This window comes from Micromonospora sp. NPDC002575 (genome assembly GCF_042889525.1).
Lineage (GTDB): Bacteria > Actinomycetota > Actinomycetes > Mycobacteriales > Micromonosporaceae > Micromonospora > Micromonospora carbonacea.
The window spans coordinates 57,531-114,227 of record NZ_JBIARA010000016.1 but is presented as its reverse complement, the minus strand read 5'-3'; the positions used below and the strand labels follow the sequence as shown (position 1 = coordinate 114,227).

General features: G+C 75.0%; 49 protein-coding genes and 1 pseudogene (2 of these 50 running past the window's edge). 19 read left to right on the top strand and 31 right to left on the bottom strand.

The window, feature by feature from the left end; genetic code table 11:
* The 3 genes from urtB to ACFYWL_RS22955 all read right to left on the bottom strand — a co-directional run.
* On the bottom strand, nucleotides 1-386 hold the start of the coding sequence (gene urtB / locus ACFYWL_RS22965) for an urea ABC transporter permease subunit UrtB (protein WP_386975919.1). It extends 502 nt beyond the left edge of the window; only the first 386 of its 888 coding nucleotides appear in the window; the start codon lies at nucleotides 384-386; its stop codon lies beyond the left edge, outside the window.
* A gap of 59 nt (nucleotides 387-445) precedes the next feature.
* Nucleotides 446-1,690, bottom strand: coding sequence for an urea ABC transporter substrate-binding protein (urtA, locus tag ACFYWL_RS22960; protein ID WP_386975915.1), 1,245 nt, complete (start codon nucleotides 1,688-1,690; stop codon nucleotides 446-448).
* A 464-nt stretch (nucleotides 1,691-2,154) separates the two neighbouring features.
* A complete protein-coding gene (locus tag ACFYWL_RS22955; RefSeq protein ID WP_386975912.1) occupies nucleotides 2,155-3,291 on the bottom strand; it encodes a substrate-binding domain-containing protein in 1,137 nt (378 codons plus the stop codon).
* A gap of 97 nt (nucleotides 3,292-3,388) precedes the next feature.
* Between ACFYWL_RS22955 and ACFYWL_RS22950 the strand changes: the two genes are divergently transcribed.
* Nucleotides 3,389-3,865 (top strand): MarR family winged helix-turn-helix transcriptional regulator, encoded by a 477-nt coding sequence (locus ACFYWL_RS22950; RefSeq protein ID WP_386975909.1) that lies wholly within the window; start codon nucleotides 3,389-3,391, stop codon nucleotides 3,863-3,865.
* Nucleotides 3,866-3,919: 54 nt separating this feature from the next.
* Here the strand turns inward: ACFYWL_RS22950 and ACFYWL_RS22945 are convergent, their stop codons facing one another.
* The 6 genes from ACFYWL_RS22945 to ACFYWL_RS22920 are packed head-to-tail and all read right to left on the bottom strand — an operon-like array spanning nucleotide 3,920 to nucleotide 8,491.
* Nucleotides 3,920-4,723, bottom strand: a complete 804-nt coding sequence (locus tag ACFYWL_RS22945) for an urease accessory protein UreD (RefSeq protein WP_386975906.1) — start codon at nucleotides 4,721-4,723, stop codon at nucleotides 3,920-3,922.
* Complete coding sequence (ureG, locus tag ACFYWL_RS22940) at nucleotides 4,723-5,448, bottom strand: urease accessory protein UreG (RefSeq protein WP_386975903.1); 726 nt, start codon at nucleotides 5,446-5,448, stop codon at nucleotides 4,723-4,725. Before ureG ends, ACFYWL_RS22945 begins: the two co-directional genes overlap by 1 nt.
* Entirely contained in the window at nucleotides 5,438-6,115 is a 678-nt protein-coding gene (locus ACFYWL_RS22935) for an urease accessory protein UreF (RefSeq protein WP_386975900.1), read from the bottom strand. Before ACFYWL_RS22935 ends, ureG begins: the two co-directional genes overlap by 11 nt.
* A 5-nt stretch (nucleotides 6,116-6,120) precedes the next feature.
* Nucleotides 6,121-7,824 (bottom strand): urease subunit alpha, encoded by a 1,704-nt coding sequence (locus ACFYWL_RS22930; RefSeq protein WP_386975897.1) that lies wholly within the window; start codon nucleotides 7,822-7,824, stop codon nucleotides 6,121-6,123.
* Nucleotides 7,821-8,192 (bottom strand): urease subunit beta, encoded by a 372-nt coding sequence (locus ACFYWL_RS22925; protein WP_386975894.1) that lies wholly within the window; start codon nucleotides 8,190-8,192, stop codon nucleotides 7,821-7,823. The genes ACFYWL_RS22930 and ACFYWL_RS22925 overlap by 4 nt, the downstream gene beginning before the upstream one ends.
* Entirely contained in the window at nucleotides 8,189-8,491 is a 303-nt protein-coding gene (locus ACFYWL_RS22920; RefSeq protein WP_386975891.1) for an urease subunit gamma, read from the bottom strand. Before ACFYWL_RS22920 ends, ACFYWL_RS22925 begins: the two co-directional genes overlap by 4 nt.
* 457 nt (nucleotides 8,492-8,948) lie before the next feature.
* Between ACFYWL_RS22920 and ACFYWL_RS22915 the strand changes: the two genes are divergently transcribed.
* The 5 genes from ACFYWL_RS22915 (at nucleotide 8,949) to ACFYWL_RS22895 (ending at nucleotide 12,445) form a co-directional block, all read left to right on the top strand.
* Nucleotides 8,949-10,028, top strand: a complete 1,080-nt coding sequence (locus ACFYWL_RS22915; protein ID WP_386975888.1) for a DUF5919 domain-containing protein — start codon at nucleotides 8,949-8,951, stop codon at nucleotides 10,026-10,028.
* Nucleotides 10,029-10,223: 195 nt separating this feature from the next.
* Nucleotides 10,224-10,625 carry a YbaB/EbfC family DNA-binding protein gene (locus tag ACFYWL_RS22910; protein ID WP_386975885.1) on the top strand — a complete coding sequence of 134 codons (402 nt, stop codon included), beginning with the start codon at nucleotides 10,224-10,226 and terminating at the stop codon, nucleotides 10,623-10,625.
* Complete coding sequence (locus tag ACFYWL_RS22905; protein ID WP_386975882.1) at nucleotides 10,612-10,932, top strand: type VII secretion target; 321 nt, start codon at nucleotides 10,612-10,614, stop codon at nucleotides 10,930-10,932. The genes ACFYWL_RS22910 and ACFYWL_RS22905 overlap by 14 nt, the downstream gene beginning before the upstream one ends.
* Entirely contained in the window at nucleotides 10,929-12,122 is a 1,194-nt protein-coding gene (locus tag ACFYWL_RS22900) for a WXG100 family type VII secretion target (protein ID WP_386975879.1), read from the top strand. Before ACFYWL_RS22905 ends, ACFYWL_RS22900 begins: the two co-directional genes overlap by 4 nt.
* Nucleotides 12,122-12,445, top strand: a complete 324-nt coding sequence (locus tag ACFYWL_RS22895) for a hypothetical protein (protein ID WP_386975876.1) — start codon at nucleotides 12,122-12,124, stop codon at nucleotides 12,443-12,445. Before ACFYWL_RS22900 ends, ACFYWL_RS22895 begins: the two co-directional genes overlap by 1 nt.
* Before the next feature lie 304 nt (nucleotides 12,446-12,749).
* On the opposite strand, the gene ACFYWL_RS22890 is transcribed toward ACFYWL_RS22895, so the two are convergent.
* Together ACFYWL_RS22890 and ACFYWL_RS22885 are read right to left on the bottom strand one after the other, a co-directional pair.
* Nucleotides 12,750-13,148 carry a type II toxin-antitoxin system VapC family toxin gene (locus ACFYWL_RS22890; protein ID WP_386975873.1) on the bottom strand — a complete coding sequence of 133 codons (399 nt, stop codon included), beginning with the start codon at nucleotides 13,146-13,148 and terminating at the stop codon, nucleotides 12,750-12,752.
* A complete protein-coding gene (locus ACFYWL_RS22885; RefSeq protein WP_386975870.1) occupies nucleotides 13,145-14,044 on the bottom strand; it encodes a hypothetical protein in 900 nt (299 codons plus the stop codon). Before ACFYWL_RS22885 ends, ACFYWL_RS22890 begins: the two co-directional genes overlap by 4 nt.
* 318 nt (nucleotides 14,045-14,362) lie before the next feature.
* Between ACFYWL_RS22885 and ACFYWL_RS22880 the strand changes: the two genes are divergently transcribed.
* The gene (locus tag ACFYWL_RS22880) at nucleotides 14,363-14,674 is read left to right on the top strand and encodes a hypothetical protein (protein ID WP_386975866.1); all 312 of its coding nucleotides are present in this window, start codon (nucleotides 14,363-14,365) and stop codon (nucleotides 14,672-14,674) included.
* A 548-nt stretch (nucleotides 14,675-15,222) separates the two neighbouring features.
* Here ACFYWL_RS22880 and ACFYWL_RS22875 read toward each other — a convergent pair.
* From ACFYWL_RS22875 to ACFYWL_RS22830, 10 genes are all read right to left on the bottom strand, one after another.
* Complete coding sequence (locus ACFYWL_RS22875; RefSeq protein ID WP_386975863.1) at nucleotides 15,223-16,122, bottom strand: hypothetical protein; 900 nt, start codon at nucleotides 16,120-16,122, stop codon at nucleotides 15,223-15,225.
* A 317-nt stretch (nucleotides 16,123-16,439) separates the two neighbouring features.
* Nucleotides 16,440-16,709, bottom strand: coding sequence for a hypothetical protein (locus ACFYWL_RS22870; RefSeq protein WP_386975860.1), 270 nt, complete (start codon nucleotides 16,707-16,709; stop codon nucleotides 16,440-16,442).
* Nucleotides 16,710-16,751: 42 nt separating this feature from the next.
* The gene (locus ACFYWL_RS22865) at nucleotides 16,752-18,149 is read right to left on the bottom strand and encodes a pectinesterase family protein (protein ID WP_386975857.1); all 1,398 of its coding nucleotides are present in this window, start codon (nucleotides 18,147-18,149) and stop codon (nucleotides 16,752-16,754) included.
* 202 nt (nucleotides 18,150-18,351) lie between these two features.
* Nucleotides 18,352-21,474 (bottom strand): tubulin-like doman-containing protein, encoded by a 3,123-nt coding sequence (locus tag ACFYWL_RS22860; protein WP_386975854.1) that lies wholly within the window; start codon nucleotides 21,472-21,474, stop codon nucleotides 18,352-18,354.
* A gap of 31 nt (nucleotides 21,475-21,505) precedes the next feature.
* On the bottom strand, nucleotides 21,506-23,014 hold the full coding sequence (locus ACFYWL_RS22855; RefSeq protein ID WP_386975851.1) for a vWA domain-containing protein: 1,509 nt from the start codon (nucleotides 23,012-23,014) through the stop codon (nucleotides 21,506-21,508).
* A gap of 13 nt (nucleotides 23,015-23,027) precedes the next feature.
* Entirely contained in the window at nucleotides 23,028-24,371 is a 1,344-nt protein-coding gene (locus ACFYWL_RS22850) for a hypothetical protein (RefSeq protein ID WP_386975848.1), read from the bottom strand.
* 17 nt (nucleotides 24,372-24,388) lie between these two features.
* Complete coding sequence (locus ACFYWL_RS22845) at nucleotides 24,389-27,298, bottom strand: hypothetical protein (RefSeq protein ID WP_386975845.1); 2,910 nt, start codon at nucleotides 27,296-27,298, stop codon at nucleotides 24,389-24,391.
* Entirely contained in the window at nucleotides 27,295-29,322 is a 2,028-nt protein-coding gene (locus tag ACFYWL_RS22840) for a hypothetical protein (protein WP_386975842.1), read from the bottom strand. The genes ACFYWL_RS22845 and ACFYWL_RS22840 overlap by 4 nt, the downstream gene beginning before the upstream one ends.
* 338 nt (nucleotides 29,323-29,660) lie before the next feature.
* Complete coding sequence (locus ACFYWL_RS22835; RefSeq protein ID WP_386975839.1) at nucleotides 29,661-30,311, bottom strand: LuxR C-terminal-related transcriptional regulator; 651 nt, start codon at nucleotides 30,309-30,311, stop codon at nucleotides 29,661-29,663.
* Nucleotides 30,299-31,474 (bottom strand): sensor histidine kinase, encoded by a 1,176-nt coding sequence (locus ACFYWL_RS22830; protein ID WP_386975836.1) that lies wholly within the window; start codon nucleotides 31,472-31,474, stop codon nucleotides 30,299-30,301. The genes ACFYWL_RS22835 and ACFYWL_RS22830 overlap by 13 nt, the downstream gene beginning before the upstream one ends.
* Before the next feature lie 330 nt (nucleotides 31,475-31,804).
* On the opposite strand from ACFYWL_RS22830, the gene ACFYWL_RS22825 reads away from it, so the two are divergent.
* Genes ACFYWL_RS22825 through ACFYWL_RS22795 form a run of 7 tightly spaced genes read left to right on the top strand, consistent with a single transcriptional unit; the run spans nucleotide 31,805 to nucleotide 41,259 of the window.
* Nucleotides 31,805-33,607, top strand: a complete 1,803-nt coding sequence (locus ACFYWL_RS22825; RefSeq protein WP_386975832.1) for a hypothetical protein — start codon at nucleotides 31,805-31,807, stop codon at nucleotides 33,605-33,607.
* On the top strand, nucleotides 33,604-36,126 hold the full coding sequence (locus tag ACFYWL_RS22820) for a protein kinase (RefSeq protein WP_386975829.1): 2,523 nt from the start codon (nucleotides 33,604-33,606) through the stop codon (nucleotides 36,124-36,126). Before ACFYWL_RS22825 ends, ACFYWL_RS22820 begins: the two co-directional genes overlap by 4 nt.
* A gap of 34 nt (nucleotides 36,127-36,160) precedes the next feature.
* Nucleotides 36,161-37,402: a hypothetical protein gene (locus ACFYWL_RS22815; protein WP_386975826.1), complete on the top strand. Its 1,242-nt coding sequence runs from the start codon at nucleotides 36,161-36,163 to the stop codon at nucleotides 37,400-37,402.
* Complete coding sequence (locus ACFYWL_RS22810; RefSeq protein WP_386975823.1) at nucleotides 37,399-39,249, top strand: AAA family ATPase; 1,851 nt, start codon at nucleotides 37,399-37,401, stop codon at nucleotides 39,247-39,249. The genes ACFYWL_RS22815 and ACFYWL_RS22810 overlap by 4 nt, the downstream gene beginning before the upstream one ends.
* Nucleotides 39,246-39,890 carry a 4Fe-4S single cluster domain-containing protein gene (locus ACFYWL_RS22805; protein ID WP_386975820.1) on the top strand — a complete coding sequence of 215 codons (645 nt, stop codon included), beginning with the start codon at nucleotides 39,246-39,248 and terminating at the stop codon, nucleotides 39,888-39,890. Before ACFYWL_RS22810 ends, ACFYWL_RS22805 begins: the two co-directional genes overlap by 4 nt.
* Nucleotides 39,878-40,507 carry an FHA domain-containing protein gene (locus ACFYWL_RS22800; protein WP_386975817.1) on the top strand — a complete coding sequence of 210 codons (630 nt, stop codon included), beginning with the start codon at nucleotides 39,878-39,880 and terminating at the stop codon, nucleotides 40,505-40,507. Before ACFYWL_RS22805 ends, ACFYWL_RS22800 begins: the two co-directional genes overlap by 13 nt.
* Nucleotides 40,504-41,259: a PP2C family protein-serine/threonine phosphatase gene (locus ACFYWL_RS22795; RefSeq protein ID WP_386975814.1), complete on the top strand. Its 756-nt coding sequence runs from the start codon at nucleotides 40,504-40,506 to the stop codon at nucleotides 41,257-41,259. The genes ACFYWL_RS22800 and ACFYWL_RS22795 overlap by 4 nt, the downstream gene beginning before the upstream one ends.
* Before the next feature lie 7 nt (nucleotides 41,260-41,266).
* Here the strand turns inward: ACFYWL_RS22795 and ACFYWL_RS22790 are convergent, their stop codons facing one another.
* A complete protein-coding gene (locus tag ACFYWL_RS22790; protein WP_386975811.1) occupies nucleotides 41,267-43,342 on the bottom strand; it encodes an NACHT domain-containing protein in 2,076 nt (691 codons plus the stop codon).
* Between ACFYWL_RS22790 and ACFYWL_RS22785 the strand changes: the two genes are divergently transcribed.
* From ACFYWL_RS22785 to ACFYWL_RS22770, 4 genes and pseudogenes are all read left to right on the top strand, one after another.
* On the top strand, nucleotides 43,313-44,626 hold the full coding sequence (locus ACFYWL_RS22785; RefSeq protein WP_386975808.1) for a CHAT domain-containing protein: 1,314 nt from the start codon (nucleotides 43,313-43,315) through the stop codon (nucleotides 44,624-44,626). The genes ACFYWL_RS22790 and ACFYWL_RS22785 overlap by 30 nt on opposite strands.
* A gap of 3 nt (nucleotides 44,627-44,629) precedes the next feature.
* Nucleotides 44,630-46,288: a CHAT domain-containing protein gene (locus ACFYWL_RS22780; protein ID WP_386975805.1), complete on the top strand. Its 1,659-nt coding sequence runs from the start codon at nucleotides 44,630-44,632 to the stop codon at nucleotides 46,286-46,288.
* Nucleotides 46,285-47,433: a hypothetical protein gene (locus ACFYWL_RS22775; protein WP_386975802.1), complete on the top strand. Its 1,149-nt coding sequence runs from the start codon at nucleotides 46,285-46,287 to the stop codon at nucleotides 47,431-47,433. The genes ACFYWL_RS22780 and ACFYWL_RS22775 overlap by 4 nt, the downstream gene beginning before the upstream one ends.
* A gap of 83 nt (nucleotides 47,434-47,516) precedes the next feature.
* Nucleotides 47,517-47,843: pseudogene (locus tag ACFYWL_RS22770) on the top strand (DUF2071 domain-containing protein); the annotation flags it as partial.
* On the opposite strand, the gene ACFYWL_RS22765 reads toward ACFYWL_RS22770, so the two are convergent.
* The 4 genes from ACFYWL_RS22765 to ACFYWL_RS22750 are packed head-to-tail and all read right to left on the bottom strand — an operon-like array spanning nucleotide 47,833 to nucleotide 50,975.
* Nucleotides 47,833-48,684, bottom strand: coding sequence for a VOC family protein (locus ACFYWL_RS22765; RefSeq protein WP_386976098.1), 852 nt, complete (start codon nucleotides 48,682-48,684; stop codon nucleotides 47,833-47,835). The pseudogene ACFYWL_RS22770 and the gene ACFYWL_RS22765 overlap by 11 nt on opposite strands.
* A gap of 38 nt (nucleotides 48,685-48,722) precedes the next feature.
* Nucleotides 48,723-49,040 (bottom strand): Dabb family protein, encoded by a 318-nt coding sequence (locus tag ACFYWL_RS22760; protein ID WP_178064475.1) that lies wholly within the window; start codon nucleotides 49,038-49,040, stop codon nucleotides 48,723-48,725.
* Between the two features lie 22 nt (nucleotides 49,041-49,062).
* Complete coding sequence (locus ACFYWL_RS22755) at nucleotides 49,063-49,599, bottom strand: aromatic-ring-hydroxylating dioxygenase subunit beta (protein WP_386975798.1); 537 nt, start codon at nucleotides 49,597-49,599, stop codon at nucleotides 49,063-49,065.
* Complete coding sequence (locus ACFYWL_RS22750; RefSeq protein ID WP_386975795.1) at nucleotides 49,596-50,975, bottom strand: aromatic ring-hydroxylating dioxygenase subunit alpha; 1,380 nt, start codon at nucleotides 50,973-50,975, stop codon at nucleotides 49,596-49,598. The genes ACFYWL_RS22755 and ACFYWL_RS22750 overlap by 4 nt, the downstream gene beginning before the upstream one ends.
* Before the next feature lie 347 nt (nucleotides 50,976-51,322).
* On the opposite strand from ACFYWL_RS22750, the gene ACFYWL_RS22745 reads away from it, so the two are divergent.
* Entirely contained in the window at nucleotides 51,323-52,429 is a 1,107-nt protein-coding gene (locus ACFYWL_RS22745) for an acetamidase/formamidase family protein (RefSeq protein ID WP_386975792.1), read from the top strand.
* A 473-nt stretch (nucleotides 52,430-52,902) separates the two neighbouring features.
* Here the strand turns inward: ACFYWL_RS22745 and ACFYWL_RS22740 are convergent, their stop codons facing one another.
* The 5 genes in view from ACFYWL_RS22740 to ACFYWL_RS22720 are tightly spaced (at most 27 nt apart) and all read right to left on the bottom strand, a layout consistent with a single transcriptional unit that may run on beyond the window.
* A complete protein-coding gene (locus ACFYWL_RS22740; protein WP_386975789.1) occupies nucleotides 52,903-53,808 on the bottom strand; it encodes a ribokinase in 906 nt (301 codons plus the stop codon).
* Nucleotides 53,809-53,815: 7 nt separating this feature from the next.
* Nucleotides 53,816-54,190 carry a cupin domain-containing protein gene (locus ACFYWL_RS22735; protein WP_074477804.1) on the bottom strand — a complete coding sequence of 125 codons (375 nt, stop codon included), beginning with the start codon at nucleotides 54,188-54,190 and terminating at the stop codon, nucleotides 53,816-53,818.
* Between the two features lie 27 nt (nucleotides 54,191-54,217).
* Complete coding sequence (locus ACFYWL_RS22730; protein ID WP_386975786.1) at nucleotides 54,218-55,012, bottom strand: aldolase/citrate lyase family protein; 795 nt, start codon at nucleotides 55,010-55,012, stop codon at nucleotides 54,218-54,220.
* Nucleotides 55,012-56,169: a hypothetical protein gene (locus tag ACFYWL_RS22725; protein ID WP_386975783.1), complete on the bottom strand. Its 1,158-nt coding sequence runs from the start codon at nucleotides 56,167-56,169 to the stop codon at nucleotides 55,012-55,014. The genes ACFYWL_RS22730 and ACFYWL_RS22725 overlap by 1 nt, the downstream gene beginning before the upstream one ends.
* Nucleotides 56,166-56,697 carry the 3' portion of a fumarylacetoacetate hydrolase family protein gene (locus ACFYWL_RS22720; protein WP_386975780.1) on the bottom strand. The gene runs 446 nt beyond the window's last position, so the window shows 532 of its 978 coding nt (coding positions 447-978); its start codon lies beyond the right edge, outside the window; it ends in the stop codon at nucleotides 56,166-56,168. Before ACFYWL_RS22720 ends, ACFYWL_RS22725 begins: the two co-directional genes overlap by 4 nt.

Below are 56,697 nucleotides of genomic sequence, written 5' to 3'. Positions count from 1 at the left end.
AGCAGCGCGGGCGCGCGGGTCTGCACGTTGGGGCTGCCGAAGATGTCCCGGGCCGCCTGCTGGAGCATGAGCGACACGCCCCAGGTGACGAGCAGGGTGTCCAGGGGCCGGGCGTAGAGGCGGCGGATGAGCAGCACCTCCAGCAGCACCCCGAGCGTGCCGGCCACCGCGAAGGCGACGGGCAGGGCGGCCAGCAGCGACCAGCCGGCCGAGGTGATCGTCTGCTGGAGCACGTAGGTGGTGTAGGCGCCGGCCATGATGAACTCGCCGTGGGCCATGTTGATGACGTTCATCTGGCCGAAGGTCAGCGCGAGCCCGAGCGCGACGAGCAGCAGGACCGCGCCGATGCTGACGCCGGTGAAGAGCTGTCCGAACAGGACTGTCACGGTTGCGCTCCGAGGAGGGGTGGGGCCCGGGCGGCGCGGGGCCGCCCGGGCCGGGGTGGTCAGCTCAGGCCGGTCGCCCAGGGGTAGCTCTTGAGGTACGGGTCGGGCTTGATCGGCTGGCCGGAGTTCCACACCTCGGTGATCAGCCCGTCCGCGCCGACCTTGCCGATCCGGGCGGTCTTGGCGATGTGCTGGGTCGGGCCGTCCACGGTGACCAGGCCCTCGGGCGCCTCGTAGGTGATGCCGCCGGCGGCGGCGCGGACCTTCTCCACCTCGAAGGAGCCGGCCTTGGTGACCATCTCCTTCCACAGGTGCACGGCCACGTACGCGGCCTCCATCGGGTCGCTGGTGGGCTTGTCCGCGCCGTACTTCGCCTTGTACGCGGCGACGAACTTCGCGTTCACCCCGCCGGGGGTGGTCTGGTAGTAGTTCCAGGCGGTCAGCTGGTCGGCGAGGTACTGGGTGCCGATGCCCTTGACCTCCTCCTCGGCGATCGACACGGACACCACGGGCATGCTGGCCGCGTTGAGCCCGGCGGAGGTGTACTCCTTGAAGAAGGCCACGTTGCTGTCGCCGTTGAGGGTGTTGAACACCGCGTCGGCCTTTGCCGACTTCACCTTGTTGACGATGGTGCCGAACTCGGTGGAGCCGAGCGGGGCGTAGTCCTCGCCGAGGACGGTCATCCCGTTGGCCTTCGCGTACGCCTTGATGATCTTGTTGGCCGTGCGGGGGAAGACGTAGTCGCTGCCCACGAGGTAGACTGACTTCTTGCCCTGCGCCTTGAGGTAGTCCAGGCCGGGGACGATCTGCTGGTTGGTCGTCGCCCCGGTGTAGAAGATGTAGGGCGACTGCTCCAGGCCCTCGTACTGCACCGGGTAGAACAGCAGCGCCTTGTTCTTCTCGAACACCGGCTTGACGGCCTTGCGGCTGGCGGAGGTCCAGCAGCCGAAGACGGCGGCGACGCGGTCCTCGGAGATGAGCTTCTCGGCCTTCTCGGCGAAGGTCGGCCAGTCCGAGGCGCCGTCCTCGCCGACGGGCACGATCTTCTTGCCGAGGACGCCGCCGGCCGCGTTGATCTCCTCCACGGCGAGCATGATCGAGTCGCGGACGGTGACCTCGCTGATGGCCATCGTGCCCGAGAGCGAGTTGAGCAGGCCCACCTTGACGGTGTCGCCCGAGACGTCGGCGCTGACGCCCGTGCCGGACGTGGTGTCGGAGGTCTTGCTGCCGCACGCGGCCAGCGTGGACGCGACGACGAAGGCCATGGCGCCGGCCAGGATGCGGCGGCCCCGGAACAGTGACATGCAATCTCCCCTGCGGTATGCGTGGAGCGACGGCCACCGGCCCTGGCGGGCCGGGCTGCATTGCCATTGGCGATTGGTGATTGGCGATTGGTGAAGCGGTGCGGTCACGGGTGTCACATCGGGCGGAAAGACCGGCCGGCGGGTGGGACGCCGATCGATCATCCGCAGTGGACGTCGGGCTGGGCAAAGCCTCGGCTCGATTCATTGCGGCCACGTTTCCCGGCCCTTAATTGCCTGTTTCCCGAACGGCCGGTAAGGCCAGCTCAGCGAGCCGAAAGCAGCAAAGGCCGCCACCGTCTCCGGAGGATTCACGGAAACGGCGACGGCCTACATCAGACATTCGGAAGAACGGTCGCCCATCCGCCGAACGACCATTTCGGCGAAACGATCGGCGAACGAGTTACTTCCTGCGTGAAGGATTTTAGCGGGGTTCCCCGGCCGGCTGTCAAGCGCCCCCACAGCCCCTACAGCTCCGCCAGCACCACGAAGTCGAGCCCGTCGGCCTCGGCCAGGTAGATCCGCTGGCGCACGTGCCGACCCCGCAGCCGCAGCTCCCCCCGCGGCCCCTGGTAGGACACCGCGTCGGCGGCGGCCCCGATCGCCCGCACGTCCAGGGTCCGGGCCCGGGCGATCAGCGCCGCCAGCAGCATCACGCCCTCGTAGCAGGACTCCCCCAGGCTGCCCAGCGGCGGCGCCTCCACCCCGAACCGGCGGGCGAACGCCCCGTGGAAGTCGAGGTTCTCCCGGGTGACCAGGCCGGCGAAGAACCCGGCCGTGCTGAACAACCGGCGGGTCGCGCCCGCCCCGCTGGCCAGCAGCATGTTCTCGTCCATCAGGGTGCTCAGCCGCAGGCAGCGCTGGTCGAGCCCGCCGCGGGCGAACGCCCGGTTGAACCGGACCGCGTCCGCGCCGACCAGCAGCATCAGCACCCCGTCCGCCTCGGACTGCTCGACGGCGCGCAGGACCGGGCCGAAGTCGTGGGTGCCCAACGGCAGGAACCGCTGCCCGCACACCCGCGCCCCGCTGCGCAGGGCGTACCGCTGGGCGGCGCGGGCCGTGCGGCGCGGCCACACGTAGTCGTTGCCCACCACGTACCACCGGCGCACGCCCTGCTCGCGGGCCAGCAGCCGCATCGCCGGCCAGAGCTGCGCGTCGGGCGTCTCGCTGGTGAGGAAGACGCCCTCGGTGCGCTCGCCGCCCTCGTAGAGCGCCGTGTAGACGTACGGCACCCGGTGCGCGACGCGCGGGGCCACCGCCTGCCGCACCGAGGAGATGTGCCAGCCGGTCACCCCCTGCACCGCGCCGGTCGACACCAGCGCCTCCACCTCGGCGGCCACCTCGGCCGGCGGTGCGCCGCCGTCGACGGGCACCAGCCGCAGCTCGCGGCCGAGCACCCCGCCGGCGCGGTTGATCTCCTCCACCGCGAGCTGCGCGCAGAGCTCGCAGGTCGGCCCGAACATCCCGGCGGGCCCCCGCATTGGGTAGACCAGCGCGACGCTGACCACCGACCGGTCCACGGTGAGCCAGGGCGCGGGAAGGTGGAGCGTCTGCCCCGGCTGGGGATGCGGCGCACCAGCCGGACGCCCTGCCGGCACGGACATGACGACATGATTGCCGCCGGCCGGTGCCCACACCAGAGGCGGTCAGGATGCGGGACCTTTTCGGTACGATGACAGCCCCACCTAACGGGGGAGGGTCATGCCCGAGGTGCCCGCGACGCCCGTCGACCTGCTGCGTGCGCTGACCCGTGCCGAGCGGCTGCTCGCGCGGCGCGTCGGCGCGGTCCTGGCCGCCGAGGGCCTCACCGTGGAGGCCTGGCGGGTGCTCTGCCTGCTCGCCGACGGGCAGGGGCACCCGATGAGCGAGGTCGCCACCGAGGAGTCCCTGCCGCCGGGGACGCTGACCAAGCTGGTCGACCAGCTCGTCGACCAGAACCTGGTCTACCGGCGGATCGACCCGCAGGACCGGCGGCGCATCCGCGCGTACCTGACCGCCCGGGGCCGCCGCGAGCAGGAACGCGTCGACGCCCTGGTCCGGGCCGACCTGGCCGGCCTGACCACCGACGACGACCTGGCGCTGGCCGGGGCGCTGGCCGCGCTGGTCGACCGGCTGGGCGACGGTCGCCGCCCGGTCGGCGCGGCGGCCGGCCCGCGCCCCCGCGTCGCGGCCCGCTGACGCCCGGAGCCGCCGCACCGGGCCGGGCCGGGGCGCACGCCCGCGCCGGGCCGCTCAGGCCCCGGTGAGCAGCTCCCGCAGGGTGTGCGCGTCGGCGGCGGTGGCGGTGAGCAGCGCCGCCGGGCCACCGGCCAGCGGCAGCCAGGCCACCGAGCCGCCGTCGCCGGCCGCCGGCCGCGCCCGGGGGACCGGCAGGCCGCCCGGCTGCACCCCGACGCCGGGTGTCACCCCGACGCCGGGCTCCGCCGCGAGGCCCGGCGGGACGTCCGGCCCCACCAGCAGCAGCGAGCCGGTCGCCGGGGCCCCGCCGAGCACGGCGGGCCCCGCCCAGCCGGGCGCGGACGGGCCGACCGCCGTCGACTGGCGCAGCAGCGGCCGGCCGTCGTGGTCGACCGACGTGTGCACGACGGCGTCGCCCGGCGACTCGCCGTACCGGCCGCAGATCAGCTCGTCGCGCCAGGTCAGCCGGGCCCCGGCGGCCAGCTCGACCCGCGCCTCGGCGACGTGGTCGCAGCCGGCCGCCGCGACAAGTTGCTCCGGCACCCAGTGCAGGGTGCCCCCGGCGTGCACCACCGCGTGCACCCGCATCCGGGACGCCGCCGTCCCGGGGCGGCCGGGCAGCGCCACCGAGGCGGCGACGCTGCCGACGCGCAGCGCCGCGCCGGGACCCACCTCCACCTCCAGCAGCAGGTCGTCGCCGCCGAGCGGGCCCGCCGCGCCGCCCACCACGTACACCGTGGCGAGCCCGCCCTCGGCGGCGGTGGACCGCAGCAGCAGCGGCGACTCGCCGCGCAGCTCCGCGAGGCGGGTCCCGCCGCGGCCGTCGGCCCGCGCCACCACCCGGGCCCGCGCGCGCATCAGGCGACGGCCACGGCGGCCCGGTGGTGGGCCAGCTCGTGCCGGATCCACCCGGCCACCCGGGTCGCCTCCGGATCTCCGACGATGGACAGGAAGACCGTCGGCAGGTCGCCGCGCCGGGCCCGCGCGTCGCGGTCCATCACGTCGAGGTCCGCGCCGACCATCGGCGCGAGGTCCGTCTTGTTGATCACCAGAAGGTCGGCGGCGGTGACCCCGGGCCCGCCCTTGCGCGGCACCTTGTCGCCGCCGGCCACGTCGACCACGAAGATCTGCCGGTCGATCAGGCCCCGGCTGAACGTGGCGGTCAGGTTGTCCCCGCCGCTCTCCACGAGCACCAGGTCCAGCGGGCCGACCGCCTCGCACAGCTCGTCGATCGCGTCGAGGTTCGCGCCGATGTCGTCGCGGATCGCCGTGTGCGGGCAGCAGCCCGTCTCCACCGCCCGGATCCGGGCCGGGTCGAGCACCCCGGCCCGGCGCAGGAAGTCCGCGTCCTCGGTGGTGTAGATGTCGTTGGTGACCACGCCGAGGCGCAGCTCGGCGGCGAACGCCCGGCACAGCGCGGCGACCAGGGCGGTCTTGCCCGAGCCGACCGGCCCGCCGATGCCGATGCGCAGCGGCCGGGCCGCCGGCGGCAGCGGGGCGTGCGGGTCGACCCCGGGCTCGGGGTGGGTGTGCGGGACGTCCTCGTCGTGCGACGAGGTCAGGGGAACGGATTCAGGACGCAAAGAGACGCACCTCCCAGGTGGTGTGGACTTCGGCATGGATGTCGGTGAGGGGGGCCGCGCCGGCCGGCAGCCACTGCGGCGGCCCATCGGCGGCGGCCACCGCCCGCGCCGCCGTCGCGTCGACGTCGGCCGTCAGGGCGGCGAGCAGCCCGTGCACGCGGTACGGGTCGAGGCCGAGCAGCCGCACCGCCGCGCTCGCCGGGCCGGTCACCGACCCGTACGCGGCGGCGGTGGCCAGCTCGGCCGGGTCGAGGCCGGCGGCCGACCCGACCAGCCCGAGCACCAGCGGCTGGTGCGGCCCGACCGGGTCGGCGGGCAGGGCGGCGAACGGCCCGCCCGGCCACAGCGCCCGCCCGGCGCGCAACAGGGCCCGGCCCTGCCGGCGGGAGACCGCGCGCAGCGCCGGGGCGGCCGTGCGGGCGTCCAGCTCGGCGTCGAGCCGGGCCAGCGCGGGGCCGGGGTCGCCGGCCGCCGCCGCCCGGTGCGCCGCCACCGCGAACGCGGCACCGACCAGCCCGCCGGTGGCCAGCCGGCCGACCAGGAAGCCGCGCAGCGACGCCAGGTCGGTGACCAGCCCGGCGGCGACGGCGGCCTCCAGCCCGCCGGAGTGGGCGTGCGCGCCGGCCGGGAACCGCCCGTCGGCGAGCAGGAGCAGCATGCTCGTCATCGTCGTCAGAACAGGTGGTAGAGCTGGGTCATGGGCAGCTCCGGCACCGGGTCCGGCTCGACCACCTCACCGTCGATGCGGACGGTGAAGGTGTCCGGGTCGACCTCGATGCGCGGCATCGCCCCGTTCTCCGGCAGGTCGGCCTTGCCCCGCGACCGCACGTCGGCGACCGGGACCAGGGGCCGGCGCACGTCGAGGCGCAGCCCGGCCTCCAGCGCCGCGGGGGCCACGAACGCGAGGCTGGTCGCCGCCGACGCCACGCCGTACGCGCCGAACATCGGCCGGGGCAGCACCGGCTGCGGCGTCGGGATCGACGCGTTCGCGTCGCCCATCTGCGCGTACGCGATCATGCCGCCCTTGAGCACCAGGTGCGGCCGTACGCCGAAGAAGGCCGGGTCCCACAGCACCAGGTCGGCGAGCTTGCCCGGCTCCACCGACCCGACCTCGCGTTCCAGGCCGTTGGCCATCGCCGCGCAGATGGTGTACTTCGCGACGTAGCGGCGGGCCCGGTGGTTGTCGGCGCGCCCGTCGCCGGGCAGCGCGCCCACCCGCCGCTTCATCACGTGGGCGCTCTGCCAGGTGCGGGTGATCACCTCGCCGATGCGCCCCATCGCCTGCGCGTCGGAGCCGATGATGGAGATCGCGCCGAGGTCGTGCAGCAGGTCCTCGGCGGCCATCGTCGACGGGCGGATGCGGCTCTCCGCGAACGCCAGGTCCTCCGGCACCGCCGGGTTGAGGTGGTGGCAGACCATCAGCATGTCGAGGTGCTCGGCGAGGGTGTTGCGGGTGTACGGGCGGGTCGGGTTCGTCGACGACGGCAGCACGTTCGGCTCGCTGGCGACGGTGATGATGTCCGGCGCGTGGCCGCCGCCCGCCCCCTCCGTGTGGTACGAGTGGATGGCCCGGCCGGCGATCGCGCGCAGCGTGTCGGCGACGAACCCGGCCTCGTTGAGGGTGTCGGTGTGGATGGAGACCTGCACGCCGGAGGCGTCGGCCACCCGCAGGCAGGCGTCGATGACCGCCGGGGTGGTCCCCCAGTCCTCGTGCAGCTTGAAGCCGCCCGCGCCGGCCCGCAGCTGCTCCCACATCGCCTCCTCGGAGACGGTGTTGCCCTTGCCGAGCAGCAGCACGTTCACCGGGAACGCGTCGAGCGCCTCGTGCATCCGGGCCAGGTGCCAGGCGTTCGGGGTGACCGTGGTGGCGCGGGTTCCCTCGGCCGGGCCGGTGCCGCCGCCCACGATGGTGGTGACGCCGCTGGTCAGCGCCTCGTGCACGACCTGCGGGCAGATGAGGTGCACGTGGGTGTCGACGGCCCCGGCGGTGAGGATGCGGCCGTTGCCGGCGATCACCTCGGTCGCCGGGCCGATCACCAGGTCCGGGTGGACGCCCGGCATCGTGTCCGGGTTGCCGGCCCGGCCGAGCGCGACGATCCGGCCGTCGCGCAGCCCGACGTCGGCCTTGACCACGCCCCAGTGGTCGAGCACCACCGCGCCGGTGATCACCGTGTCGAGGGCCCCCTCGGCGCGGGTGGCCCGGGACTGGCCCATCGACTCACGGATGACCTTGCCGCCGCCGAAGACCATCTCGTCGCCGCCGACGCAGTGGTCGACCTCCACCTCGATGAGCAGGTCGGTGTCGGCGAGCCGGATCCGGTCGCCCGTCGTGGGCCCGTACAGGTCGACGTAGCGCCGCCGGTCCAGTTCGCTCACCGGTCCGACCCCCCGTCCGGCCCTGCGGATGCCTCCGGCGCTGCGGCGGCGGGTGGGCCCGCGTCCAGCGGGCCGGCGACCTCGCCGCGCAGGCCGGCGACGATGCGGGCCCCGCCCAGCGGCACCAGCTCCACCTGGCGGCTGACCCCCGGCTCGAACCGCACGGACGTCCCGGCGGGCACGGCGAGCCGCTGGCCGTACGCGGCGGCGCGGTCGAAGCGCAGGCCGGGGTTGGCCTCGGCGAAGTGGTAGTGCGAGCCGACCTGGACCGGCCGGTCGGCGGTGTTGACCACCAGCAGGGTGGTCACCGGCAGGCCGGCGTTGATCTCGACCGGGCCGTCGCCGGGCAGCACCTCCCCCGGGATCACGGGATCGGGTGGTGCACCGTCACCAACTTGGTGCCGTCCGGGAACGTCGCCTCCACCTGCACCTCCTTCAGCAGCTCGGGGACCCCGTCGAGCACGTCGTCGCGGCCGAGCACGTCGCGACCGGCCGACATCAGGTCCACTACCGACCGGCCGTCGCGCGCGCCCTCCAAGAGGAACGCGGTGATGATGGCGACGGCCTCGGGATAGTTGAGGCGCAGGCCGCGTTCGCGGCGGCGGCGGGCGACGTCCGCCGCGACGTGCACGAGCAGGCGATCCTGCTCGTGGGGGCTGAGGAACACGGAAACCTCCGGGCGGTCCGGCGTGCGCGCTCCCGCGGCCACGGCACGCGTCGAGGGCGCCGGGCGAGAGAGGACACACGTGACCGCCGCCGGCCGTCGGCGGTTCGCCCCGGGACCCCACCGGCCCCGGCCCGATCCTACGGCCGCGCAGCGGTGTGGGGGCTGGGAACGGACCGCACCGCCAACCGCTGCCCCGACCGTAGAGGATCGCCGGGGATGGTGGCAACGGCCGCGGCGGCGGTGCGGCGCGGGTCACCGGCGGCCGGTGTCCCCGGCCGGAGGATCCCCGCCGCCGCGGCGTCCCCGCAGCAGGCTTGCCGCCGCGGCGTCTCCGCCGCAGGCCCGCCGCCGCGCCGGTCACGAACGGGACAGCGGGCGGCAAAGCGGGCACGTATTCTCTCGTTCTCCGGCCGATCAACGGGCGTGGGCGTGGGCGACCTGACCGGGAGGGTGCGGGATGCGGCGGGTGACCGGGGGCCGGCAGCGGCGGTCCTTCCTCGTCGGCGGGGCGCTGCTCGGGGCCGCCGTCGCCATGCTCCTGGCCGCGTGGCGCAGCACCGGCTTCCTCAGCGACCTGCTGCTCAACCTCGGCTCGAGCGTGGTGCTCGCCGCGATCTCGTACGTGGTCTTCGACCCGCTCTTCGAGGAGGCCCGCCGGGCCCGGGTGCAGGAACACCTGAGCTTCGACCGGGCGGCGTTCGTCGAACGCCTCCAGCGCAGCGGCCGGCTGGTGCGCATCCTCGACACCTGGACGATCCTGCTGGAGCACCGCAACCGCGACGAGACCCTGCAGGCGGTGCGGGCGGCGCTGGCCAAGGGCGCGCGGGTGCAACTGCTGCTGCTCGACCCGGACTGCACGGCCGCCCAGCAGCGCGGCGAGGAGCTGGAGCGGCAGCGGATCGACGTCCCCCGGCAGATCCGGGCCAACCTGCGGCACCTGGCCGCCTTCCGGCGGTCGCTGGAGCCCGTGCTGCGCGACCGCCTCCAGGTCCGGATCTACGACGCGTCGCCGTCGATCCAGCTCTACCAGTGGGACGCGCGGGCACTGATCTCGTTCTTCCCGATCGGCAAGCTGTCGTTCAACGTCCCGCAGCTGGAGGTGGACATGGACAGCCCGTGGGGCGGGTTCGTGCACGCCCGGTTCGAGGAGCTGTGGGGGCAGCCGCAGGCCACCCTGGACCTGGAGCGGTACTGGTCGACGACGATCACGCTGCGCCACGACGACTCCGACGTCGTCGAGATGCCGGCGGACTTCGTCACGGTGGACGGCCAGCACTACATCGACTGCCGGGCGCTGCGCATGGCCCGCCCGCTCACCGTCCGGGCGCAGCTTCCCCCGCGCGCCCGCGCGGCCACACCGCGCGAGTACGCGCTGGTGGAGCCCGCCGACGGCGACCGTACGCCGGCGGCGCGGGTGGCCCGGCTGTTCGACCAGAAGTACGGCCCCCGCGACGGCGGGCGGACGATCCTGCGCCTGGCGCCGCAGGGGGCGGACGACGGGCGGGTGCCCGGCGCCCGCTCCCCCGCCGGCGCCTGACGAGCAGAGCGATCCCGGCCGCCGACGCGGGGCGGCCACGGCGGTGACGCACGGCAGCTTGCCCCGGCGGGCCACGGTGTGGGACAGCTTCGTGACTCGCCGGCCGGTGCCGTCCGTCACGGGTCGGCGGCGGTGGGTGACGGGTTGCTACGGTGTGCGGGACGATTACCGGTGTGTCCCCTGGGGAGGGCCGACATGTGGGCGGACGAGGCCGCGCTGGACGCGGCGACCCGCCGGCTCGACGAGTGGGAGTCGTCGATCGCCGACCGGGCCGCCCGCGCGCAGGCGCTGTCGGCGCAGGCGCGGGCCCTGACCGGCACCGCCCGCAGCCCCGACCGCACGGTCGAGGTCACCGTCGACGCCGTGGGCCTGCTGGTCGACCTGCGGCTGCACGAGCAGACCCGGCAGCAACCGGCGGCACACACCGCCCGGCAGATCGTCGCCACCACCCGGGCCGCGCACGCCGACCTGCTGCGGCAGCTCACCGAGGCGACCGCGCAGACCCTCGGCGACGACGACCCGGCCGGGCAGGCGATCGTCGAGGACTACCGGCGGCGGCTCGACCCCGGCCGGGGCCAACCCGATGGCCGCCGGTGACGGCATCCGGGTCGACCCGGACGACCTGACCACCCACGCCGCCCACCTCGAACGCCGCGCCGACAGCCTCGACACTGCCCGGCAGGCCGGCCAGCACGTCCGGCTGGGCGCCGACGCGTACGGCCAACTGTGCGCGATCATGCCGGTGCTGCTCGACGGCCTCCAGCAGACCCTGGTCGACGGCGTCGACGCCGCGGCCCGGTCGGTGCGCGACACCGCCGGCCGGCTACGCTCCGGCGCCGAGGGCTACCGGGCCGCCGACGCCCGCGCCGAGCAACGGTTCCACCGGGTACGAGACGCGCGGTGACCGGCAACCCGCTCGTCGCCGCCCCGGCCGGCGACGCGCCCAGCGCGTGGGCCGGCATCTGGATCTGCGAGGACATCGAACTCATCGCGCAGGGCGTGCGCGACGGCAGCTGGATCGACGGCAGCCTCGGCGTGGTCAGCGCTGGCCTCGACGCCCTCGCCTTCGTCTCCGACCCCGTCGGCGCCCTGCTGCAATACGGCATCGCCTGGCTCATCGAGCACGTCAAGCCCCTCAGCGAGGCGCTGGACTGGCTCGCCGGCGACCCCGCGCAGATCACCGCGCACGCGCAGACCTGGCGCAACGTCGCCGCCTCGCTGCGGGACGACGCCGCCGAACTGGCCCACGCCGTACGCACGGAGGTCGCCGGCTGGGGCGGCGACGCCGGCCCCGCCTACCGCTCCTGGGCCGCCGGGCAGCACCAGGCGATCACCGGCCTCGCCCAGGCCGCCGACACCCTGGCCGCCATCACCGAGGGCGCGGCCGGCCTCGTCGCCGCCGTCCGGCTCCTGGTCCGCGACGCCATCGCCACCTGCGTCTCCCGCCTCATCGTGTACGCGGGAGAACTCGTCGCCACCGCCGGCCTCGCCACACCGGTGGTCGTGGAGCAGGTCACCACCACGGTGGCGTCGTGGGCGGCGCGGATCGCACGGCTGCTACGCGGGCTGCTGGCCAGCCTGCGGCGGCTGATGCCACAGATCCGCCGGCTCGGCGAGCTCATCGAGAAGCTGAAGCAGGCGCTGGGGCACCTTCTCAACGGCGGTCAAACAGGCCGAAGGAACACCTCGCCACCAGGGCCGCCTCGCAGCCCCGAGCCGCCGCGGCTCGATGAAGAGCGGCGGATCCACGAACTCGGCATGGATCCGGCGACGGGCAGGTTCCGGCCCGGTGAGGCCGAGACGGCTGCCCGGCTAGAGCGAGAACTGGACGTCACTCTGACCCGAGCACCCGAAGGCTCATCTGCCGACTGGGTCGACAGCAGCGGACGCACCTACGATGCAGTAGGCAACTTCCCAAGCCAGTACTTCGACCGGCAGTGGCCTCAGCTCCAGTATCAGATCGAGCGACACCTGGCCAAGGCCGACCTCGTGCCGGTTGACGTCTCGCAATTCTCTAGCGAGCAGGTCGCTAGGATCGAGCAGTTCATAGCGGATCGCGGCTTGGGCCCGCGAGTGTTCATTGTGGGGAAGTGATGGCTGGCCTCATCGTGCTGAAGCCCGGCGTCGACTGGACGGTGACCGGCGGCCTGTTCGACTGGACGCTGGAGTTCCTCATCCCGAGGCTCTCCGACCGTAAGGTCGCGGAACAGCTCCAAGAAGTCGTCGACAACAATCTCGGCTCGGTCTGGGTTCACGAGTTGCCGCCAGATGCCCAGACGGAAATCGTCAGCCACTGGCGGCACGGCCTGGTCGCCGCAGGAAGGCAGGATCTGCCCGAGAGCGAGCACAAGGCCGACGTGATCCGCCGCCTCCAGGAGCTGGTGGATGCCACCTACACCGCCGGCTATCCAGGATGACGTGAGGCCGACGCATCCGAGGATTGGGCCTGTGCGCCACAAGGGCAGCGGGGCAGGCCGCCGGTTGATCACGCAACCCCGTCGAGAAGACACTGCTGGCCGCCAGCACCCTCGGGCCTGACCTCGCCGGATGGCTGGCCTCATCGTGCTGAAGCCTGGCGTTGACTGGACGGCGAGTGCTACGCCGTGCGGGCGAGCATGCCGCTCGCCTGGGTCCTCAACGCCGATCCGGCGGAGCACGACCTCGGCTGACGTGAGCCGGTACTCTGTCCGCAGCTCACAGAGTCGCGGCGCGGGAACCACCTCAGGGCAGTACTACCAGCCCGGGAAAGCCGTCGAAGTGCCGACGGTTCAACGTCAGCAACGGAGCCTCGTAGCGGATCGCCGTCGCACAGATCCAAAGATCGTTGGTCTGCACCGTCTGCCCCAGCGCGTGGCCGGCGGACTGGGCCTGCGCCTTGAGTCGTCCCCACAACCGGGCCAACTCCTGGTCGTAGGGAGCCACCACGTAGCGCCGGACGGCCTCGTCAAGGGCCAGGACACGACGATCGCCCCATCCCGCCTTCGCCGCGCCGTAGTGCAGCTCAGCGACGGTCGCGAAGCTGAGGATGGGCACCGAGCCAATCAACTGCTGAGCGAGGTGGTCATCGGCTCCCTGCCAGATGATCGAGAAGGCATCAGTGTCGACGAGGACCCGCTTCACTGGCCTTCACCCTCACCTCTGGCCGAACGCAGCGCCGCCAGAAAGTCGTCGATGTCGCCAATCGGTGCCCCGCGCAGCTCTTCGACCGAACGGACCGGCGTCACACCCTGCGCTCTGGCGATGTCGTCCAGGCTCTTCGGCTCGGCAGAGTCGAGCCTTCGCAGGCTCGACAGGTGCAGAATGTGGATTGTCGTGCCATTGGGTTCGAGCTCGGCGACGCCTTCCGCCATCACCACCTGGTCCATTGCGTCCAGCACAGCGTCCCGTAGGTCGGAGTCAAAGTCACAGAGGATACTTCCGGCATAGGTGTCGATCCGGCAGCGCAGGGTCGCGGGCGAGAAGTCCCCCATGTGCAGGCGGCCGACGATCGTAGATTCCTGGGCGATCTTTTCGAAAGAAGTCCGTCGGACCGCTCGGCGAAGCGCTTCGTCGATCACAAACCGGGTGCGATCGCCCTGCCACAGCTCCACCCGGGTGACACTTCTGGCACTGATCCCACCGGTCAGGCTTCTGAGCTGGTTGAGCACTTGCGGACCGAAGTGAGGTGGCAGTACCTCCGGTCGCTCGCGGAGACGGTTCGTGCCCTCCTCCAGCGCCGTCAACGCCTGCTCTAACACTCCTTCATCGAGTGAAAACTGCCCGGTTCGCGCGATGTCCAGCAGCGCTGAGCCCGCTCGAAATCCGACGAAATCGAGCCGCACCGCGTCCACGATCTCGCGGGGCCGACGGCCGGGGCCGGTGGCCTTGCCGGCGATGCTCAATGCCAACAGCTCCAGGGCCGCCTGCAATCCGCTCGCCAGCCGGGACAACTCGGCGAGCGGCAGTCGACCGCCCTCCGTGGCCGGCCCGACCGCCCGCAGCGTCAGGTCGACAGCCGACGAATCATCACCCGCCATCGCCACCTCCTCCGCCACTGGGCGCTGCCGGCCCAGACAGGGTACGCGCCCATCGGCGGAACACCGGGCGCAACACCGAGCGACACCCCGATCACTGATTGCTCAGCAGTGGTGCACAGGGATCAGGTCGGGCATGCTGAAGCCGGGACAGCAGATCTTTACGACGCAGAAGCTCGGGCAGCAGCTTGCTCCTAGCTCCGCCACCGTCCGACGAGCCTTGTCGCCTGAGCAGGCACAGAAGCGCCGCGACCAGAGGTGAGTTGTGGCGCTCCCCCGGCGGCGACCCGAGCCGCCCTTCCGCATTGTCATGGCGGCTACGTGATCGACTTCCACCACCGCAACGTCTGCTCAACGTGCGGGGACAACGGGTGCCCTCGCATCAGCGAGGCGCGCAACACGCTGGAGTCCTGGCGAGAAGGAGGCCCCGCCGTGCAGGCCGGCGACGTGCTGCACCTGACGCGCGCCGCCAGCGTCAAATTCATCAAATCGATCGCGTTCCGGCTGATCAAGGTCGGAACAACCTGCACACCTACCACGGCTGGGTTTGGCTCGACGGCTACGAACAGAACGAGCGAGGCGAAGCCGTATCCCGCCGCGAGCCGTACGTCACACGGGAAGGCATCAGGGTGATGAAGCCAGCTGCGGTCGCAGCATGAGCACAACCGAACCGACGACCTCACCGCTCACCGCATCGGCGACCGCGAGCGAGATCCCCTGTCCGCCGTCGACCCGGCTCCACTGTCGGCGGACGAACGCCCGTCCCGCATCCACCGAGAACACTCGCGGAACCGTGGTGGCCTCAGGAATCCGTGGATCCTGGACAGCAGCCCAGAGGCAAGTTAGGTCGCCGTCACGCCACGAACGGAGGCAGACAACCCCATCGGCGAGATCCACGGCAGGATGGCCAAGCACCATCCCACCAACGCTGTCGCAGCAGCCAAAGCCCTCGACGCAGTCAACCCCGCGTCCCCCGGCGATCAAGAGGAAAGGGTCAGGATTGATCTCGACGATGACGCAAACTTCTTGATCACCGGGGAACGACGGCCGGGGGCTGCGGCGGCCGGGTGATGTCGTACGCGACTCAGCTCCGTATGCGTCCCACGGCATCCGCTGCCACCTTCCACGAACGGCGGGGAGGGACGGCGTGCCGTCCCTCCCCGCGTTGCGGTGAGCCAGCTTCAGGACAGGAACTTGTCCAGGGCCGCCTCGATGGTGCCGCTGTCCGGCGAGGCGTACGACTTCATGGTGACCTTGTTGTACGAGATGAAGCTCGGGCACCGGTTGGCCGGGGCGTTCACGGTGCCGCCGTCGCCGATCTTCTCCGCGGTCTTCGCCGCGTAGAAGGTCATCGTGTAGCGCGACGAGATGTAGGAGATCGTGACCTGCTTGCCGGAGTTGTCCTTGTAGTCGCACTTCTTGGGCTCGCCCTCGCTGCCCTCGTCGACCTTCAGGCAGGCCACCACCGACACCGACGTGAAGTCGGCCGACTTCGCGTAGTACGGCTTCGCCGAGCTGACCGACTTCGTCGACCAGAACGTGGGCCGCTCGATGGAGTTCGCGAAGGTGTAGGCCTTGGCCCCGGACGGGCCGCTGTAGGTCGCCGCGTTGAGGATCGGGCTGCCGTCGCAGACCCCGGACAGGTCGCTGGAGTAGCGCGCCGTCACCGCGTTGTTGTTGTTCGGCTGCCCCTGGGACTCGGTTGGCTCGGGGGTGGCCGAAGTGTCCGTGCCGGGCTGGGGGTTGCCGTTGCTCGGGCCCGCCGTCGCGGGGCCGGACGCGACCGGGGTGGGATCGTCGTCGTCGCCGACCAGGGCGAGCCCGATGCCGGCGCCGCAGATCGCGAGGACGACGACCACGGCTCCGGCGGCCAGGCCGATGATCAGGCCCCGGTTCGACTTCTGCGGCGGCGGCATGGGGGCGCCGAACTGTGGCGGCCCCGGCTGGCCGTAGGCGGGCTGGCCGTAGCCCGGCTGGCCGTACGCGGGATACCCGGCGGGCTGGGCGGGGGCGGGCGGCCCGCTCCACGGCGTGACGTTCGGATCCGGCTGCCCTCCGTACGGAGGGTGATTGTTGCTCATCTGAAGCCCTTATCACTGTCGACGGGTGCCAGGCACTGGATCATCGATCAGGGTAGTGAGCGGCACAAACCGGGGGCCTGTCGACGATCCGCGACCGGCTCCAGCCAAGCACTCGGCGTGACGGATAACTACTTTCCGTGTAGCAAGTGGCGGAGGTCGGCCCGGGTGCCGGAGGGTCCCGACAGCGGGACGCGGGCTGCGGGGGAAGGGGAATCCGCCGCGGGCGGTCATGCCGTACGGACGACCGGGCCACCCGGATCGGGTCTGTGACCAAGATCACCTTGTCGGGAGCAATGGGGTGACCCGGCCCAACCCCGTCAGGAGGAGTCGCGGACGTCCATACGTTCCACCAGCCCGCCCCGAATGGTGTAGACGTGCTGCACCATCTGGTCGACCAACACCTCGCCGTCGAGGGACCTGACGACCTGGTGGACCTCGACGCGCACCCGCCCGTCGGCCTCCCTGACGATGGCCCGCGGCTCGACCCGGGGATCGACGCTGCCGAACTGACCCCGCCAGTAGCGCCCCACCTCCCCCGGCCCGACGAGGCGGACGCCACGGTCAGGTCGCGCAGAGGTGGCCCGCACGACGGATCGGGCGGGCCACCTCCGGTCAGTTGCCGGCCGGGGTCACATCGGGTTCCAGCCGTCGGAGCCCGCGAGGTACTTCTGCGGCGTGTAGTTGGCCGCCTGCGAGTCGCTGAGCTGCGGACGGTTGCCGTTGACGCCCGCACCGGCGCCGGTGTTGCGGTATTCCAGGAACCGGGCGTTCTGCCAGGCATTGCCGGACATGTCGGTCCAGGGCTGCGCGGTCTTGACGGTCGCGCCGAGCGACGACTCCCGGTACAGCACCTGGGCGGTCGGCCCCCACGGCCGGCCGAGGGTCGTGGTGTTGTTGGTCGCGCCGGTGATGGTCGAGCGGTAGATCAGCATCCCGTACGTCTTGTTGGCGGGCGTGCGGGCGGCCGTGATCGGCCCGCCGGTGGACCGCTTCTCGTAGATCGAGGCCCGGTCGAGCACGACGGTGCCGCCCCCGAAGATGAAGTCGACGGTGCCCTCCACGTAGGAGTCGACCACGTAGGCGCGGGCGTTGTCGTTGACCAGGAAGGTGTCCTGGTCGCCGAGCAACCGCACGTTGCGCAGCACCGCCCGGTCGGCGTTGAGGTGCAGGGCGACGGCCTGCTGGTCGCTGTTGTTCCAGTTCTCGACGTAGTCGTTGGAGATCGTCAGGTTCTCCGCGACGAAGTTGGCCCCGTAGACGAACATGCTGGCGCTGTTGAAGGTGCCGTGGGTGGCGGCGTAGTTGTTGTAGACGAGCACGGTGTTCGACGGCGACGAGCCCAGGCCCCGCAGGGTGATGTGGGGCTTGTTGGCCGGCACCGTGACCACCTCACGGTAGGTGCCCGGCTTGATGGTGATGGTGACCCGCGAGCTGTTGTTCGTCGGCACCGCGTTGATCGCGGCCTGGACGGTGCGGTACGTGCCGGTCCCGTCAGCCGCCACGGTCGGCGTTCCGGCCGGCGGCGGGGTCGTCGGGGGCGGGGTGGTCGGGGGCGGGGTGGTCGTGGGCGGGGTCGTCGGCGGCGGGGTCGTCGGCGCGGTCGTGCCGGTGCAGGTGGTGCCGTTGAGGGTGAAGACGGTCGGCGCGGGGTTGCTGGAGTTGTTCCAGGACCCGTTGAAGCCGACGTCCACCGCGCCGTCGGCCGGGATCGACGCGGTGTAGTCCGCGTTCGTCGCGACCACGTTGCCGCTGGCCGGGCTCGCGGTGAAGCCCCAGGACTGGGTCACGGCCTGACCTGCGGTGAACGTCCAGCCCAGACGCCATCCGTTGACGGCGTCCCCGAGGTTCTTGATCCTGATGGTGGCGCTGAAACCGCCGTCCCACTGGCTGGCCACCGCGTAGGTGACCTGGCAGCCGGCCGCGGCCTGCGCGGAACCGGTGATCGCGAGGCCCGCGACGACCGTGGCGGCGGTGGTGAGGGCGGCGGCCATCGACAGGGCTCGCCGCCGTCTCGACAGAACACTCACGCTGACTCTCCCAGGGGTCCTGGCCCGCCGGTGGGCCAGCCATCGAGAACTGCCTATATTACGGGGCCATATCGTGGCACGGCGCGGAGGAGCTGTAAAGCGCTTTCCCCGGCCTCCTGCCCCGCCCCCGGGAGAGCCGCCCGGGCGGTCGCCGTCGCCGACACGACGACCGCCCCGGCGGGTGCGCCACCGGACCCGACCGTCAGGGCCGGTCGTCGACCGCCAGGTGGGCCGCGACGGTGAGCAGGTGCCACAGCTCCGGCTCGATCCGGTGCGCCGACGGCAGGCCGTAGAAGCGCCGGGTCCCGTACTCCCAGTCCAGGTCACGGCGGGCCTCGGCGGCGGCGGCGAGGACGGCCTCCCGGCGGATCTCGGCCAGGCGCGTGGGCAGCGTCGCCAGGTCCCGCAGGATCAGCCCCAGCCGCGCCTCGTCGCCGACCTGCTGGTGGGGCAGGCCGCGCTGCGACCGGGTCGTCCAGCCCAGGACGTGGTCGCCGCCGTCCGGGGCCAGGATCGGCGACAGCCGCTCGTTGGCCAGCGCCACGGCCGCGGCCCGCAACAGGTCGGCGTCGCGGCACAACAGCAGCAGCTCCCCACCGAGCCGGCCCAGCGGCCGGGCCAGGACGCCGTCGCCGACCAGCTTCTCCGAGTACGCCTCCAGCACCGCCGCGTTCTTCTCCTCGGCGAGCACGTGCGGCGACGGCGGGCTGGCCCGCCGCTGCTCGTAGGAGCGGCGCAGATCGGTGAAGCCGTCGAAGGCCGCCAGCCGCAGCGAGTGCCGGGAGGCGAACAGCACCACCTTGTCGGTGACCGGCCGCTCCTCGGCCTCGGTGGAGGGGACGATGTCGTTCAGGTCGACCCGCTGCTGGCGCAGGAACGCCCACAGCTCGCGGCTGAGCGCCTCGCCCGGCGCGCCGGAGGGCGGAAGCGCCGCGAACGCGTACACCTGCTGTTGTGGCTCGCCGTCGTCGTCCCGGGCCAGGTTGACCAGCCGGCGGTGCTCCTCGTCGTCGTAGTTGACCAGCCAGTCGCTGCCGTCGAGCAGTTCCCGGCCCAGCTCGTCGGCCGGCACCCGGGACCGTTCCAGCAGCTCGAACACCGAGATCTGGCGCAGCGGCGCGATCAGCGGACGGGCCCGGTCGCGCAGGGCCCGCACCACCGCCGCCGGCCCGCCGGAGGCCGCCGGGCCGGACGCCGGGGCCGGACCGCCGGGCGGCGACGCCGACGCCAGGGCCAGCGTCGCCGCGCCCTCGGCGAGGGACACCCGCCAGGCCAGCGCAGAGGCCACGTCGGCCAGCCGGGGTCGCCGGCCGTCGCGGTCGGCGACACCCACCGACCGGTCGTACAGCCAGTCCTCGGTGCGGTGGTCGTCGACGGCGGGCACGACGCGACGCAGCGGGAAGCGCTCCGCCTGCCGCCGCTCGTTGCGGACGTCCTCCATGGCCAGGCGCACGACGCGCGTCGCGTCGTCCACCGCGTCGCGCCAGCCCTGCGCCTCCTTGCGGACGACCGCGACCGTCTGCGTCATCCGCTCCAGCATCAGCAGCGTCCGCAGATGGCAGTCGTGCTGGTAGTGGGCGGTCAGCAGCGCCTGCTCGGCCGCCAGGTAGTCGAGCTGGTGCCGGCCGCGGAACACGCCCCGGTCCTCGCGGACCCGCTCCTCCGCCTGGTCCCGCGCGGCCTTGGCGATGCCGGGATCGGCGCGGGGGGCCTGCTCGACCCGGCTGCGGAACAGGTCGAGCCGCTGCTGCACCCGGTCCAGGAAGGCCAGTCCGCCGCGCGGTCCGCCGTCGCGCCGGGACATGATCCGGGCCACCGCGCCGCGCAGGGCGATCCCCCACTGCCGGTCGGTCTCCCGGGCGTGGTGGTCGGCCACGGGGTGCCACTGCTGCTGCGTCTTGAGGGTCAGCGGCACGTTCTGCTCGCCCCAGAACACCCGCACCGCCTCCTGGGTGGCGTCGACGACGACCTGCCCCCGGTGCTCGGTCCGCATCTGCCGGATGTCCTCGAAGGGCAGGCGAAGGTTGGGCAGGTCCGGCAGGCGGGGGCCGCCGCCGGGCGCGGTCAACCAGGCCGACGAGGGCGCCAGCAGCCCCTCCCGCGCCGGGTCGCTGTCGAGTTCCTGGAGCACCGGCGGCGGCTGCGCGCCCTCGGCGTCCCGCTCGTCGGTGGCCCCGGCGAGGAGCTGGTCCACCTCCGGGCCCAGGTCGCCGACGGTGGTGGGCAGCGCGGCCAGCACGTCGGCGGCGGCCCGGTCGACCAGGCCGCGGATCACCGGCTCCCAGGCGTACTCGACGAGGTAGACGCCGAACGTGGAGTAGAGGTCCGTCGCGCCGCGCGTGTACTTCTTGGCGTTGACCCGGTAGCTGCTGAACGCGGGGCCGACCGTCGGCAGCAGGTGCGCGTAGACGGCGTCGGCGACCGCGACGGGGCAGACCGCCTCCGTGTCGTACGCCGGCAGGTGCCGGCCCGACGAGCGCGACCGGCGGCCGTCGATGAAGTACGTGTACTGCGCCGGAGCGGCGGTCATCTCGTGCCGGTTCCGCGCCGACCAGCGGAACTCCGCCGGGTGGGCGCGGTCGCTGTTCATCAGGCGGTCCAGTTCGCGCAGCAGCGCGTACCCGTTGGCCTCGCTGCGGGTGCGCTGCGGCCCGTCGAGCCGACGCCGGAACGCGCCGGAGAGCACGCAGAACAGCGTCACGGTGAACCCGCCGCCGTGCTCCTGGCGCAGCTTCTGCAGGTATGCCAGCACGTCGAGCAGGATGCCGGCGCCGGTGCCGCCCGCCGTCGAGCTGACCACGTAGATGTTCGGCATGGTGTCCGCGTCGACGAGGGTGAGCTGGTCGAGCGCGTCCTCCAGCCGCTTCGTCACCGGCGTCGCGCCCAGCACGTCGGAGAAGAACGCCAGCCGGCCGAACGAACGGATCTGCCCCGCGCCCTCCACCAGGAAGGACAGGGCCTCGTCGTCGCGGATCTCCCGGGCGTCCTGCGGGCCGAACCACGGCACGACGGTGGGATAGAACTCCTGCGCGACGTCCCGCCCCTGCCGCACTTTGTCGATCATCGAGCGGACCGAGCCGTCCAGGTACAGGTCCTCGGTGTCGACGTCGAGGCTCACGCCGTCGACCTGGGGGCGCGTGCGCCGGTCCACGTCGAGGGCGCGCAGCAGGACGGGCCAGTCGTAGGGGCGGCTCTGTGGCCGCTCCGGCGCGCCGGGATCGCGGCGCAGGTCCTGCCAGCGCTGCTCGATCGCGAGCCGGTGCTTCAGGTGGGCGGCGGCGATGCTACCGGTGCCGCCGAGCCCGATCACCAGTGCTGGGAGCACGGTAACCTCCATGTCCGCCGTGAGGCTGTGGTCAGGGTTGGTAGGTGAAGGTCGTGCCGTCCGCCGCCGACACCGGCTGCCGGGGCCGGCACACCACGCGGTGGCGGCGGCCGGCACGGCGGTAGTCGATGTGCAGCACCAGCTCGGTGCCGCTGCCCACCGTCCGGCGTCGCCGCAGCGCCCGGACCGTGCCCGTGCCCTGCACGCCGCCCCGGCCGTGGGCCGCCGGGAAGCGCACCATCCGGCCGCTGAGCAGCTGCCGGTACGGCGTCGCCGCGCCCGGCTCGGCCACCAGCAGGTGCCCGCCGCCCATCGACTTCCACCGCCGTCGACGCAGCGTCACCACCAGCGCGGCCAGCGCCACCAGCGCGAGCCCGGCCACGACCACCAGCCAGACGGGGATGCCGCTCGCCGTCCTGGCCCCGGCCGCCCGCGCGGTCACCGGCTGCGGGGCGAAGTCCAGGCCCAGGTCGCGGTCGATGACGTCCCGCCACGGCGAGTCGAGGGTGCCCACCAGCCGGACCTCGCCGTCGGTGGTGCGTTCGCCGCCGATCCAGGTGCCGGGCAGCGCCTGCGGCCGGAGCCGGAGGGTGACCCGCTGCTCCGGCGCGGCCGGGTCGAGGACGACCTGCGCCGGGTCGACCGTCCCCGTGACGCGCAGGCCGTCGACCTCGACGGCCAGGTCGCGGACGGTCAGGGGGACCCGGGTGGCGGCGCTGCGGATGCGGGCCACCACGTCGAGCGGGGCGTCGCCGACCACGACCGACGGCGGTTCCAGGGTGAGCGTCGCGGCGAGCCGGTCCCGCGACACGTACGCCGCCGCCTTCTCCACCGCGATCCGGTCCCGCACCCGGCCGAGGTAGTCGCCCACCTGCTCCGGGGGCAGGTCCATGAGCACCGTGTCGTCGAAGACCTCGTCGAGCAGGCGCACGTCGGTCCGGCCGGTCAGCGGGACGCCGAGGGCGCGCACCGAGCGACGCTGCTCCACCGCCCGGGCCCGCTTGCGCAGGTCGGCGAAGGCGTCGCCGCCCGGCCGCGCGTACCTCGACCCCGCCGGCGGGTCCTGCACGCCGTCGGTGAGCATGATGACGGTCGCCGGGGCGGTCTCGCCGGGCTGCTCCACGATCTGCAACGCGGCCTCGATCGCCGCGCCGATGTCGGTCGCCCGCCCTTCGGCGCGGCCGGGCAGGCGGCCCAGGACGCCGGCGCCGTTCGCGCCGATGTCGCCGCTGAAGACGGGATCGGGGCGCTCGGCGAACGCGATCAGGTGCAGCCGGTCCACCGGGGCCAGGCCGTCGAGCAGCGGGCGCAGCGCCGCCCGCGCGTCGGCGTACAGGTCGCGCCGGCCGTCCTGCATGGACGCCGAGACGTCGAGCAGGACGACGTAGTCGGCGGGCAGGGTGTCGACGCGCAGGCCGCGCAGGACCTCCGGCAGGGTGGCCTGGTCGGGGGCCGAGCCGGCGCGGGCGGGCGCGCCGACGACCGTGAGCAGCGCCAGCAGGCAGGCCGCGAGCGCGGACCGGACGGCACGTCTCGGCATGGGGCTTCTCCTTCTAGTACGTGGCGCTGTACACGACCCGCCCGGGCTTGTCGCCGAGGTCGGTCCCGCGCAGGTGGGGCCGCAGGCAGTCGAGGACCAGCCCGTCCGGCTCGGGCTGGCCGGTGAGCCGCACGTCCTCGCGGCCGTCGGTCAGCCCGTTCTTCTTCGCCTCGGCGTACCGGCCGGCGATCTCCGTGACCACCACGTGGGGCGCGTGGACGGCGCCGACGTCCCGCACGAACCGGACGGTCTCGTCGCGCAGGCGGTGCCACCAGCTGTCCGGCGCGACGAGCGGACGGTGCACGACCACGCGCAGCCCCTCGGCGAGCTGGGCGGCGCGCAGGACGCAGCGCTCCGTCTCGCCCCAGGCGACCGCCTGGCTGAACTTCGCCAGCCGCTCGGCGAGCAGGTCGGTGTAGCCGACGCCCTCGTGCGGGTCCCGCAGCGGCGTGAGCTGCCAGGTCCGGGCGCTGTGGGCGGCCTCGTCGGCGACGGCCAGCCAGCTCATCTGGTGGGCGAGCCCGGCGACGAGGTCGTAGCCCGGCTCGTTGCCGGACAGCGGCGCGGCGACGCCGCCGGCCTTCGACGCCCGCGGGTCGGCGAGGACGCCGGGGTAGCGTCCGCACGCCGGCACGAGGACCCGGGCCGCGACCGTGGCCGGCGCGGGGACCCGGTGCCACACGTCGGCCGGTTCCAGCCAGTGCGCCGGGGCGACGGTGCGCATCCGGGCCGCCCAGATCGCCTCCAGCGCCGGGGGCAGCCGCAGCAGGCTCAGGTGGAACGCCCGCCACCGGTCGACGAGTTCGACGCCCGAGGGGACGGGCCGGCCGCCGGTCCAGCGGCGCACCTCCGCCTCGTCGGCGAACTCCACGAAGACCTGCTCGATGGCCCGGCGTACCTGTTCGCCGGTCTCCCTGACGGGCCGGGAGCCCGGCACGGCCCAGCCGTCCACGTCCGGCCGGTGCAGCCCGGCCGGCCCTTCGGCGGCCGGCGGCCCGGCCACGGCCTCGTCGTCACCGGGCGGGACGGCCCGGTCGGCCGCCGGAACGGCCGCGGCCCTCTCGGCCTGCTGCGCCGCCGCCTCCGCCGCCGCCTCCACCGGGGCCGGTCGGCGGTCCAGGCGGGACACCAGCCGGCGGTACAGCTCGGCGGCGCACTGCCACATCTGGTCCTCCTCGCCGGGGGCCCCGCCGCGGGCCCGGTCCATCGCGGCCCGCAGGAGCCCCTGCTGCATGACCCCACCGAGCCGGGTCACGTGTTCCCGAAACAGCTCGGCGTAGCGGCCGTCGGCGCGCAGCACGGTGGCCAGCAGCTCCTCGAAGGGCACGTCGGTGAGGTCGGTTCCGCTGTCGGTCACTGGGTCTCGTCCGTCCATCAGTGGGTCCCGTCGAACGGGTTGTCGTGGTCGTCGGCGTCCAGCTGCGGCGCGCCGAGGCGCACCCGGAACACCACGCCGGGGTGGGTCTCCACGTCGAGCGGGTCGTCCGTGTCCCACCGGGGCGGATCGCCGGCGTGCACCCGGACGACGCCGTCGGCGTCCAGGCTCACCAGGTGCGGGCCCCGCGCCCCGGGCACCGCCGACAGCGTCCCGACGAGGTGGTCCCGGCCGTCGTCGGTGCGGTAGAGCAGGCCCCACCGGCCGTCGTCGCCCGGCGGCGGCAGCGCGCCCGCGCCGAGCACCCCGGGGCGGGGCTCGCCGTGCTCGTCGACGAACGTCTCCCGGGTGGCCGGGGCCGTGCCGGGGCCATGCAGCGCGGGGCGCGGCGGCGTCTCCCGCGCGCCGGCCACGTGGAGGCGGTCGGCGTGCGCCGTGGCGTCGGCGGCGTCGCCCAGCAGCTCCGCGGGCAGGCGCGGGGCCGGCTCCGCGCGGTCGACGCGCAGGTACGGCCGTTCCCCGCGCCACAGCAGCAGGTCGAGGTTGCCGGCCGCGTCGACCTCGATCCCGGCCCGGATCTGGCGCGGCCAGAGCCGCCGATCGAGCCGCCGGGACGCGCCCGACTCCGCGAGCCGGGAGTCGAGCTCGCTCCAGCGGAACACCCCCCACGGCACGGGCTGCCCGCCGTCGACCTCCCGGCGGATGATGCACCGGTCGCCGAGGGGGCCGATCGTGGCGAAGGCCCGCAGGCTGCCGTCGGCCTGCTCGCGCAGCGGGGTCCCGGCGGGCAGGAGCACCCGCCCCTGGTCGGCGCGGCCGGCCATGCTCAGCGCGCAGGGCAGCGCCTGGAGCATGTTGTCGACCTCGACGGCGACCTCCGTGGCGCCCTGGCGCAGCAGGTCCTCGTCGGCGACCGGGGCGCCCAGGGACGCCAGCGACGCCGCCCAGGCCGCGCCCATCGACGCCGCGTTCTTCGCGTACGTCCGCTCCACCGCGACCCGCACCGGCGGCTCGCCGCGCCGGTTGCCGGCGGCCAGTTCCCGGCCGACGACGTGGGCGGCGAGGGCGAGCTGACTCGCCTTGCCGGTGAGGATGACCCGGTCGAGCCGGTCCGCGTCGTCCAGACGGGCGCGGGCGAGACCCGCGGCGAGCCTGCTGACCTCCACCAGCATCGGCTCGGTCACCTCGACGAAGTGCGCGTAGGACAGTTCGAGGGGCCCGCCGCCGATGCCGGGGGGCAGCTTCGCCGGCACGCCGTCGGCCCGGCTGACGATGTCCTGCACCACGTCGGCGGGCAGCCGGAACGGGCGGTCGGGCGCGACGCCGATCTTCGCGCGTTCGGCGAGGTCCCACAGGTCGCCGAAGGTCCGCTCCCGGCCCTGCGGGCTGCCGGCGACGCCGACGGTGCGGGTGCCGAGCACCCGTTCCACGTTGTCCCGGAACCGTCGGCCGGCGGGCCCCTCGGGGACGGCGGTGTCCCGGCGCAGGGCGCCCAGCGCCTGGCGGACGAGCCGGCCCGGCACGTACCGGCCGTCCTCCCGGCAGGACGCGTCGAGGCCGGCGGTGACGGTGTCCTGCCACTCGCGCCACGCCCCGGCCTCGCCGAGCTGGTCGACGCCGGTGTGCCCGGTGGTGAGCAGGTGGTCGGCGATGATCGCCTTGAGCAGGTGGAAGACCTGGAGGGTGAGGAAGTCCCCGCCCCGCCGGGCCCGGCCGCTGGTGCCGCGCAGTTGGGGCCGCAGCCGGTAGTAGCGGCCCGTGACGCCCGGCTCGGCCTCCGGCAGCGGCGGCGTCTCGTCGCGCAGGTGGACGGTGACGAGCGCGATGTCGGTGGTGCCGCCGCCGATGTCGACGACGAGGGAGTTCTCGATCCAGTGCCGCGGCCGGCCGGGGACCGGGCGGAACCGGGCCCGCAGGGCCTCGATGCCGATGGCGTAGTTGGCGCCGAGGTCGCGCATGAGAAAGAAGAGCGCGGCCGAGATGGCCTCGTCGTAGCGCAGGTCGGCCTCCCCGACGCCGAGCACGTCGGTGAGGACCCGCGCCAGGCGTTGCCGGGCCGACGGCGGGGCCATCGTCGGGTAGGTGGCCACGACCTGGTCGACGTGGCCGCTCTCCAACCGGTCCGGGTGGGCGCGGGTGAACTCGTCGGTGCGGTCGAGCAGGAAGCCGAAGGCCCCGCCGAGCAGCGCCTCCACGTCGACGGTACGGTCGTCGTCGCGCAGCCCGACGCGGAAGCCGGGGTCGTCCAGGTGGTGCTTGAGGCCCCGTACGGAGGCCAACGGGGTGCCGTCGCCCAGCGGCGGGCCGAGGCGCACCCGCAGCTCGGGGTCGACGGCGGTGACGTCGAGTCGGCTCGGGACCTCCTCGGCCTCGATCGCGCTGTCCAGCCGCACCGGGAACAGGCAGTGGTGCTCCAGGGCCGGGGTGGCGAACGCGGTGTCGTAGCAGTGGTGCAGCCGGCCGGCGAGCCAGGCCGAGAAGGGCGCGGTGCCGCCGGGCTGGGCCAGGTCGAGCGCCAGCAGCACCCGGTGCAGGAGGGCACCCCCGGCGGCCTCGTCGCTCTCGACGGCCTCGACGAGGCCCGCGACGTCGACGCCGGTCAGGTCGACGGCGATCCGGTCGCGCAGGGCCGACCACTCGGCGCGGCACGCCTGGGCCCGGGGCGTGGCCAGTTCGTCGTCGGCGGGCTCGGCGCGCAGCAGGGCCACGGTCTCCCGGCACAGGACGGCCCGCTGGTCGGCCGGCATCGGCAGCAGCGGGGGCGGCCGGTAGGGGTCGTAGAGGGTGACCGTGGAGTTGGTGGTGCCGAAGTCGACGGCGGCCAGCCCGCCGTGCCGGTCGGGGAAGCGGCGCACGCCCGGCCGGATCCGTCGTCCGACGCCGGGCGGACGGGGGTCCTCGGTGCTCATCTGCCCTCCTCGTCGGTGCGGGACGTCCGGTCGTGCTCCTCGGCGCGGGACGACCGGTCGTCCTCGTCGAGCAGGGCCTCCACCCGCCTGGCGAGGACCTGCGGGGGGTCCGGCTCGACGCCGGGGTCGACGCCGGCCAGCTCACGGATCTGCGCGTCGGTGCGGGGCAGGGCGGCGCGCAGCTCCCGCAGCGCGTGGCGGATGGCGTCGACCCGGCGGACCTGTTCCACGGCGAGGCCCTCGACGGCCAGCCGGCGGACGGCCTCGACCAGTTCCCGGCGCACCCGCATCACGGTCACCTGGTGCCGGCCGGACCCGTGCGGGTCGTGCCAGGGCAGGGGCCGGTCCGGCGCGAGGGGGAACGCCTGGCGCGCGGCGTCGGCGTCGGCGGGCGGCGGCCCGTCGGCCGGGCCGGCGCGGGTCAGCCAGTCGAGCTGCACGGCGCGCCGCAGCGTGGTCAGCGCCGGGTCGGCGTCGTCCCGGTCCGGCCGCTCGCGCGCCGGCTCGACGTCGTCGAGCAGCGCGGCCTTCAACGGGCCGAGCCGCGGGGAGCGGCGCTGCCGCCAGGCGGCGACCGTCGCGTCGACGACCTCGCCGACCACCGACGGCAGTTCCCGGAGGGTGGCGCGGAACGCCGCCTCGAACACGTCGGGGCGCACGGGCGGTTCCTCCCGGTCGAACCCGTCGCCGGGCTGCACGTGCTGCTCGGCGACGGCCGCGAACAGGACCGCCCACTGCGGCCAGGAGTGGACCCGGGCGACCACCCGCTGGGTGACGGCGTCCTGCGGGGTCATTCCGCCGTCCAGCCGGGCGTCGGGGCCGGCGACGCCGCGTCCCACGTCGTCGATCAGCGCGGTCAGCTCCGCGCCGATGCGGCCCACCAGGTCGCGCAGCCGCTCCTGCGCGGCCGGGGGTGGCGGCGGGGCGGCGGGAAGCTCCTCGTCGAGCGCCGCCACGGTGGCGCGCAGCACCCGGCGCAGGTCCAGGTGGGCCGCGTGGGCCCGGGTGGCGCGCGCCGCCCGGCCGGCGTCGCGGCCCGCGCCGAGGACGGCGGCGCGCAGGTCGTCGGCGGGGGCGGGGGGTCCGGCGCGCAGCGCCGCGCTGCCCGGCCCGGTCAGGACGGTCAGGTGGGGGTACGCCTGCGCAACCCGCTCGGCGTCGCGCCGCGGCCCCGGCAGGAGCACGGCCGCGCTGGCCGCGCCGAGTTCCTCCTCGATCAGCAGGTCGGCACGGCCGGTGCGCAGGCGGGGCGCGAGCACCGGCAGGTCGACCAGTTCCAGGGGCTCGTCGGCCAGCGGCCAGCGGGCGTGCGGCACCTCCACCTCGACGGTGACCCGGCGCACGACCGGGAACACCCGGTGCAGGACGCTCTGGGTGAGTTCGGTGCCGGGCGCGTACGGGCCGGGCGCGGTGGGGTCGGGGAACGGCGGTACGCCGCCGGCGGCCCCGCCGACGTGGAACGGCATCGTCGCCTGGTGGACGGCGTCGAGCCGCGCCGGGGCCGCCTCGACGCCGAGCAGGTGCTCGGCGAAGACCTCGGCCCGGTGCAGCGCGACGAGTTCGGTCAGGCCGGCGCGGCACCGCGCGTCGGCGGCGGGCCAGAGCCGCCGGGCCTGCGCCAGCGCCTGCGGCCAGTCGGCGTCCGGGGCGGGCCCGCCGCCGAGCCGGTCGAGCAGCCGGGACCGGCAGCGCGCGATCGCGGCGCGGTCCAGGAAGGACACCGAGACGGCACGGACCGCCGCCCGCTCCTGCGCGACGGCGCGCAGGAGCACCGCCGTGACGTGCCCGAGGGTGGACCGCTGCGGGGTGAGCGCCGGTGCGCCCTCGCCCAGCAGCGGCTGCCACAGGTGGTGGCTGACGACGTGGTCGTCGTCGCCCTCGGCCAGCAGGGCGACGGAGATCGGCGTCTGCGCGACGCGCACGACCTGCGCCGCGGCCTCCCGGGCGGCGTCGGCGTGCGGGCCGCCCGGCAGGGCCGCGGTGACCGCGGCGAGCAGGCGCTCGGCGCGCTCGCGGGTCCGCACCGCGGGGTCTGTGCGGTGTGTCGGCACGGGTTTCCTCCGGTCAGGGGTACGGTCGGCCAGCCGCCGTCCGGCCAGCGTCGGACCATCGGCGATCAGGAGCGGGCGCGGGAATCGGGAGGTGACGAGGGGAATTGCCGCGCCTCGGCGTCGGCGTGGCCCGACTGTAGTCGGGCACCGGGAATTGTCAGTGTCAGCCTTCGGACACTTTTTCGCCGCTGTCGAGGAAAAGCCGCACGGCCCCGGTCCCGCCAACCGAATGGCTGACGGTAATCGTCGGAAGGCGCCCGGGGCCGAACGTTGTCGATCGTTTCGAACGGGTTGTCATCGACGTTCGCCTCCTACTTCGGCGGCAATCGGCCACGGCCGAATCCGTCCTCGCGGGCGCGGTCCAGAAACTGCACCCGGTGCTCGATCGGCCGGCCCGCCCGCGCGTATTTCTCCTTGATCCGGTCGAGGTACGTGCGCACCGTTCCGGGCGCTATCCCCAGCACCCGGCCGACCGCCTCGACGGTGCACCCGCTGCCGTAGGAGACCAGCACCTCGCGTTCCCGGGCCGACAGTTGCGGGCGTTCGGGCCGGGCGTCGCGGCCCAGCCAGAACGCGTGCTCGGTGGTCATCGGCGTCTCCCCGGCGGCGACCTGCCGGACCACGTCGGCCAGGACGCCGAGGTTGTTGGCCTTCAGCACGTACGCCGAGGCGCCGGCCTCGGTGGTCGCCGCGATGTAGACCGGGTCGGGGATGACCGACACCACGACGACCGTGTGCCCGGCGGCGACCAGCCGGCGGACGTTGTCGGCGGGGTCGGTGAAGTTCTCCAGGTTCAGGTCGAGGATCACGATCCTGGGCCGCCGCGTCGCCGCGAGGAACTCGTCGACCGAGACGGCGAGGGCCGTGAGCGTGATGTCCGGCAGGCGGCTCATCCAGGCGGACATGCCCTCCAGCAGCATCTGGTCGTTGTCGATCGCGCCGATCTCGATCATCGCCGCCATGAGACCTCCACCATCGTTCCCTGGTCCGGCGCGGAGTCGATGGCGACCCGGCCGCCCACCTCCACGACGCAGTGCCGCAGCTCGCGCACGAGCCCCCGGCCGGGGGCGACCTCCTCCGGCCGGAAGCCCCGCCCCCGGTCGACGACGGTGAGGGTGACCTCGCCGTCGCCGCCGACGGCGGTCAGCCACGCCTCGTCGGTGCCGGCGTGCTTGGTGACGTTGGTCAGCGCCTCGCTGACCGCGTTGGTCAACGCCTGCTCGACGTCCGGGGGCAGGCGTTCGGACAGGTCGTGGAACTGCGAGTGCACCTGCAGGCCCAGCGCCTGCTTGTCGCGCACCACGCCGGCCAGCGCGCTGGCCAGGTTCCCCGTCGGGCCGCCGCTGCCGGCGGTGACCAGCCCGCGCAGGTAGTCGGCGTCGCGCTGGGCGAGCGCCCGCACCTCCTCCCGGCGGTGGTCCAGCCGGCCCCGGGCGATCATGCTCAGCGTCGTCAGCACGGTCCGGTGCAGCGCGTCGTACTGGCGGGTCCGCTCGTCGAAGCGGGCCTGCGCGGCGGCCTCCCGGGCCCCGGCGGCCAGCGCCGCCTCGGTGGCGGCGTCCAGTTGGGCGGCGCTGCCGCGCAGGTAGCCGGCGACCACGGCGGCCAGCACCGCGAAGCCCAGCAGGGACACCGCGTTGACGGTGGTCGCGCCGAACCCGTCCGGGCCGGCGAGCAGCTCGCGCAGGGACCCGGCCAGGTAGCCGGCCACGAGCAGGGCGACGGCCGCCGCCGCGGGCCAGCGCGGCACGAACGCGGCGGCCACGATCGCCGCGCCCATGGCCGGCGGCAGGACCCAGTGCTGCCAGCCCGTGTCGCACGAGGCGACGCAGGCGGCCGGGACCAGCAGCAGCCCGAGCAGCGCCACCAGCACGTCGGCGTAGACCCAGCCGTGGCCCATCCGGCGGGCCCGGCCGGCGCGGACGAACAGCAGCACCGTCCAGGCGACCGTGAGCAGGTAGCCGGCCAGGACCAGGGCCGGCAGCCGGTACATCCGCAGGCCGCCGATGAGCGGCACCGGGATCCAGACGGCGAGCTGCACCGCCCGCAGGCAGCCGGCCGCCCAGATCAGCAGCACGTTCACCCGTGCCGCCGCCTGCTGCGTCAGCGCCCCCGTCTGCCCCACGTCCCGACGATGGCACGTCGCGTCCGCGCCGGACAGTCGGCATATCGGCGGACACGAGCGGCCGGCCGCGACACCGGATGCGGATTTCGTCAGATTCTCCGCGGGAAGGGCATTGACGAATCGAATATCGGACTGCCACGCTGGCACGGCCGAAGCGCCGCACGCCTCTCTCCATGCCAACCGTTCGGATGATTCATGCTGCAACCGATGGGGCACATTCCCTGCCATCAGGTCGATGCCGCAGTGCGCGCCGCCGAAGATCAACTAGCGGTTGCCGGAAGGCGTTCCGCCGCCGAGCGAGTCGCGTTGCTGTGGAGGCTTTGCGACGCATTGCAGGGCCGATTCCTGTGCACCAATTCGGCGGCCGACCTGAATAGCGCGATCGACGCGGTGCGGGCCGCGCGGGAGCTGGTGCCGAGGGCCCGGCCGGAGGCGCGGCTGGTCGCGATCCGGCTCGCGTCGCTGCTCGGCATGCGCGCCCGGCCCGACGACGAACAGGAGGCGTTCGCGGTGCTCGTCGCCGCCCAGCGGACCGTGCGCCCGGGCAGCGGGGAACACGCCGCCATCGACTTCATGACCGCCGCCCTGCTGCTCCCGCGCTACCTGCGCCACCGGCGGGAGGAGGACCTGACGGCGGCCGTCGAGCGGCTGGAACGGGCGATGCCCGTCCTCGACGGGGAGGCCGCCCGGGACCGGCCGAACCCGCAGCACACGGCGGTCATGGCCACCATGGCCGGCATGGCGCGCTTCCATTTGGCGCTCGCCCACAACAGCCGGCAGGGTGGCGGGCCCGCCGACGAGGAGGCCGAGCAGCGGATCGTCGCCCTGCTCGCCGAGGCGGAGCGGCTGTCGCCGCAGACGACCTCCATGGCGGGCATGCTGCACCAGGTCCGCGCGTTGCAACGGGGCCTCGTCCAGGGCGAGTCGGCGGACCCGATGGCCATGGCCGAGCAGGTCTCGATCGGCGACGACGTGCCCTTCCCCGTGGCGACCGGGCTGCTCGGCAGCACGGCCGGCGCGATCCGGGCCGGCGGGCGGCTGGGTTCCTCCGGCGACCTGCAGGCGCTCGACGCGCAGATCGCCGCGTTGGAGGCCGAGCTGGCCGCCCCCGACCGGTACGAGCCCGACCCGGCGACGCAGCTCGTCACGCTGGCCCAGTGCTACCAGCTACGGGCCAGGACGAAGGGCCTGTCCGAGGACCCCTCGGCGGGCGTCGACCGGCTGCGGGCACAGGAGCTGGCGACCGAGGCGCTCGCCGCGGGCGGCGGCAGCCAGGACCAGGCCCGGCTGGTGCTGGGCGTCTGCAAGCTGGACGCCTACCGCCCCGAGCGGCCCGACCCGCAGGCGCTCGACGAGGCGGTCCGGCTGCTGCGCCGGGGCGCCGGCGGCAGCAGCCTCAGCCCGGCCATGCGCAACGCCGCCCGCGTCCCGCTGGCCGAGGCGCTGCTCGCGCGGGGCATGCTCGTCGGCGACGCGGACGAGGTCGACGAGGCGCTGGCCCTGCTCACCGCGCACCGCGACCGGCTGCCGCCGACGTCGTTGCAGCACGCGGTGGCCAGTTCCCGGGTCGCCGCCGCCCTGCACGTGCGCGCCGAGGCGACCGGGTCCACCGAGGACCTGCTGCACGCCGCCGACGCCTCCCGCCGGGCGACGGCGGCGATCGGGGAGCTGAGCCTGGTGTGGGCGTACGACACCGCCCTGTACTGGGCCGAGTGGTCCTGGCGGCACGGGCGCACGGGCGACGCCGCCGAGGCGTACCTGCTGACCCTGCGGGCGCTCAACCAGATGGCCCGCGCCCAGCTCAGCCGCGCGTACGGCGAACTGGTCCTGCGCCGGCGCACCCGCGGCCTGGTGGGTCGGGCCGCGCACGCGCTGACCCGCCGCCGACGGCTGCCGGAGGCCGCCGTGGCCCTGGAGTCGGGCCGGGCCGTGCTGCTGTCGGCCGCGCTGGAGCGGGACCTCGTCGGCCTCACCGGCGCGGAGCACGCCCCGGTGCGCGAGCGCTACCGCCGGGCGGTGGACCGGCTGACCGAGCTGGAGGACCGGGCGCAACGCGAGGCGTCGACGCGGGAGGACGGGGCGTCCGACGGGGCGTCCACGGAGGAGGAACAGACGGGGGAGGAACGGGTGTGAGCGACGTACCCACCCGGCGGGAGGGCCCGGGCCGGCAGGCCGCGCCCACCACCGCCGACCCGACGCCGGGCGTCGCCGCGGCCACCACCCGGGAGACGCCGCCGGCGACCCCGGCCGCCCCGGCGACCGGCGACGACAGCGGCCTGCCGCAGGGCGTGTCGGCGCGGTTCAGCCCGGTCCGCCACCTGGCCACCGGCGGGGAGGCGCACCTGGTCATGCTGGTCGAGGAGCGGGCCACCGGCCTGACCCGGGTGGCGAAGGTCTACCCCACCTCCGTGCGACCGGACCCGCGGCTGCTCGACGCGCTGCGCACCGCCGACGAACGGCACGTGGTCCGGATGCTCGACTACGGCACCGAGGTCAACCGGTACGGCACCCCCACCAGCTGGGAGGTGCTGGAATACCTGCCGCACGGCTCGCTGGCCGCGCTGGCCGACGCCCACGGCGGCCCGCTCCCGCCGCAGCAGGTGCGCCGGGTCGTCGCGGAGGTCACCGACGCCCTGGCCTACCTGCACGGGCGGCTGCGCCACGGCGACGCCACCGGCATCGCCCACCGCGACGTCAAGCCGGAGAACGTGCTGGTCCGCTCGCTGGACCCGCTGGAACTGGTGCTCTGCGACTTCGGCCTGGTCGCCGAGCTGCGGGCCACCCGGCGCAGCACCGGCCGGGCGGGCACCCCCGCCTACCAGGCCCCGGAGACGTGGTGGCAGAAGAGCCAGGAGCCCGCGCAGGACTGGTGGTCGCTCGGGGTCCTCGTCGTCGAGTTGCTCACCGGCCGCAACCCCAACAGCGGCGTGGGCGGCGACACCGCCAACGAGCGGACCATCTTCGCGCACATCGCCACCCACGGCGTCGACCTCAGCGGCGTCACCGACCCGGGCTGGCTGCTGCTGTGCCGGGGCCTGCTGACCCGGGCGCCCGAGCTGCGCTGGGGCGCGGAGCAGGTGCGGGCCTGGCTGGCCGGCGAGACGCCCGCCGTCGACGACCCCGACCCCGAACCGGAACCGGCGCAGCGGCCGGCGCCCCCGTTCGAGCTGGCCGGGCGGCTCTGCCGGACCCCGGAGGAGGTGGGCGTGGCGATGTCCGAGAACTGGCGGGCCGCCGTGGAGCTGTTCCGCCGCCGGGAGAGCCAGCTCGACCTCGACGACTGGCTGCGCGACAACTTCCCCCGGCTCGACCTGCCGACCAACCTGATGAAGTCGAAGGCCGCCGGGCGCGACGACGCCGCCGCCCGGGTCGTCCGCTTCGTCTCCCACGTCGCGCCGGAGCTGCCGGCCGTCTTCGCCGACGAACCCGCCGACGGGCCCGGCCTCGCCGGCCTGGCCGGGCGCGCCGCCGCCGGCGAACCGGCCGCCGCCGGGATCGTCGCCCGGCTCGACGCCCAACTGCTGCGGGCCCTGGCCCGGCACCGCTGCCGGGCGCACCCCGGCTGCGCCGACGGCCCCTGCGCGGTCCTCGCCGACGCCGCCGAACGGCTCGCCCGGGTCACCTCGGCCGTCGAGGCCCGCGCCGGTCAGCTCGCGGGCGAGCTGGCCGCCGGGGCCACGGGCGGCGGGCCGCGCGGCGCGCCCACGGAGCTGGACCAGGCGCTGCCGGTCGCCCGGGCCGTCGCGCTGCGGCTGCTCGTCGACCCCGACCACGGCGGCCGGCTGCGCCCGACGCTCGGCAAGCAGAAGGCCGCGCGCCGCTGCGGCTGGTGGGAGCGGCTGCGCGAGGAGGCCGGCTCCGCCGGCGACGACCGGCAGGTCGCCGCCGCCGCGCTCGCCGCCGCGCTGATCCCGCTGGCCACCGCGCGGGTGGCCGAGGAGAAGGCCCGCGCCGCCGAGGCCAGGCAGCGGGAACGCAACGCCGGCGCCGCCCGCACCGGCTGGGTGCCCCCGGCGCGGGCCGCCGCGCTGCGCAACGCCTGGCGGGACGCCGTGAACTACCTGCTCGCGGTCACGATCGGCTATCTCACCACGTTCGCCGCCGCCGCGTTCTGGACCCTTGGGGCGTTCCCCGACGCGTGGGCGCGGCCGGCGGTGATGCTCACCCGCGTCGCCGCCGTGCAGACCGCGATCGCGCTGCCCCTGCTGGCGTTGCTGGCCTGCCTGGTGATCTGCCCCGCCGACGCGGAGGCCGGCCTGCGCCGGGCCCGCCGGCTCTGCTGGGCCGCCGGGGCGGCGGTCTGGGTGCTGCTCACCGCCGACAACGGCACGTACGCGATGTTCCTCCAGTTCCCGGTGGTGCTCGACACCGGCGTACGGACCTGGCTGACCGACCTGGCCACCGGCTACGGCGACGCCTACCCGTACGTGGCCGGCATGGGCCTGCTGCTGGCGCTGTGGCTCGGCCGGCGGCTGGCCGCCCGCGCCTACCGCACCGAGGGCGGGCGGCTGTCCGGCCGCCTCCCGAGGGTCGTGCGCGGCACGGTGATCGCGCTGGTGGCCGCGCTGTACCTGCTGCAACCGGTCTACGTGTGGCAGGGATGGACGGTGCCGCTGCTGCCCGAACCCACCCGGGTGTGGTGGTTGGTGTGAACGTCGGTGAGGTCGTGATGGTGAGGAGGCCGCGATGAGCGGGATCACCGGCGCCCGGTACGTCGTGGAGACGGCAGCCGAGCGTCTCGCCCGCGAGCAGCGGGCCCAGTGGCAGCAGTTCGTGCAGGTCCGGGGCGAGTTGGAGGCGCTGCGCGCCGAGGCCGAGGCGTACCGGTCGGTCTACGGCAGCCGGATCAGCCGGGTCGCCGCCGGCGCCCGGGCCCGCCCCCACCACTCCCCGCGCCGGATCGCCGCCGCGACCGCCGACGTCGCCCTGCTGGTCGGCCGCGAACGGGAGCGGCTGCGCACCGAGGTCCTCGCCGCCTCCCGGCAGGACGTCAGCGGCCTGCTCGCCGCCCCGACCACCGGGGCGACGCGGCCGGCCCGGCCGCGCCGGCAGTGGGACGAGCGCACCGACGCCGGGCCGGACCCCCGCCAGCGCGACGACGCGGCGGCCCGGGCCCGGGCGCGTGACGACGCGGCGGCGCAGGAGCGGCTCCGGGCCCGCGCCACCCGGGCCGCCGAGCTGCTGTCCCGGCTGCCCGCCGCCACGCCCGACGAGGTCCGCGCGCCGTGCGCCGCGGCGGTCGCCGAGATCGCCGCCGGGGCCCCCGCCAGCCGCGCCCACCTGCTGCTGCGCGACCTGGAGGAGCGGGTGACCGCCCAGCAGCGGGCCGAGGAACGCGTCGCGCTCGCCCGCCGCGACCTGCTCACCATCGCCGCCCCGCTGGAGACCGTGCCCGGCGAGGCGGCGGCCCGGCTGCGCAGGCGGGTGGCCCGGCTCGTCGCCGACCGCGCCGACCACGTCCCCGACGGGCTGCGGGCCGAGGCCGACGAGGTCGTCGCGCAGGCCGACCGGGCCCGCCGCCGCAAGGCCGTGGCCGACGCCGTCCGGGTCGGCCTGACCGACCTGGGCTACCGCGTCGGCGACGGCTTCGACACGGCCCTGGCCGGCACCGGGGTGGCGTACGCGGCGATGGACGGCGACACCGGCTACGGCGTGAAGGTGCTGCTCGACCGGGACGACCCGGTGATCCGCACCCAGGTGGTCCGCGCCGGCGGCGCCCGGGCCGCCCGCTTTGACGACGCCGACGCGGAACGGAAGTTCTGCGACGACTACGAGGTGATCAAGCGGCGGGTGCGCCGCGCCGGCATCCCCCTCGACCAGTTCGGACAGGTCGACCCGGGCCGGCAGGCCGTGCAAATCGTCGCCGACGAGATGATCCCGGCCCAGGCCCACCGGGCCGCCGGGCAGCAGAGGGGGCAGGGGCTGTGACCACACCGCCGACCGACGAGACGGCCCAGCAGCCGGCGTGGCTGCGCGAGGTGAGCCTCGCGCTCTGCGCGCACCCGCAGGTCCTGCTCACCGGCAACGTCCGCGACCTCTACCGGCTGCCCGACCCGGAACGCGCGGGCGTCGTCCGGTTCATGGGCCTGGTCGAGGCGCTGTGGAGCGTCGCCCGGGCCCGGGGCTACGCCGCGCTGCTGACGTACTCCAGCGGCGTCGGCGTGGAGGTCGCCGCGCAGCTACCCGACGGCGGCGCGGCGGCGGCCCAGGCCGTGCTGCGCGACGCCGACGTCGAACCGAACCGCCCGCTGCACCTGGCCCAGGTGCGCGACCTGCTCGGCGCGGTGGTGGACATGCCCCGGCGGCGCGCCGCCGGCCCGCCCGTGGCGCTGGCCCTGGTCGACGCGGCCCGGCTGTTCACCGGCGAGCTGCTCTCCCCGGAGGAACGCCTCTTCCTCGCCACCGCCGACCGGCTCGCCTACCGCGCCACCCCCGTCGGCAGCGGCTACAACACCGTCTTCTGGGTGCTCGACCGCGAGCACGACCTGCCCTCGTGGTTCGCCACCGGCAACCACACCCTGCGGATCACCGCGATCCCCGAACCCGACCTGGCGGCCCGCCTCCAGACGGCCAACGACCTGGTCGCGACGCTGCCCGGGATGCCGCAGGACACCGACGAGCGGTGGGCCGTGGCCCGCCGGTTCGCCGAGGCCAGCCACGGCATGCGGCTGCGCAGCATGCGCGACGTGGTGCGCCTCGCCACCGCCGCCGGCATCCCCGGCCCCCGCGTCGACGACGCCGTCCGCGCGTTCCGGGTGGGCGTGCCGGACAACCCGTGGCAGAGCGCCGGGCTGCGGGAACGGCTCACCACCGCGCAGGAGGAGCTGAGCCACCGGGTGCTGGGGCAGCCCGACGCCGTCCGCCGGGTGCTGGACATCCTGGCCCGCTCCGCGACCGGCCTGGCCGGCGCGCACACCGGCGGGCGCAGCAAACCCCGCGGCGTGCTGTTCTTCGCCGGCCCCACCGGCGTGGGCAAGACCGAGTTGGCCAAGGCGCTGGCCGCGCTGCTGTTCGGCGACGAGAACGCCTACCTGCGCTTCGACATGAGCGAGTTCGCCGCCGAACACACCGAGGCTCGGCTGATCGGCGCGCCGCCGGGGTTCATCGGCCACGACGCGGGCGGCGAGCTGACCAACGGCATCCGGCAGCAGCCGTTCCGGGTGGTGCTGTTCGACGAGATCGAAAAGGCGCACCCCCGCCTGCTCGACAAGTTCCTCCAGATCCTCGACGACGGCCGGCTCACCGACGGCCGGGGCGGCACCGTCTACTTCACCGAGGCGCTCATCGTCTTCACCACCAACCTGGGGATCGTCATCCAGGACGAGGACGGCAAGCCGAAGGAGAACGTCACCCCCGCCCAGGAACTGCCCGACATCGAGCAGGGCGTGCGCCACTACATCGAGGTGTTCTTCCGGCACCTGCTGCGCCGGCCCGAGCTGTTCAACCGGGTGCAGCAGAGCATCGTCGTCTTCGACTTCCTGCGCCCCGAGGTGGCGGTGGAGATCGCCGACCGGGCGATCGGCCGGGTCGCCGAGGCCGTGCACCGCGCGTACGGGGCGACGCTGGAGTTCAGCGACGACGCCCGCGACGAGCTGCGCAAGGAAGCCACGTTCGACCTGTCCAACGGCGGCCGGGGCATCGTGTCGGCCATCGAGAGCATCCTGGTCAACCCGCTCGCCCGGGAGGTCTTCGCCAACCCGCCCGCGCCCGGGCAGACGCTGCGCGTCGCCGCGATCGCCCAGGACGGCCAGAACCGCGAGCTGGTGATGGAGTGAGGCTGCGACTGTCCCGGCTGCACCACCCGGTCACCACCCTCGGGCCGGGCCGCCGCGTCGGCATCTGGGTGCAGGGCTGCGCCATCGGCTGCCCCGGCTGCGTCTCCCGCGACACCTGGGTCGCCGAGCCCCGCCACGTCGTCGACGTCGACGACGTGCTCGGCCGGGTCGCCGCCCTCGACCCGGCCGGCCTCACCGGCGTCACCGTCACCGGCGGCGAACCGTCGGAGCAACCCGAGGCGCTCGCCGCGCTGCTCACCGGGCTCCGCGCGCTCGACGCCGGGCACGACTGGGACGTGCTGTGCTACACCGGCGTCGAGCTCGACGAGTTCCGGGCCCGCTGCCCCGGGGCGTACCCCATGATCGACGCCCTGATCACCGGCCCCTACCGCGCCGGGGAACCGACGGATCTCGTGTGGCGCGGCTCGGCCAACCAGCGCCTGGTGCCGTGCACGCCGCTGGGCCGACGCCGCTACGCGCCGTGGGTCGACGCCCGCCGCGACCGGCCCGAGCTGCAACTCCAGGTCGACGACGACCGGGTCTGGCTCGTCGGCATCCCCGGCCGCGGCGACCTCGCCCGCGTCCAGCGCGGCCTGGAGGCCCAGGGCATCCGGCTGGAAGGAGTGTCATGGCGGCCCTGATCTGCCCGAACCACGGGCCGCAGCCGGCCGGCGGCGCGTTCTGCCCCACCTGCATGGAGTTCCTCGTGCCGGAGTCCGCGACGCCGGACCCGGCCGCCGGGCAGGTGTGCCCCATCCCCGGCTGCGGCAACCAACTCGACGCCGACGGCCGGTGCCCCCTGCACGACCTCGGCGCGATGGCCACCGAGGCCGGCACCTGGGCCGGCGAGCCCCCGCCCGCGTGGCCGCCGGGCCGGCAGGACACCACCGACCGGCCCGCCGGCCCCGGCGCGCCCGCCACCACCCGCGACGCGCCGCCGGACACCACGGCGTACCGGCTGGAGTTCCCGTTCGGGCCGGTCGGCGTCGGCCGCGCCGAGGTCCGCATCGGCCGCGCCGACGACCTCGGCGACATCGCCGCCCGGCTGGCCGCGCACCACAACGTGTCCCGGCAGCACGCGCTGCTCTGGGTCGAGCACGGCGAGCTGTACGTGCAGGACCTCGGCTCCACCAACGGCACCTACGTCAACGACCGCCGCCTGGACCCGCACACCCGCCAGCGCCTCTTCGACGGCGACGAGCTGCGCCTGGCCAGCACCGTACGGGCCCGGGTGCGCCGCACCGGAGGAACCCCATGACCACACCCCCGCCCGACCCACGGGCCTTCGCGGCGGTACGGGTCTGCGCCGTCACCGCCCGCGGCGCCGTCCGGGCCGGCAACGAGGACGCCGTCCTCGTCCTCGACTGGATCAGCCAGTCCCCGCGCGCCCGCGTCACCGACCTCACCACCGCCTGGACCCCGCCCCTGGCGTGCGCCGTCGCCGACGGCCTCGGCGGGCACCGCGCCGGCGAACTGGCCAGCCGGCTCGCCGCCGCCGACCTCGCCAACCGCTACATCGCCTGGGACTCGCCCCGCGCCGTGCACGACGGGATCGTCGCCATCGGCCACGCCCTGCACGACACGGCCGCCCGGCAACCCGGCACCGCCGGCATGCGGACCACCATCGCGGGCGTCCTGCTCACCGGCGACGGCGCGTACGTGTTCAACGTCGGCGACAGCCGCGCCTACCGGATCACCGACGGCTACCTGGAGCAGCTCAGCGTCGACGACGCCGGCCCGGACGGGTCGACGGTCACCCAGTGCCTCGGCGACCCGCCCGACGCCCCCCTCGCGCCGCACGTCGCCCTGGCCGCGCTGGACCCGGCCGGCGTCCGCTTCCTGCTGTGCACCGACGGCGTCCACGGTCAGCTCGACGAGCGGCGTCTGCGCGCCATCTGCCGCACCGCCGACCCCCGGGCGCTGGTCGAGACGCTGCGCGACGAGGTCTACGCCGCCGGGGCCACCGACAACCTCACCGCCGTCGTCGTCGACGTCCTGCCCCGTGCGTGAGCAGGCGTCACGCGCCCGGGGCGGACAGGCGCTCCGCGCCCTGGGTGAGCAGGCGTTCCCGCAGGCGGGCGTGGCGGAACTGGTAGACGCCGCCGATCTGGCGCAGGACGCCGCGCCGGTGCGCGTCGTCCAGGAACGCCAGCAGCCGCCACGGCAGCTCACCCCGCGCCGCGAACCACGCCCGCGCCACCCCGAAGCGGCCCCACGCCGTGAACAGCACGCTCGCCCCGGCGGTCGCGGCGGCGACCGCGAGCCCGGTGCCCGCGCCGATCAGGGCCGCCGTGGTGACGCCGAGGATGCCGCCGCGCACGACGGCCTTCGCCAGCGCCGTGCGCCGGTCGGCGCGCAGCACCGCCAGCGGGCCCGCCGCGGCCGTCACGTCGGTCGGCACGTCCAGCCAGGCGTCCAGGAACAGCGCCAGCAGCAGCGCCCCGGCCGCCGCGACGGCCCCCGCGCCCCCGGCGGCCAGCCACCCGGCGGCGACGAGCGCCGCCCCACCGGTCACCCAACCGACCAGCCCGGGCGTGACCACGCCACGGCCGGGACTCGGCAGGCCCGCCGGGACGCCGCCGGTGCGCAGCAGGCGGGCCGCCTGCCGGTGCCAGCCGGCCCCGCCGCCGTCGTCGGCCGGCAGCCCGGTGGGCACCAGCGGCTGGCGGACCATCACGAACCCGCTGGCGACGGCGCCCACCACCGCGCCGACGCCCCCCGCGACACCACCCCCGAAGGACCCGGCCACCACGCCCAGGGCCACCGCGCCGAACACGCCACCGACCACGGCCGGCACGGCGCGCGGCGGCACGGCGGACAGCCGCCACCAGGCGATGTCCGGCCCGGCGTGCGCCGCCAGCCAGGCCAGCCAGGGCACGACCCGGGCCGCCGTCCGGGCCGCCCCGCCAGCGTGCTCGCTGTAGGCGACCGGAACGGCCCGGTCCAGCAGGTGCCCGGCCAGGTCGTCGGCCGTGCCGAACCGGCCCGGCTCCAACAGCGCCGCCGGGTCGGCCCCGGTGTCGCTGTAGGCGGCGCGGGCCAGCGACGTCATCAGCGGCGTGGCGAGCACACGGGCGACGAGCCGGGCCCGGTCGTCGGCGGGCGCGGCGGCGAGCCGGGCCAGCACCGGCTCCCACCCGGTCACCGCGGCCGGGCCGGAGGGCCTGGCGGTACGCGGCAGGTAAGCCGCCAGGTCCGCCACCTCCAGCGGCGACAGCCGCACCACGGCCGCGCCGGTGAGCACGTCGCCGCCGCGCACCGCGTCCAGGTACTGCGTGGTCCGGCTCGCCACCACGAGGCCCGGCAGCGCGGGCGACGCGGCGTTGAGGGCGAGCAGCGCCGCCGGGCGCGCCGCCGCCGGCAGCTCGTCGAGACCGTCCAGCACCGGCAGGACCCGCTCCTCGGCGAGCAGGGCCGCCGCCACCGTGCCGAAGTCCGGATGCCCGGCGGCCAACGCCGGATATTCGGCGGCCAGGCGGGCCACCAGCCAGTCGGCGAAGCCCGCACGGCCCGGGTCCCAGGACGTCACCGACAGCAGCACCGGCACCGGCTCGCCCGGCCCACCGTCGGCGATCAGGTCCAGCACCAGCCGGATCAGCAGCACCGACTTGCCGCCGCCGGCCGGCCCCAGCACCACCAGCCGCCGCGACGGGACCCGGCGGAACACGGCCGCGACCTCCGGCAGCCGCCCGGCGACGGCCACCTCCACCGCCACCGCGCCGGCCGCCGCCAGCCCGACGTTCGCCCAGTGGTCCTGGCCGCCCAGCCCGGCGGGAAGCGCCTCCCACCGCACGGGGATCGGCACCGGGTCCTGCACCCGACGCAGCGCCTCCTCCACCCGCCACTGCTGGCGCACGGCGGCCCGCAGCGCGCCCTGGTGCTCGTCGAGGGACCGCGCGGGCCGGCGCGCACGACCACCCCACACGGCGATCAGCAGCGTCGCCGCCGCGACCGTGAAGCTGCCGACGCTCGCCACCCGGTCCGCGGTCTCCAGGTCGGACCGCCAGATGACCCACCCGGCAACGAAGACGGCAACCGTGACGACGTACGGAACGAGGGGTTGATGACGGACCTTCGACAGGATTCGCCGCACGCGGTCCATGATGGCGGGCAGCGTCCAGACGCGCTCTACGACGAGCTGCGGGCCGCCCACGCCGAACTGCGGGCGGCCATCGGGGAGATCCAGCAGATCCCCGGCTACGAGCAGTTCCTCGCCCCCGTCGAGATCGGCGACGTCACGGGCGCGGCCGACCACCCCCTGGTGTACGTGACACCGGCCGACGACACCGGCCTCGCGCTCGTCGTGCGGGGCGCGGACATCGTCGACGTGCCGCTGCCGCACCTGCGGGCGGCCCGGGTGCACGAGTGGGCCGAACGGCACCGCGAGCACTTCCCCACCGCCGACGCCCCCGCCTCCCGCCGGGCCGCCTGGGACCGGCACCTGGCGCAGCTGTGCGACTGGCTGTGGGAGGCCGTCGCCGGGCCCCTGCTGACCGAGCTGGCCGGCGAGGCGCGGGCGTCGGTGGTGCCGTGCGGCCTGGTCGGGCTGCTGCCCCTGCACGCCGCCCGGCACGCCGACGCCACCCGGCCCACGGGCTTCGGCTACCTCGCCGACGCGCTCGCCCTCAGCTACGTGCCGAACGCCAGGGCGCTGGCCGCGAGCCGGCGGCGGGCCGCCGCCGCACCCGACGGGGGCCTGCTCGTCGTCGTCGACCCGCAGCTGTCCTACGCCCGGTGGGAGGGGGCCGCAGCCGCAGCCGCGTTCGACGGCCCCGTCACCACGCTCACCTGGCCCGACGCGACCGTCGCCCGGGTCCGCGCGGAGCTGCCCGCCGCCCGGGTCGCCCACTTCGGCTGCCACGGCGCCGCCGACCAGCGGGACCCGCTGCGCAGCGCCCTGCGGCTGGCCGGCGAGGCCCGGCTGCGGCTGGCCGACGTGCTGCCGCTGCGGCTGCGCACGCGCCTGGCGGTGCTGTCGGCGTGCGAGACTTTCCTGCCCGGCCTCGACCTGCCCGACGAGGTGATCTCCCTGCCGGCGGGCCTCGTGCAGGCGGGCGTCGCGGGCGTGCTGGCGTCGATGTGGCCCGTTGACGACCACGCCACCGCCCTGTTCATGACCGAGTTCTACCGGCGCTGGCGCGCCGACGACACCGCCCCGCCCGCCGAGGCGCTGGCCGGTGCCCAGCGGTGGCTGCGCGACGTGACCCCGGCGGAGCTGGAGGACCGCTGGGCCCGGGCCCTCGACGCGGGCGAGGCGTGGCTCCCGGTCGACGCCGCCGAGGCGCTGCTGCCGCAGGTGTTCCGCAGCGGCAGCGGTGACTCCCGCCCGTGGTCCGCGCCGTCGGTGTGGGCGGCCTTCGCGTTCACGGGGGCGTGAGCGGTGCCCGACGACACCTGGACCCTGCGCTGGGTCGCCGAGCAGGCCCGCGCCCGCCTCGGCGAGCTCGTCGCCGACGCGGAGGCGGCCACGCGCATCGACAAGCTGCTGGCCGAGGCCCTGGCCCGGCCCCCGGGGCCGCTGGCGGACCTGGCCATCGCCCGCGCCCTGCGCGGCGACCCCACCCTGGAACGGTGGGCGATGGAGACGGTACGCGCCGCCGAGAGCCGCTTCCGCGCGGAACCCGGCAGCGCACCGCCGGCGCGCTACCTGACCACGTCCCTGCCCCGCCAGGCCCGCACCGGCACCCGGTTCCCGCTGCACGTGACGATCAGCCGCGACGGCGGCCCCGACAGCGTCCCCACCCGGCCGTTCCCCATCCCCGACCGGGGGGTCGACGTGCTGGTCACGGTCGCCTCGCCGACCCTGTCGATCGAATCGGACGCCGTCCACGTCGTGCGGGTCCATCCCGGCGACGACCCCGACGGCGTCGTGTTCGTGCTCCGCGCCGCCGAGGAGGGCCGGCACGAGGTCACCGTCCGGGCCTTCCTCGACGGCGGCGGCAGCCAGGTCGCCGCGACCGTCCGCACGATCCTGGTCGCCGACTCGGCGTCGTACGCGCCGCCGCACCGCCTCGCCGCGCACGTCGAGCACCTCACCCCCCGGCCCGGCGAGGTGGCGCTCCAGGTCGACCGCCACCGCGACGGCTACGTCTTCCGGCTCGTCGGCCGCGACGGCCCCGCCGCCACAGCCCAGTCGATTCCCCGGGGGCTGCTCGCGGACCTGCTGCGCACCGTCAACGCGGCGGCCCGGGGCACCGGCGGACGGCCCGCCGCCGTGCGGGGCGAACTCGCCGGGTACGGCACGCTGCTGTGGCGGGCGCTGCCGCCGGAGATCGGCCGCGAGGTCGAGTCCCGGCTGGCCACGGCCACCGGCCTGACCATCTGCAGCGACGTCAGCGAGCTGCCGTGGGAGCTGCTCCTGCCGCCCACGTGGGACGAGTTCCCCGCCGAGCGGCTGGCGGTGATGCGGCAGGCCGGCGGACACTCCCCCGCCCGGTCGCTGGCGCTGACCGACGCGGTCTTCGTGCACGGCCGCAACCCGCCCACCGACGCGGTGGCCGAGATCCGGGAGGTCAACGCCCGCCTCGACGCCCCCGGCGCCCTGGTCACGTCGACCCAGGAACTCCTGCGCCGCATCGAACGGGGCGACTTCGGCCTGCTGCACCTCGCCTGCCACCAGGACCATCCCGGGGCGGACTCCGACGGCGGCGTGGCGATGGACGACGGCCGGTTCCGCCCCGTCGCGCTGGCCCGGGCCGCCGGCCGGGGCAGCCTGCGCGCCCGCTGCCCGCTGGTGTTCTTCAACGCCTGCCGCAGCGTCGACGGCGGCTCGTACGACACCCTGATGGGCGGCTGGGCCAACGAGTTCGTCCGCGCCGGCGCGGGCGCGTTCGTCGGCTCCACCTGGGCCGTACGCACCGAATCGGCGCACCGCTACGCCGACCGGTTCTACGCCGAGCTGCGTGGGGGCGCGCCGCTGGCCGCCGCGTCCTTCGCCGCCCGCCGGGAGCTGCTCGCCGACCCCGCCGACCCGACCGGCCTGGCCTACGCCGTCTACGGCGATCCGCAGGCCACCGTCCTGACAGGAGCGACCGCATGAGCGACAACCGGCCCGTCTTCGTGATCCACGGCATCGCCAACCGCGACCCGCAGGTGGTCGCCGGCCGGGTGGCGGAGCTGAGCGCCGCCGCCCTCGACCGGTGGACGATGCACTCCGCCTACTGGGGCGACCTCGGCTCGTCCACCCTCGGGGTCGAGCTGGCCATGCCGCCCGGCCCCGGGCAGCCCTGGGACGTCCGCGACGGCGAGCCGCCGCCGGCCACCGACGACGCCGGCCTGGGGCTGGCCGGCCCGGTCCCGTTGGCCCCCGCGCAGCGGCTGGAGCTGGTCCGGGCGCGGGCCCGGCAGACGCTGGACCCGCCGCTGGTCGAGTCGCGGGGCGCGCCGCCGGACGTCACCGACGAGGTGCTGGACGCGATCGCGCAGGAGTGGCCCCGGACCCGGTGGCTGCGCCACGCCGACGACCCGACGCTGCTGGCCGAGGTGGGCGCGGCGCTCGCGGCGGCGGCGCTGGATGCCGTGGGCGACGCCGGCCACGAGGTGCGCGACCCGGGGACGGTCCGCCGCGTCATCCGCCGCCGCCTGCCCGAGCTGGACCGGGTGGCCGGCGCGGCGGTCGGCGCCGCCGGGGAACGCTTCTACACCTGGGCCCGGATCGCCCGTGCCCGGTACGTCGCCCTCACCCTCGGCGACGTGCTGGTCTACCAGCGCCACGGCGAGCGGATCCGGGCCCGCATCCGCGAGCAGATCACGGCCGTCGCCGGGAAACGCGCCGGGCGGGAGGAGCCGGTGCACCTGATCGGGCACAGCCTCGGCGCGGTCATCGCGCTGGACCTGGCCACCGGCGACGACCCGGTACGCACGGCGGGGCTGGTGACGTTCGGCTGCCAGTGGCCGCTGTTCCACCTGTTCGACCCGCGCGGCGGCCAGCTCGCCCCGTACGACGGCAGCGGGCCCGTGCTGCTGCCGGACTCGCTGGGCCGGTGGGCGAACCTGTGGCATCCGCTGGACCCGCTGGGTTTCGTCGCGAGCCGGCTGTTCCGCTGGGCGGACGGCGCCACGCCCCGGGACGTGCGGGTGGAGCACCTGCTGTCGGACCAGCTCTACACGCACTCGGCGTACTGGACGAACCCCCGGCTGGTCTCGGTGCTGCACGAGACGTTCGCCGAGCCGGAGGCCCGGTAAGCGGGCGCGGTGGCCGGCGCGGTGGTGCGGGCGGGGCCACGCCGCGCAGAGCGTCCTAGGAGGATGGCCTGGATGGGGTGGGCGACGGGGCGGCCCACGTCGGCCTCGTCGGCTTCCGGATGGTCGGGCTGGGCCTCGGCCGGGGCCCGGGGATTCCCTACCTCGGCACCTTCTGGGAGACCAACGTCCGGCTCTACTCCGTCGACGACGCCGGGCGGCGGGCCGTGGTGTTCCGGTCGCTCGACGCCTCCCGGCTGGTCCCGGTGCTCGTCGCACGGGCGAGCCTGCGGCTGCCGTACCTGTGGTCGAGGATGCGGCTGCACCGCGACGGCGACACCCTGACGTACCGCTGCCGGCGTCGCTGGCCCGGCCCGGCCGGCGCGGCGAGACGCGGTGGGGTCAGAACCGGCCCCAGTCGTCGGCGGCGGGCCGCCACACGTCGATGTTGCGCGGGTCCACCGACATGCGGCGGGCCCGGTGGGTCTCGTGCTCCTCGGGGGTGAAGACCCGGTGCCGGTCGCACAGCTCGTAGCGCGGCCCGTGCACGGGGTCGTGCATGTAGAAGGCGATCGACGTCGACGCGGAGTGGTTGACCAGGTCCGAGGCGATGGGCACCCGCTTGTACTGGGCGCGCGCCCGGCCGCGCATCACGTGGTCGAAGCTCTTCATCATGAAGCACAGGTGCGCGACGTAGAACTCCTTGTTGCGCTGGATCGCCAGGCTGTGGTGGTAGCGGTCCTCGCTGCGCAGGAAGGCCGTCACGTCGCCGACGTAGTCGGAGACGAGGAAGCCGAGCACCTCGGTGTAGAAGCGCAGGGTCTCCTCGTACTTGTCGGTGGCGAGGAACGGGTGCACCAGGTCCAGCGGGCGCAGCTCGATCAGCGGCGGCTCGGCGTACTCGGCGAACTCGGTGAACAGCTCGACGATCAGGCTGTTGGGGTCCTTGACGGCGAAGCCGCGCTGGACGAGGCCCTTGACCCGGTCGGCCAGCTCGAACACCTCGTGCCCGGCCGCGGTGACCCGCTCCCGCAGGTCGTCGAGGACCGCGTCGGACTCGACGCTGAAGCCGACCGCGGTGGTCCAGGAGACCTCCCGCTGCGGCGCGGCGACCAGCTCGATGCTGTGGTGCTCGATGTCGGCGCGCAGGAAGGCGTACTCGTCGTCGTGCTGCTCCAGTTGCAGGCCGACGTGGTACTGGAGGAACTCGACGGAGGCGGCCAGGTCCGGCACCTCGATCCGGGCGTACTCCATGCCGTACGGCCCGCGGCGGCGGGCGGCGGCCTCGGTGGTCATCTGCTACCCCTCTCGGTGTGCTGGTGGTCCCCCACGGTGGGGAAGCTGACGATGGCCTGGCGCTCGACGACCGGACGCCAGCGTTCCCGGACGAACCGCTCGTGCGAGTCGCTGTGCAGGTAGTCGAGCAGGTCCTGCTCGGTGGGGAACTCCACGACGAAGCCGTGGCTCATGGTGTCGTCGCGGGTGCTGACGTTGGCCCCGCTGCGCCAGTTGCGCATCGCCGGGTACCGCGACGGGAACGTTTCCAGCTCGGCCAGGACGGACTCGGCCGCGCCGGGCGGCAGGTCGTCGCGGAAGCGGAACACGAGCATGTGGGTGATCATGGCGGCCGGCTCAGAGGATGAAGCTGAGTCGGGCGCCGGGGTCCATGGACTCCATCACGGGCACGGCCCGCCGCACCCGGAACCGCAGCCCGTCGGGCTCGACCTTGAGCACGTGCTCGTAGCGGCCCACGTAGGTGTAGGCGCCGCCGTCGCGGTAGCGGTGGATGACGAAGTTCGCGGTGATCCAGACGGTCTCCGCGCCGGCCTCCAGCAGGATCACGTTGGACACCATCCGGTGGGTGCGCGAGTGCGGGTTCTCCGCGTGCGCCTTGCGGCTCTTGAGCCGCTTGACCCGGGCCCGGATCAGCTCGTAGTCGTCGGCGACGAAGTATCCGGCGGTGGTGGCGTCCCAGCCGGCCCAGTCGGTGGTCGGCACCTCCAGCCGGCCGCCGGGCTCGAAGAGGGTGAACCACTCGTCGAGGCGCCACTCGTCGAGCAGCTGGGCCTCGCGGTAGAGGAACTCCTCCACCTCGGCGCGGGTGACCTCGCGCGACTCCACACTCACCACTCCCCCACGGCTGCCGTTGGTCGACGTCACGGCGCTCACTCCCCCGCCTTGGCGGCGGCCGGGCCGCTCGCCGGGGCGCCGGCCGGCGGCGCGCCGGCCACGCTGGTGGACGCGCCGACGACGTGCGCCCAGTGCCGCCAGAAGCTGCGCATCGCGCCCTCGTCGATCGAGCGCCCCTGGTTGCCCTGCTTCTCGTTGGCCATGCCGCGCGACATGTCGCTCCAGTCGTGGGCGGGGTCGGCCGCGTCGGCGGTGGCGACGATGCCGCGCTGCACCGCCTCGTACGCCTCGATGTCGTCGGGGGTGGCCAGGCCGCCCGGCCCGACGAAGCTGACCATCGTCTTGATCCGCAGCGCGCGCACCGACTCCGGCTCGCCGACCTCGACGAACTGCCACGCCCGCACGTCGGTGCGGTCGGCGGCGACCGGTTCGAGCTGCCGGATGGTCAGCGCCTCCAGGTCGAACAGCAGCAGGTTGGGGAAGACGAACAGGATGCGGCTGGCGTCGGAGACCTCGGCGGCGAGCTCGGGCCCGAGGCGGGCCTCCATCTCGCGCCGCTTGGCGACGGTGCGCTCCTTCTCCTCCTCGCCGAAGCGGGGCTCCCAGACCATGCCGATGCGGCCGTTGTGTCCGGTGAGGACGAGCAGGCCGTGGCCGCCGCCGAGGTCGTAGGCGTACTGGTCGTCGTCGGTGACGGCGAAGCCGGTCTCGCGCAGGTAGCCGACGAACGTGTTGTGCGTGGGGGCGAAGTGGTAGCCGTCCATGGCGTTCTCGACGGCCAGCTTCCAGTTGCCCTTGACGCTGTAGAGCTGCACCCCGGGCAGGGTGGTCATGCCGCGCTCGCCGATCTTGGCGGTCAGCGACATGTAGTGCGCCGCCGGGCCGAGGTGGGTCAGCAGGTCGGGGACGTCGGGGTCGAAGGCGATGAAGACGAAGCCTTCGTGGATCTGGAGGCGGGGCACCTGACGCAGGGCCATCGACGCCCGGAAGGCCGGGTCGTCGGGGTACGCGTCGTCGCCGGGCAGCGCGGCCAGCTCGCCGGAGTTGCTGAACGCCCAGGCGTGGTAGAAGCACTGGAAGAACTTGGTGTTGCCCTCGCTGTGCCGGCACAGCACGGTGCCCCGGTGGGTGCAGGAGTTGAAGAAGACCCGCACCTCGCCGTCGGCGTCGCGGCAGAAGATCAGCGGACGTCCGCCCAGCGTGCGGGTCTTGAAGTCGCCCGCCTTCGGGATCTCCGTCTCGTGACCGAGGTAGAGCCAGGTGTGGCCCCAGATCCGCGCGATCTCCTCGGCGAACACACCCGGCTCGCGGTACGCCGAGCGGTGCACGCGGAACCGCAGCGCCTCCCAGTCCTCGTCGATCATCGCGCCGTCACCGGGTGCACCGAGCGGGCGTACCGGCGTCTGCTGCGCCATCACCTCACCGCCTTCTACGTCATGCGAGACAGCGTCTCGCACCACGATGCTGCTATCCGGCCCCGCCACCTGTCAAGAGCAGGAGATACTCCGGCACCGGGTTACTCGCTGTTAATACGGACGCAACACGCAACGGCGGTTTCGTTGGCCACGATGCCGAACGTCGACAGGGCGCGGCCACTCCGCTGCGCCGCGAGTACGGGCCGCTGCGTCGCGGCCCGCGCACCCGCGGTCCGCACACCCGCCGCACGCCACCGCCATCTGCCGCCGCCCGCCGGCGGCCCCCGCGTCACCAGCCGCGCCACCCATCGCACCGCCAGCCGGTGTCACCCCTCCCGGAGGATCCCATGCTCCAGCCGCACGAAGGCCCGATCGCTGGAACCCACTACCTGCCGAGCACGCCCGACACCTGCCTGTGGGGCCGGCTGCCCGCCCGCCGGCACGAACCCGTGCTGCGGATCCGCTCGGGCGAGACGGTGACGATCGACACGCTCAGCCACGAGGGCATCCTGGAGGACCAGGGCCGCGACCCGGTCGCGTACCTCAAGCAGTTCGACGTGCCCGCCGACGGGGTCCTCGCCGACGCCCGCGACCTGGCCGCCTCCGACGTCGCCCACGACTACGACGCCGACGGGCCGCACGTGGTCACCGGGCCCATCGCGGTCGACGGGGCCGAACCGGGCGACGTGCTCCGCGTCGAGGTCCTCGACCTGCTCGTCCGGGCCCCGTACGGCTTCGTCAGCAGCCGGCACGGCTACGGCGCGCTGCCCGGCGAGTTCCCGCTCACCCCGGTCGACACCGGCGCGGGCGGCGACGTCCCCCGCGCGTACGGCAGCGTCTGCCACTTCACCGAGGTGGTCAGCAGCGGCGGCCGGCTGTACGGGACGCTGCCGTACGGCGACGGACGGGCCGCCCGCTTCCCCCTCGCCCCGTTCCTCGGCCTGATGGGCGTGGCGGTGGACACCGACGACGCGGTGCACTCCGTGCCGCCCGGCGCGTTCGGCGGCAACCTCGACATCAACGAGCTCCAGATCGGCTCCGCCCTCTACCTGCCGGTGCAGTTGCCCGGGGCCGGTTTCTACGCCGGCGACCCGCACTACGCCCAGGGCGACGGCGAGGTGGCGCTGACCGCCCTGGAGGCGCCGCTGCGGGCCACCCTGCGGCTGTCGGTCGTGCCGCAGGCGCAGGCGGGGATCCTGGGGGTCGCCGACGGCCCCTTCGCCGAGACCGCCACCCACTGGCTGCCCGTCGGCCTGCACAGCGACCTCGACGAGGCGATGCGCCGGGCCGTCCGCGCCGCCGTCGCCTTCCTCGCCCGCACCCAGGGCATGCCGCCGCAGACCGCCCTGGCCTACCTGAGCGCCGCCGCCGACTTCGAGGTCAGCCAGGTCGTCGACGGGGTGAAGGGCATCCACTGCCTGATCCGCAAGGCGGACTTCCCGGCGCACGTCTGAGCCGGGCGGCGGGCGGGCACGGGACGGGCCTCCGAGCCGGTTTCGGCCCGCCCGCCCGCCCAGCCCGGCCCGCCCGGCCGCCTCCCGGCAGCGCCGCCGGGGCTGGCGGAGCCACCCGGCCCTAGCGGGCCGCCCCGGCGCGTGACACGTCGTCACAAGCCGCCGTGGTGCCGCATCGCCGTCTTCAGCCCTTTGCTCTGCACCCACATACGCGACAGTTGACCCTCAGTCACGGGCCAGTTCACCCCCGGACATCGCTCATCTCGAATACCAGCCGGTGGCCGGAGGTGCTGCGTGGATGGGTGCAGAGCAAAGTGAGCGCGCGATGTCGTCCGGGGCCGGAGGACAGCCACGGACAGTGAAGGCGGCAATCCCACCGGCGAACGCCACGCGGCCCTCACGCCCCGTGGCCGTCACCGGAAAGGACAGGGGTGGCTGCGGCGCCACCCCCGGGCGCCGCTGCGGCCCCGCCCCTACGAGGCCGCCGGCACCTCGGCGCGGCGGGGCGCGGCGGCCATCGCGCCCGGCCGGGTCACCGTCACCGCCGCCACCCGGCTCGCCCAGCGGGCCGCCTCGTCGATCGCCGCGCCGTCGAGCAGCGCGTCGGCCAGCGCCGCGCAGAAGGTGTCCCCCGCGCCGGTGGCGTCCACCGCGTCGACGCGCTCGGCCGGCACCAGCCATTCCCGGTCCGCGGTGACCACCAGCGCGCCGTCCGCGCCGAGGGTCACCACCACCGGCCCCCGCGTGCCGAGGGACCGGGCCAGCGCGGGCAGTTCCGCCGGGCCCGGTGGGGACGCCGTCGCCGGGGCCCCGGCCAGGGCCGCCAGCTCGCCCCGGTTCGGCACCAGGATGTCGACCCGGGCCAGGGTCGCCGCGTCCACCGGCCGGGCCGGGGCCGGGTTGAGCACCACCAGGCCGCCCGCCGCGGCCACCGCGGCGGCCACCACCTCGGCGGCGACCTCCTGCTGCAACAGCACCGCGCGGGCCGAGGCGATCCGGTCGTACGACGGCGCGAGGTGCTCCGGCGCGAGCCACATGTTCGCCCCGGAGCTGACCGCGATGGTGCTGTCGCCGTCGGCGGTGACCAGCACGATCGCCTGACCGGTCGGGCGGGGCGCGCGCAGCACCCCGGCCGTGTCCACGCCCTCGGCGGCGAGCAGACCGGTGAGCCACTCCCCCTCGGCGTCGTCGCCGACCGCGCCGACCATGGCGACGCGGCGGCCCAGCCGGGCGGCGGCGACCGCCTGGTTGGCGCCCTTGCCGCCGCCGGCGCGCCGGTGGTCGGCGACGCCGAGCACGGTCTGGCCGGGCGCGGGCAGCTCGGCCAGGGGCACCACCACGTCGACGTTGAGGCTGCCCACCACCACGATGTCGGTCACGGCGGCCTCAGCCCTGCCCGGGACGCCAGGCGTGCGCCAGGAAGTCCGCCCGGGGCGGCGCGAAGACGTCCAGGTTGATGCAGGGGCCCTCGGTCGGCTCGACGTAGTGCTCCGCGCCGCGCGGCACGAGCAGCATCGAGCCCGCCCCCATCGGGTGCGGCACCCCGTCGACGTAGTAGTTGCACCGGCCGCCGAGGATCATCACGAGTTGGTCGAAGTCGTCGTGGTGGTGCGGGTTGAGCGTCATGCCCACGCTCAGTTCGTGCCAGGCCAGCACGACCTCGTCGGTGGCGTACACCTTGCGGCGCACCCCGGGCCGCACGTCGGTCGCCGGGATGTCGTCCCAGTTCACCGCGATGCCGTAGAGCTGCGGGTTGAGCATGTCAGCGCTCCCTTTCCGGGGTCGGGGTCAGCCGGCGAGCCGGCGCAGGCCGACGCCGAGCAGTTGCAGGTCCGAGCCGACCACCAGGTAGCCGGCGTCGGTGAGGCCGTACCGGGCCAGGGCCTCGGCCGTGCGGTCGGCCACCCAGCCGCCCAGCGCGGCCCCGGCCCCCCGGGCCGCCTCGGCGACGTCGCCGGTGCGCCGCAGCAGCGGCGTCGGGTCGTCGGTGCCGGCGAGGCCGAGGCTGACCGCCAGGTCGGTGGTGCCGACGAAGCCGACGTCCAGGCCGGCCAGCAGGTCGGGCAGGGGGTCGTCGGTGGTCGCCGTCTCGATCTGGGCGACCAGCAGCGGCGGGTCGGCGGCCTCCGCCGCCAGGTACCCGTCGAGGCCGCCGAGGCCGTAGCCGGCCGCCGGGTGGGCGAGGCTGATGCTGCGCCGCCCGTGCGGGGCGTACCGGCTGGCCGCGCGCAGCGCCCCGGCCTCGGCCCGGCTGCGGACGGTGGAGAGCTGGACCCCGACGGCGCCGGCCTCCAGCAGCCGGTTGACCTGGCCCGGGTCGACCGCCGGCACCCGGACCAGCGCCGGCAGGCCGAGCGCGGCGGCGAGCCGGAGCTGGTCGGCGGCGGCGCGCTCGTCCAGGGCGGAGTGCTCCAGGTCGACCACGACGAAGTCGAGCCCGGCCTGGGCGGCCAGGGCCACCACGTCGGGGCCGGGCAGCTTGAGGAACGTGCCGACGAGCCGCCCGCCACCGCGCAGCGCCGCCCGCAGCCGCCTGCGGGAGCGGTGCACGCCGACGGGCGGCGCGGCATCCGTGGCGGACATCAGCGGTTCAGGCCCCGCCACGGCACGGTCGGCACCCGCTCGCCGGCGAGCAGCACCAGGCTCGGCTCCAGCCGCGGCGCGACGATCCGGTTGCCGGCGGCGTCGGGCAGCTCGGCCTCCTCGGCGTCGGCGAGCACCGTGACGTGGGCCGGGCCGCCCTCGACGAGGCTGCCGTAGCCCTCGGCGTCGAGGCCGGTCAGGCGGGCCGGGGCGGACGTCACCCGGGGCACGATCTGCTCCATGGTCATGCCCATGGCCCGCAGCTTGGCCATGCTGGTGACCAGGTCGAACACCGGGCCGTGCCAGTTTCGGCCGCTGGTGTCGGAGGTGATCACGTCGGGCAGGAAGCCCTGCTCGATGGCCGGGCGGGCCACGGCGAAGCTGAGGTTGCTCTTGCCGTGGGCCGACTCGAACAGCACGCCCCGCTCGCGGGCGGCGTACACCTCGGGCAGGACGGTGCCGTCGGCGAGGATGCCGTACGGCTTGCCGGTGTAGCAGTGGGCCACGACGTCGCCGGGGCGCAGCAGGTCGAGGATCACCGGCAGCGGCTCCGGGGTCTCCCCGATGTGGATCATCAGCGGCAGCCCGGCCTCGGCGGACAGCGCGAGGGACCGCTTGAGCAGCGTGCGCCACTCCAGCCCGACGACGTCCTCGGAGAGGCGGATCTTGAAGCCGCGGACCCGGTGCGGGTTGGCGGCGGCGACCGCCAGGGCGTCCTCCGGCACCAGCGTGCCCGGGTTGAGCAGCTCGCCGAACCGGAAGTCGATCAGGCCGAGGACCGAGACGTTGAGGAAGTTGACCAGCCGCATCCGGGCCGGGGCGGCGACGAAGCGCTCGAACGCGGCGAAGGTGGACGCGCCGACCGTGCCGGCGTCGCAGGCCGCGACGACGCCCCGGTGCAGGTGCGCCTCGTCCGGCGGCGCGCCGACCTTGGAGACCTCGGCGAAGATGTGGGTGTGCGCCTCGACCAGGCCCGGCAGCACGTACTGCCCGGAGCAGTCGACCACCTGCCGGCCCTGCGCGGCGAGGCCGGGGGCGATCCGGGCCACCCGGTCGCCGGTGACCGCGACGTCGGTCACCTGGCTGACGCCGGTGGCGGCGTCGAACACCTCGCCGCCGGCCAGCACCAGGTCGTAGCGCGGGGAGCTGTCAGTCATGGCATCACGCTTTCTGTACGAAGCGGCGGCGACGGGCGGGCGTCGCCGGGCAGGGGGTCGGGCTCGGCCGTCGGGGCCGGGGTCTCGGCTGCCTGGGCCGGGGTCTCGGCGCGGAACCGGGTGCGCAGCGGCAGCACCCCGGCGACGGTGACCTCGACCAGGTCGCCGGGGCTCAGGAAGCAGCCCCGGTCCTGGCCGGTGCCGGTGGGGGTGCCGGTGAGCACCACGTCGCCCGGCTCCAGCACCACGTACCGGGAGATCCAGGCGAGCAGGTCGGGCACGGGGAAGATGAGGTCGGCGGTGCTGGCCTGCTGGCGCAGCTCCCCGTTGACCGTGGTCCGCACGCCGATGGCGTCGCGGTCGGCGACCCCGTCCAGGCCGAGCACCGAGGCGCCCAGCGCGCCGAAGCCGGGGAAGCTCTTGGCCAGGGTGGGGCTGCCGGAGGCGGCCATCACGTCGCGGCAGGTCAGGTCGTTGGCGGCGGTGATCCCGGCGACGTGCGCCCAGGCCCGCTCGGCGGGCGTGTGG

What these genes read in the sequence shown, in the direction of transcription:
- ACFYWL_RS22760 (WP_178064475.1), bottom strand. Translation starts at nt 49,040, where the DNA reads ATGCTCGTGTTCCGCTTCCGCGACGACCTGCCGCCCGGCGCGGCCGAG.
- ACFYWL_RS22855 (WP_386975851.1), bottom strand. Translation starts at nt 23,014, where the DNA reads ATGCCGAGACGTGCCGTCCGGTCCGCGCTCGCGGCCTGCCTGCTGGCG.
- ACFYWL_RS22775 (WP_386975802.1), top strand. Translation starts at nt 46,285, where the DNA reads ATGAGCGACAACCGGCCCGTCTTCGTGATCCACGGCATCGCCAACCGC.
- ACFYWL_RS22765 (WP_386976098.1), bottom strand. Translation starts at nt 48,684, where the DNA reads ATGGAGTACGCCCGGATCGAGGTGCCGGACCTGGCCGCCTCCGTCGAG.
- ACFYWL_RS22945 (WP_386975906.1), bottom strand. Translation starts at nt 4,723, where the DNA reads ATGCGCGCGCGGGCCCGGGTGGTGGCGCGGGCCGACGGCCGCGGCGGG.
- ACFYWL_RS22795 (WP_386975814.1), top strand. Translation starts at nt 40,504, where the DNA reads ATGACCACACCCCCGCCCGACCCACGGGCCTTCGCGGCGGTACGGGTC.
- ACFYWL_RS22845 (WP_386975845.1), bottom strand. Translation starts at nt 27,298, where the DNA reads ATGAGCACCGAGGACCCCCGTCCGCCCGGCGTCGGACGACGGATCCGG.
- ACFYWL_RS22745 (WP_386975792.1), top strand. Translation starts at nt 51,323, where the DNA reads ATGCTCCAGCCGCACGAAGGCCCGATCGCTGGAACCCACTACCTGCCG.
- ACFYWL_RS22785 (WP_386975808.1), top strand. Translation starts at nt 43,313, where the DNA reads ATGACGGACCTTCGACAGGATTCGCCGCACGCGGTCCATGATGGCGGG.
- ACFYWL_RS22885 (WP_386975870.1), bottom strand. Translation starts at nt 14,044, where the DNA reads ATGGCGGGTGATGATTCGTCGGCTGTCGACCTGACGCTGCGGGCGGTC.
- ACFYWL_RS22950 (WP_386975909.1), top strand. Translation starts at nt 3,389, where the DNA reads ATGCCCGAGGTGCCCGCGACGCCCGTCGACCTGCTGCGTGCGCTGACC.
- ACFYWL_RS22750 (WP_386975795.1), bottom strand. Translation starts at nt 50,975, where the DNA reads ATGGCGCAGCAGACGCCGGTACGCCCGCTCGGTGCACCCGGTGACGGC.
- ACFYWL_RS22735 (WP_074477804.1), bottom strand. Translation starts at nt 54,190, where the DNA reads ATGCTCAACCCGCAGCTCTACGGCATCGCGGTGAACTGGGACGACATC.
- ACFYWL_RS22895 (WP_386975876.1), top strand. Translation starts at nt 12,122, where the DNA reads ATGGCTGGCCTCATCGTGCTGAAGCCCGGCGTCGACTGGACGGTGACC.
- ACFYWL_RS22910 (WP_386975885.1), top strand. Translation starts at nt 10,224, where the DNA reads ATGTGGGCGGACGAGGCCGCGCTGGACGCGGCGACCCGCCGGCTCGAC.
- ACFYWL_RS22955 (WP_386975912.1), bottom strand. Translation starts at nt 3,291, where the DNA reads ATGTCCGTGCCGGCAGGGCGTCCGGCTGGTGCGCCGCATCCCCAGCCG.
- ACFYWL_RS22725 (WP_386975783.1), bottom strand. Translation starts at nt 56,169, where the DNA reads ATGACTGACAGCTCCCCGCGCTACGACCTGGTGCTGGCCGGCGGCGAG.
- ACFYWL_RS22730 (WP_386975786.1), bottom strand. Translation starts at nt 55,012, where the DNA reads ATGTCCGCCACGGATGCCGCGCCGCCCGTCGGCGTGCACCGCTCCCGC.
- urtA (WP_386975915.1), bottom strand. Translation starts at nt 1,690, where the DNA reads ATGTCACTGTTCCGGGGCCGCCGCATCCTGGCCGGCGCCATGGCCTTC.
- ACFYWL_RS22835 (WP_386975839.1), bottom strand. Translation starts at nt 30,311, where the DNA reads ATGGCGGCGATGATCGAGATCGGCGCGATCGACAACGACCAGATGCTG.
- ACFYWL_RS22915 (WP_386975888.1), top strand. Translation starts at nt 8,949, where the DNA reads ATGCGGCGGGTGACCGGGGGCCGGCAGCGGCGGTCCTTCCTCGTCGGC.
- ACFYWL_RS22935 (WP_386975900.1), bottom strand. Translation starts at nt 6,115, where the DNA reads ATGACGAGCATGCTGCTCCTGCTCGCCGACGGGCGGTTCCCGGCCGGC.
- ACFYWL_RS22815 (WP_386975826.1), top strand. Translation starts at nt 36,161, where the DNA reads ATGAGCGGGATCACCGGCGCCCGGTACGTCGTGGAGACGGCAGCCGAG.
- ACFYWL_RS22800 (WP_386975817.1), top strand. Translation starts at nt 39,878, where the DNA reads ATGGCGGCCCTGATCTGCCCGAACCACGGGCCGCAGCCGGCCGGCGGC.
- ACFYWL_RS22875 (WP_386975863.1), bottom strand. Translation starts at nt 16,122, where the DNA reads ATGAGCAACAATCACCCTCCGTACGGAGGGCAGCCGGATCCGAACGTC.
- ACFYWL_RS22905 (WP_386975882.1), top strand. Translation starts at nt 10,612, where the DNA reads ATGGCCGCCGGTGACGGCATCCGGGTCGACCCGGACGACCTGACCACC.